This window comes from Nocardia sp. alder85J (genome assembly GCF_020176955.2).
Lineage (GTDB): Bacteria > Actinomycetota > Actinomycetes > Mycobacteriales > Mycobacteriaceae > Nocardia.
Genome location: NZ_JAIUCZ020000007.1, coordinates 282,804 through 340,474, shown reverse-complemented (window position 1 = coordinate 340,474; position 57,671 = coordinate 282,804). Strand labels below are relative to the sequence as shown.

General features: G+C 70.2%; 49 protein-coding genes (2 of these 49 cut by a window edge). 30 read left to right on the top strand and 19 right to left on the bottom strand.

Annotated features, from left to right (window positions below):
* Nucleotides 1-1,395: the 3' end of an AAA family ATPase gene (locus tag LBW94_RS27350; RefSeq protein ID WP_416276958.1), read on the top strand. 2,994 nt of this gene lie to the left of the window's left edge; 1,395 of the gene's 4,389 nt are visible here — the last part of the coding sequence; its start codon lies off the left edge, out of view; its stop codon occupies nt 1,393-1,395.
* Nucleotides 1,396-1,722: 327 nt separating this feature from the next.
* Here the strand turns inward: LBW94_RS27350 and LBW94_RS27345 are convergent, their stop codons facing one another.
* The 3 genes from LBW94_RS27345 to LBW94_RS27335 all read right to left on the bottom strand — a co-directional run bounded on the left by LBW94_RS27345 (nt 1,723) and on the right by LBW94_RS27335 (nt 5,957).
* A complete protein-coding gene (locus LBW94_RS27345) occupies nt 1,723-3,258 on the bottom strand; it encodes an AlkA N-terminal domain-containing protein (protein WP_225054937.1) in 1,536 nt (511 codons plus the stop codon).
* A 132-nt stretch (nt 3,259-3,390) separates the two neighbouring features.
* Complete coding sequence (locus LBW94_RS27340; RefSeq protein WP_323137940.1) at nt 3,391-3,624, bottom strand: YbdD/YjiX family protein; 234 nt, start codon at nt 3,622-3,624, stop codon at nt 3,391-3,393.
* Between the two features lie 5 nt (nt 3,625-3,629).
* Nucleotides 3,630-5,957, bottom strand: coding sequence for a carbon starvation CstA family protein (locus tag LBW94_RS27335; RefSeq protein ID WP_225055116.1), 2,328 nt, complete (start codon nt 5,955-5,957; stop codon nt 3,630-3,632).
* A gap of 377 nt (nt 5,958-6,334) precedes the next feature.
* On the opposite strand from LBW94_RS27335, the gene LBW94_RS27330 reads away from it, so the two are divergent.
* The 4 genes from LBW94_RS27330 (at nt 6,335) to LBW94_RS27315 (ending at nt 10,371) form a co-directional block, all read left to right on the top strand.
* On the top strand, nt 6,335-7,687 hold the full coding sequence (locus LBW94_RS27330) for an ABC transporter substrate-binding protein (RefSeq protein WP_416276957.1): 1,353 nt from the start codon (nt 6,335-6,337) through the stop codon (nt 7,685-7,687).
* A 161-nt stretch (nt 7,688-7,848) separates the two neighbouring features.
* A complete protein-coding gene (locus tag LBW94_RS27325) occupies nt 7,849-8,697 on the top strand; it encodes a carbohydrate ABC transporter permease (protein ID WP_225055115.1) in 849 nt (282 codons plus the stop codon).
* Nucleotides 8,694-9,545, top strand: a complete 852-nt coding sequence (locus LBW94_RS27320) for a carbohydrate ABC transporter permease (RefSeq protein ID WP_225054933.1) — start codon at nt 8,694-8,696, stop codon at nt 9,543-9,545. The genes LBW94_RS27325 and LBW94_RS27320 overlap by 4 nt, the downstream gene beginning before the upstream one ends.
* A 97-nt stretch (nt 9,546-9,642) precedes the next feature.
* Complete coding sequence (locus LBW94_RS27315; RefSeq protein WP_225054931.1) at nt 9,643-10,371, top strand: respiratory nitrate reductase subunit gamma; 729 nt, start codon at nt 9,643-9,645, stop codon at nt 10,369-10,371.
* A gap of 99 nt (nt 10,372-10,470) precedes the next feature.
* Here the strand turns inward: LBW94_RS27315 and ychF are convergent, their stop codons facing one another.
* Both ychF and LBW94_RS27305 read right to left on the bottom strand, forming a co-directional pair.
* Complete coding sequence (ychF, locus tag LBW94_RS27310) at nt 10,471-11,550, bottom strand: redox-regulated ATPase YchF (protein ID WP_225054929.1); 1,080 nt, start codon at nt 11,548-11,550, stop codon at nt 10,471-10,473.
* Between the two features lie 65 nt (nt 11,551-11,615).
* Nucleotides 11,616-13,184 (bottom strand): serine/threonine-protein kinase, encoded by a 1,569-nt coding sequence (locus LBW94_RS27305; protein ID WP_225054927.1) that lies wholly within the window; start codon nt 13,182-13,184, stop codon nt 11,616-11,618.
* Nucleotides 13,185-14,289: 1,105 nt separating this feature from the next.
* Between LBW94_RS27305 and LBW94_RS27300 the strand changes: the two genes are divergently transcribed.
* The 4 genes from LBW94_RS27300 to LBW94_RS27285 all read left to right on the top strand — a co-directional run bounded on the left by LBW94_RS27300 (nt 14,290) and on the right by LBW94_RS27285 (nt 18,816).
* Nucleotides 14,290-14,922 carry a GNAT family N-acetyltransferase gene (locus tag LBW94_RS27300; protein ID WP_266272216.1) on the top strand — a complete coding sequence of 211 codons (633 nt, stop codon included), beginning with the start codon at nt 14,290-14,292 and terminating at the stop codon, nt 14,920-14,922.
* A 177-nt stretch (nt 14,923-15,099) separates the two neighbouring features.
* Nucleotides 15,100-15,690, top strand: a complete 591-nt coding sequence (locus LBW94_RS27295; RefSeq protein ID WP_225054924.1) for a hypothetical protein — start codon at nt 15,100-15,102, stop codon at nt 15,688-15,690.
* 611 nt (nt 15,691-16,301) lie between these two features.
* Nucleotides 16,302-17,435, top strand: coding sequence for a hypothetical protein (locus LBW94_RS27290; RefSeq protein ID WP_225054923.1), 1,134 nt, complete (start codon nt 16,302-16,304; stop codon nt 17,433-17,435).
* Nucleotides 17,436-18,078: 643 nt separating this feature from the next.
* Entirely contained in the window at nt 18,079-18,816 is a 738-nt protein-coding gene (locus LBW94_RS27285; protein ID WP_225054921.1) for a DUF1906 domain-containing protein, read from the top strand.
* Nucleotides 18,817-18,826: 10 nt separating this feature from the next.
* Here the strand turns inward: LBW94_RS27285 and LBW94_RS27280 are convergent, their stop codons facing one another.
* Both LBW94_RS27280 and LBW94_RS27275 read right to left on the bottom strand, forming a co-directional pair.
* Nucleotides 18,827-19,195: a hypothetical protein gene (locus LBW94_RS27280; protein WP_225055113.1), complete on the bottom strand. Its 369-nt coding sequence runs from the start codon at nt 19,193-19,195 to the stop codon at nt 18,827-18,829.
* A 615-nt stretch (nt 19,196-19,810) separates the two neighbouring features.
* On the bottom strand, nt 19,811-20,581 hold the full coding sequence (locus LBW94_RS27275; RefSeq protein WP_225054919.1) for a hypothetical protein: 771 nt from the start codon (nt 20,579-20,581) through the stop codon (nt 19,811-19,813).
* 294 nt (nt 20,582-20,875) lie between these two features.
* On the opposite strand from LBW94_RS27275, the gene LBW94_RS27270 reads away from it, so the two are divergent.
* Nucleotides 20,876-22,171: a mannosyltransferase gene (locus LBW94_RS27270; protein WP_225054916.1), complete on the top strand. Its 1,296-nt coding sequence runs from the start codon at nt 20,876-20,878 to the stop codon at nt 22,169-22,171.
* Here LBW94_RS27270 and LBW94_RS27265 read toward each other — a convergent pair.
* Nucleotides 22,116-22,406: a 4a-hydroxytetrahydrobiopterin dehydratase gene (locus LBW94_RS27265; RefSeq protein ID WP_225054915.1), complete on the bottom strand. Its 291-nt coding sequence runs from the start codon at nt 22,404-22,406 to the stop codon at nt 22,116-22,118. The genes LBW94_RS27270 and LBW94_RS27265 overlap by 56 nt on opposite strands.
* A gap of 199 nt (nt 22,407-22,605) precedes the next feature.
* On the opposite strand from LBW94_RS27265, the gene typA reads away from it, so the two are divergent.
* From typA to LBW94_RS27240, 5 genes are all read left to right on the top strand, one after another.
* Nucleotides 22,606-24,507, top strand: a complete 1,902-nt coding sequence (gene typA / locus LBW94_RS27260) for a translational GTPase TypA (protein ID WP_225054913.1) — start codon at nt 22,606-22,608, stop codon at nt 24,505-24,507.
* 148 nt (nt 24,508-24,655) lie between these two features.
* On the top strand, nt 24,656-26,416 hold the full coding sequence (locus tag LBW94_RS27255) for an ABC transporter family substrate-binding protein (RefSeq protein ID WP_416276956.1): 1,761 nt from the start codon (nt 24,656-24,658) through the stop codon (nt 26,414-26,416).
* Nucleotides 26,413-27,324 (top strand): N-acetyl-1-D-myo-inositol-2-amino-2-deoxy-alpha-D-glucopyranoside deacetylase, encoded by a 912-nt coding sequence (gene mshB, locus LBW94_RS27250; protein WP_225054911.1) that lies wholly within the window; start codon nt 26,413-26,415, stop codon nt 27,322-27,324. Before LBW94_RS27255 ends, mshB begins: the two co-directional genes overlap by 4 nt.
* A 12-nt stretch (nt 27,325-27,336) precedes the next feature.
* On the top strand, nt 27,337-27,495 hold the full coding sequence (locus LBW94_RS27245) for a hypothetical protein (protein WP_225054910.1): 159 nt from the start codon (nt 27,337-27,339) through the stop codon (nt 27,493-27,495).
* Entirely contained in the window at nt 27,492-27,905 is a 414-nt protein-coding gene (locus LBW94_RS27240) for a hypothetical protein (protein ID WP_225054908.1), read from the top strand. Before LBW94_RS27245 ends, LBW94_RS27240 begins: the two co-directional genes overlap by 4 nt.
* Nucleotides 27,906-27,956: 51 nt before the next feature.
* Here the strand turns inward: LBW94_RS27240 and LBW94_RS27235 are convergent, their stop codons facing one another.
* From LBW94_RS27235 to LBW94_RS27220, 4 genes are all read right to left on the bottom strand, one after another.
* Nucleotides 27,957-29,912, bottom strand: a complete 1,956-nt coding sequence (locus LBW94_RS27235) for a GMC family oxidoreductase (protein ID WP_225054907.1) — start codon at nt 29,910-29,912, stop codon at nt 27,957-27,959.
* Between the two features lie 191 nt (nt 29,913-30,103).
* Nucleotides 30,104-31,936 carry an APC family permease gene (locus tag LBW94_RS27230; protein WP_225054905.1) on the bottom strand — a complete coding sequence of 611 codons (1,833 nt, stop codon included), beginning with the start codon at nt 31,934-31,936 and terminating at the stop codon, nt 30,104-30,106.
* Between the two features lie 108 nt (nt 31,937-32,044).
* Entirely contained in the window at nt 32,045-33,859 is a 1,815-nt protein-coding gene (locus LBW94_RS27225) for a PH domain-containing protein (protein WP_225054903.1), read from the bottom strand.
* A complete protein-coding gene (locus tag LBW94_RS27220) occupies nt 33,856-34,371 on the bottom strand; it encodes a PH domain-containing protein (protein ID WP_225054900.1) in 516 nt (171 codons plus the stop codon). Before LBW94_RS27220 ends, LBW94_RS27225 begins: the two co-directional genes overlap by 4 nt.
* 122 nt (nt 34,372-34,493) lie before the next feature.
* On the opposite strand from LBW94_RS27220, the gene LBW94_RS27215 reads away from it, so the two are divergent.
* The 3 genes from LBW94_RS27215 (at nt 34,494) to dapC (ending at nt 38,710) form a co-directional block, all read left to right on the top strand.
* Nucleotides 34,494-37,118, top strand: a complete 2,625-nt coding sequence (locus LBW94_RS27215) for a bifunctional FO biosynthesis protein CofGH (protein ID WP_225054898.1) — start codon at nt 34,494-34,496, stop codon at nt 37,116-37,118.
* 143 nt (nt 37,119-37,261) lie between these two features.
* Nucleotides 37,262-37,585, top strand: a complete 324-nt coding sequence (fdxA, locus tag LBW94_RS27210; RefSeq protein ID WP_225054896.1) for a ferredoxin — start codon at nt 37,262-37,264, stop codon at nt 37,583-37,585.
* 18 nt (nt 37,586-37,603) lie between these two features.
* A complete protein-coding gene (dapC, locus tag LBW94_RS27205; RefSeq protein ID WP_225054894.1) occupies nt 37,604-38,710 on the top strand; it encodes a succinyldiaminopimelate transaminase in 1,107 nt (368 codons plus the stop codon).
* Between the two features lie 91 nt (nt 38,711-38,801).
* Here the strand turns inward: dapC and LBW94_RS27200 are convergent, their stop codons facing one another.
* Nucleotides 38,802-39,665: an oxygenase MpaB family protein gene (locus LBW94_RS27200; RefSeq protein ID WP_225054892.1), complete on the bottom strand. Its 864-nt coding sequence runs from the start codon at nt 39,663-39,665 to the stop codon at nt 38,802-38,804.
* Nucleotides 39,666-39,776: 111 nt separating this feature from the next.
* Here LBW94_RS27200 and LBW94_RS27195 point away from each other — a divergent pair, with 111 nt between their 5' ends.
* The 3 genes from LBW94_RS27195 (at nt 39,777) to LBW94_RS27185 (ending at nt 42,301) form a co-directional block, all read left to right on the top strand.
* The gene (locus tag LBW94_RS27195; RefSeq protein ID WP_225054890.1) at nt 39,777-40,406 is read left to right on the top strand and encodes a TetR/AcrR family transcriptional regulator; all 630 of its coding nucleotides are present in this window, start codon (nt 39,777-39,779) and stop codon (nt 40,404-40,406) included.
* A 25-nt stretch (nt 40,407-40,431) separates the two neighbouring features.
* Nucleotides 40,432-41,859 carry an acyl-CoA synthetase gene (locus tag LBW94_RS27190; RefSeq protein WP_225054888.1) on the top strand — a complete coding sequence of 476 codons (1,428 nt, stop codon included), beginning with the start codon at nt 40,432-40,434 and terminating at the stop codon, nt 41,857-41,859.
* Between the two features lie 70 nt (nt 41,860-41,929).
* Nucleotides 41,930-42,301 (top strand): PPOX class F420-dependent oxidoreductase, encoded by a 372-nt coding sequence (locus LBW94_RS27185; RefSeq protein ID WP_225054886.1) that lies wholly within the window; start codon nt 41,930-41,932, stop codon nt 42,299-42,301.
* A 473-nt stretch (nt 42,302-42,774) separates the two neighbouring features.
* On the opposite strand, the gene dapD is transcribed toward LBW94_RS27185, so the two are convergent.
* Complete coding sequence (gene dapD / locus LBW94_RS27180) at nt 42,775-43,728, bottom strand: 2,3,4,5-tetrahydropyridine-2,6-dicarboxylate N-succinyltransferase (protein ID WP_225054884.1); 954 nt, start codon at nt 43,726-43,728, stop codon at nt 42,775-42,777.
* A 206-nt stretch (nt 43,729-43,934) separates the two neighbouring features.
* Between dapD and dapE the strand changes: the two genes are divergently transcribed.
* From dapE to LBW94_RS27150, 6 genes are all read left to right on the top strand, one after another.
* Nucleotides 43,935-45,041: a succinyl-diaminopimelate desuccinylase gene (gene dapE, locus LBW94_RS27175; protein ID WP_225054882.1), complete on the top strand. Its 1,107-nt coding sequence runs from the start codon at nt 43,935-43,937 to the stop codon at nt 45,039-45,041.
* A gap of 78 nt (nt 45,042-45,119) precedes the next feature.
* Nucleotides 45,120-45,923, top strand: coding sequence for a TIGR00730 family Rossman fold protein (locus LBW94_RS27170; RefSeq protein ID WP_416276955.1), 804 nt, complete (start codon nt 45,120-45,122; stop codon nt 45,921-45,923).
* Nucleotides 45,917-46,507: a TIGR00730 family Rossman fold protein gene (locus LBW94_RS27165; protein WP_225054879.1), complete on the top strand. Its 591-nt coding sequence runs from the start codon at nt 45,917-45,919 to the stop codon at nt 46,505-46,507. The genes LBW94_RS27170 and LBW94_RS27165 overlap by 7 nt, the downstream gene beginning before the upstream one ends.
* Nucleotides 46,504-48,267, top strand: a complete 1,764-nt coding sequence (locus LBW94_RS27160; protein ID WP_225054878.1) for a long-chain-acyl-CoA synthetase — start codon at nt 46,504-46,506, stop codon at nt 48,265-48,267. The genes LBW94_RS27165 and LBW94_RS27160 overlap by 4 nt, the downstream gene beginning before the upstream one ends.
* Before the next feature lie 186 nt (nt 48,268-48,453).
* Nucleotides 48,454-49,329 carry a dihydropteroate synthase gene (folP, locus tag LBW94_RS27155; protein WP_225054876.1) on the top strand — a complete coding sequence of 292 codons (876 nt, stop codon included), beginning with the start codon at nt 48,454-48,456 and terminating at the stop codon, nt 49,327-49,329.
* Nucleotides 49,326-50,303 carry a glucosyl-3-phosphoglycerate synthase gene (locus LBW94_RS27150; RefSeq protein ID WP_225054873.1) on the top strand — a complete coding sequence of 326 codons (978 nt, stop codon included), beginning with the start codon at nt 49,326-49,328 and terminating at the stop codon, nt 50,301-50,303. The genes folP and LBW94_RS27150 overlap by 4 nt, the downstream gene beginning before the upstream one ends.
* A 199-nt stretch (nt 50,304-50,502) precedes the next feature.
* Here LBW94_RS27150 and LBW94_RS27145 read toward each other — a convergent pair whose 3' ends face one another.
* The 5 genes from LBW94_RS27145 to sigE form a co-directional block, all read right to left on the bottom strand.
* On the bottom strand, nt 50,503-51,339 hold the full coding sequence (locus LBW94_RS27145) for a hypothetical protein (RefSeq protein ID WP_225054871.1): 837 nt from the start codon (nt 51,337-51,339) through the stop codon (nt 50,503-50,505).
* Nucleotides 51,340-51,420: 81 nt separating this feature from the next.
* The gene (gene tatB / locus LBW94_RS27140; protein WP_225054869.1) at nt 51,421-51,867 is read right to left on the bottom strand and encodes a Sec-independent protein translocase protein TatB; all 447 of its coding nucleotides are present in this window, start codon (nt 51,865-51,867) and stop codon (nt 51,421-51,423) included.
* 9 nt (nt 51,868-51,876) lie between these two features.
* Complete coding sequence (locus tag LBW94_RS27135; RefSeq protein ID WP_416276965.1) at nt 51,877-53,484, bottom strand: S1C family serine protease; 1,608 nt, start codon at nt 53,482-53,484, stop codon at nt 51,877-51,879.
* Between the two features lie 100 nt (nt 53,485-53,584).
* Nucleotides 53,585-54,067, bottom strand: coding sequence for a zf-HC2 domain-containing protein (locus tag LBW94_RS27130; RefSeq protein ID WP_225054867.1), 483 nt, complete (start codon nt 54,065-54,067; stop codon nt 53,585-53,587).
* 65 nt (nt 54,068-54,132) lie between these two features.
* Nucleotides 54,133-54,774: an RNA polymerase sigma factor SigE gene (gene sigE, locus LBW94_RS27125; RefSeq protein ID WP_225055105.1), complete on the bottom strand. Its 642-nt coding sequence runs from the start codon at nt 54,772-54,774 to the stop codon at nt 54,133-54,135.
* Nucleotides 54,775-55,277: 503 nt separating this feature from the next.
* Between sigE and LBW94_RS27120 the strand changes: the two genes are divergently transcribed.
* The 3 genes from LBW94_RS27120 to LBW94_RS27110 all read left to right on the top strand — a co-directional run.
* Nucleotides 55,278-55,946, top strand: coding sequence for an O-methyltransferase (locus LBW94_RS27120; protein WP_416276964.1), 669 nt, complete (start codon nt 55,278-55,280; stop codon nt 55,944-55,946).
* 237 nt (nt 55,947-56,183) lie between these two features.
* Nucleotides 56,184-56,876: a TetR/AcrR family transcriptional regulator gene (locus LBW94_RS27115; RefSeq protein ID WP_225054865.1), complete on the top strand. Its 693-nt coding sequence runs from the start codon at nt 56,184-56,186 to the stop codon at nt 56,874-56,876.
* A 25-nt stretch (nt 56,877-56,901) separates the two neighbouring features.
* Nucleotides 56,902-57,671, top strand: partial view of an ABC transporter ATP-binding protein gene (locus tag LBW94_RS27110; protein ID WP_225054863.1) — the 5' portion only. It continues 178 nt past the right edge of the window; only the first 770 of its 948 coding nucleotides appear in the window; its start codon is at nt 56,902-56,904; its stop codon lies off the right edge, out of view.

Genomic DNA, 57,671 nt, shown 5'->3' with positions numbered 1-57,671 from the left:
CGGGACCGCGCCCTGGCGCGCAGCACCGAACTGGAGCGGCAGATCGAGGGGCTGGTGGCGCGGGGCGGTGACGTCGACCGGGCCGAGCTGGCCACCGCGCTGACGGTCGCCACCGAGCGGCACGACACGGCCCGGATCGCGGCGGCCCGCACCGACGATCTGACCGTCGCGCTGGCCCGGCTGCGCAGCGAGGAGACCCGCTTGCAGGACGAGCTGCGGGAGTTGGAGGGGCAGGTGACCGCGGTCGCCGCGGGCATCGCGGCCGCGGATCGCCGCCTGGCCGAGCTCACGGAGCGGCTGCGGGTGGCGGCGGGGGCCGACGGTACCGTCGAGCGGCGCCGCGCCCGATTGGAGAGGCTGGTCCGCGAGGCCGGTGAGTTGCGCGGGGCCCGCACCGAGGCAACGGGCGCGACGGAGCAACTGCTGACCACCGCGCGCCGGGTCGAGCAGCTCGGGCGGGCATCCGGACTGATCACCGGACCGGGCACGGTGGTGGCCGAGGGCGCGCGCGAACCGGACTACACCGTGCTGAGCGGCTACGCGGGAGTCGTCGACGCCGCCACCCGGACTCCGCAGCGGCAGAGCGCGATTGATGACGAACTGGCCGCCGCGGACCGGACCCTCGCCTACGCGGAGGCGGTACTGGCGGAGCCGGACATCGAGGCCGCCGCCGCGACCGAACCCGGTGATCTCATCGCGGCGGAGAACCTCGTCGCCCGGTCGCGGGTGGAACTGGACGGCGCGGTCGCCGCGCACGCGGAGGCGAATCGGCGCGTCACCCTGCTGGAGGAACTGGGCGGCCAACTGTGGGCGGCGGTGGATCGCATCGCACCCATGCAGCGCGCGTACGACGAACTCGCCGGGCTGGCCGAGGTCGTGGCCGGGCGCGGCGAGAACAACCGGCGCATGTCGCTGCGCTCCTACGTGCTGGCCGCGCGGCTCGAGGAGGTGGCGCTCGCCGGCTCGGTCCGGCTGCGCCGAATGTCCGGCGGCCGTTACGAATTCGTGCACACCGACGCCGCCGGTTCGCACGGCAGGCGCGGTGGCCTGGGGCTGGACATCCGCGACGACTACACCGGCGCGATCCGCCCGGCGAAGACCCTCTCCGGCGGCGAAACCTTCATGGCGTCACTGGCATTGGCACTCGGCCTCGCCGACGTGGTGGCCGCGGAATCCGGTGGCCTGGTGCTGGACACCCTGTTCATCGACGAGGGCTTCGGCAGCCTCGACGCGGACACGCTCGACGCCGTCATGGGCGTACTGGACGAATTGCGTTCCGGCGGACGGGTGGTCGGCATCGTCAGCCACGTCGATGAGATGCGCCAGCGCATCCCCAGCCGCCTGCACGTGGAACGCACGCCGACCGGATCGTATCTGCACACCACGGTCGCCTGACGGGATATTCGATCCGAGCCGATGGTTGCGGCTCGCGGGATGCCGTCTGCCCGGACGTGCGGATCATGATGCGCTGGATCGGCTTCCGCCGCGACAAGCGTGCTCGGCACCGGTCGCCGGGCGATGCGGCCGCGTCGGACGTACGCCGACCGCTGTTGCGCTGCCACCGTCCAGCGCGGTGCCCGCGTGGTCGGCCGGTCTGCCGCGCAGGGGCTTTCGCCAGATCGGCGGAGGTGCGGTCGCTGTCCGGGGATGTCGACCCGGGGCCGACGCGGAGTGCCAGGTTCGGGCCGCCGGGGTGCGCCGGTGGTGTGAACTCCGGCGGGTTCAGCGGCGGGCGGCGAGTGGCATGCCTCGGTTCATCATCGGGGGGCTGGGGAGGCGGGCGGGGGCGGCGCGTTCGGCGAGGGCGCGTTTCCACATGTGCATGGACAGGTAGGAACGCCAGGGCGCCCAGCGGCCGGTGTCGGACAGGTCGATGCCGAACAGGGCCGCGCCGCGGCGGACCACCAGGTCGGTGTGCAACAGGATGTCGGGGTCGGCGAGCAGGCGCATCGTCACGTAGTCGGCGGTCCAGGGACCGACGCCGTCCAGGGCCAGCAGGTCGCGGCGGATGTCGGCGGCGGTGCGGCCGGCGTGCAGGACCAGGTCGCCGGAGGCGAGGGCGCGGGCGGCGTTGATGATGGAGGCGGTGCGGCGCAGCGGGCCGGTGAGCACGTCGGCGCCGCGCTCGGCGACGGTTTCGGCAGTGGGGAACAGGTAGGGCATCGGGCCGGGGATGGGGTCGCCGAGGGTTTCCACCAGTCGCGCGGTGTGGGTGGTCGCCGCCGAAACCGAGATCTGCTGGCCGATCATGGTGCGCAGCAACAACTCCGAGCCGTCCAGGCAGCCGGGTACCCGGATGCCGGGGCTGAAGGGCATGCGGCCGCGGCGATTTCCGGCGTCGAGCGACTCGTCGATGCCGACCGGGTCGGCGTCCAGGTCGAGCAGATGCCGCAACCGGGCGACGGTCGGCGCCAGATCGCGCATGTCGTGCAGGGTGAGGCCCGCGCGGACGTGACCGGGCAGGACCTGCAAGCGGATCGAGGCATAACCGTGCGGGGTGCGCAGTGCGCGGGTGTAGGTGCCGTCCTCCCACTGTTCCAGGCCCGGCACCGCGTGCGCGGACAGGAACCATTCCAGCCACGAGCGGTCCATCGGCTCCCGATACGGCAGCCGCAGCGTCAGCAGGCCGTTCACGGTGGGACCGTTGCCGTTCGGGATGGCGTCGCCGCGTAGTCGCCGCGACTCCTCCCGCAGAGTGGTCGGGCTGACGGCGAACACCTCGCGCACGGTGTCGTTGAACTGCCGGATGCTGGCGAAGCCGGCCGCGAAGGCGATGTCGGACATCGGCATCCGGGTGGTCTGAATCAGCAGCCGGGCGGTGTGCGCGCGGTGGGCGCGGGCGAGGGCCAGCGGCCCGGCGCCGAGTTCGGCGGACAGCACCCGGGTCAGCTGCCGTTGCGAATAGCCGAGGGAGTCGGCGAGGGCGGGGACGCCGCCGCGCTCGATCACGCCGTCGGCGATCAGTCGCATCGCCCGCGCCGCGAGGTCGGCGCGGGTGTTCCACAGCGGGGAACCGGGGGCGGCATCGGGGAGGCAACGGCGGCACGCCCGGAACCCACTCTGCTGGGCGGCGGCCGCCGTGGGTAGGAAGGTGACGTTCGAGCGTTTCGGAGTGATAGCAGGACAGGATGGCCGACAGTAGATTCCGGTCGTGCGCACCGCCGTGACGAACTGCCCGTCGAAACGGGCGTCACGGGTCGCTACAGCACGGTAACAGCGCTCGAAGTCCAGACCGTTCGCACTCACGCAGTCCACCATGTCAGTCTCTGCGCCCGCGCGCTAGCGGTAATCGGTCATCTGGCCCCGCTCCGACCGTTTAAATATAATTCGGTCTCGCTATCAAAGAAATAGCTGTGGATATGCTGGCTGACCTGGTGGAGTGCGCGGTAATCAGCAGCAGCGGTTGGTCGGATTGCGATCGGCCGCGTCATGCCGCTCCCGCCAATACTCGCGTTCGCTGGGTATCGGGCAATCCGGATGGTTGCGCCGCAGATGCTCGACGTAGCGAGAGTAGTCCTGCCCCCCGAGGATCGCATTCAGGTACCAGACGAGCGCGCGGCCCGCGCGCGCGACAATCCGGAGGGGACCGCCGAGCGCGTCGGGCCGCGTGTGTCGCACTGTCACGGAACTCAGTCCGCGGCGAGAGCGTGGGCCGCCCCCGGTATCCGGACCTTGCCGGCGCGGGCCAGCTCGTCCCATTCCTGTTGCACTTCCCGCTCGGCCTTGGTGCTGACGAAACCGGTGGGGCCGAAGATCTTCGACGGCACCTCCGGCGTCTCGGTGGTGCTGCCGCCACCCTGGCGGATGGCGCGGACGCAGACGACGACCCCGACGATCGCGACCACCAGCACCAGCAGTGCGAAGACGATCGACAGCGTGCCCTGGATATAGGTGTTGCGGATGATCTTGCCGAAATCGGAGATCTGCTTGTCCAGAGCGGCGGGATTGGCGACGCCCTTGGGAAGTTGGTGCGCGTCGCGAGCGGCGACGAAGGCGTCACGCTTGGCGACGGTGTCGTAGTGCAGGCGCCAGTAGCCGAGTTTCGGGTCGCCGGAGAAGATCTTCTGCCAGGACGCGGTCATCGTGACGATCAGATCCCACGCCAGCGGCAGCGCCGGAATCCACGCCCACTTCAGCAGGCCCTTCTTCACCACGATCACCAGCACGACCATCAGCGCGACCGCGGCCAGCAATTGGTTGGAGATGCCGAACAGCGGATACAGCGTGTAGATGCCGCCCAGCGGATCGGTGACGCCCATCAGCAGCACCGAGCCCCAGCCCGCGACCACGATCGCCGCGCACAGCCAGGCGCCCGGCCGCCACGACGGATCCTTGAACCGCCGCAGCGGTCCGCCCAGATTGCCGAGGGTGTCCGACAACATGAACCGGGCCACGCGGGTGCCGGCGTCGATGGTGGTGAGGATGAACAGCGCCTCGAACATGATCGCGAAGTGGTACCAGAACGACTTCAGCCCGCTGCCGCCGATCAAACGTTGCATCACCTCCGACATGCCGACCGCGAGCGTCGGCGCGCCGCCGGTGCGCGAATAGATGGCCGTCTCGCCGACATCCTTGGCGGCCTGGTTCAGTTCGGCCGCGCTGATCGGATTGCCGCTGAGGCCCAGTGTGTTCACCTTGTCGGCGGCCGCCTGCGCGGTGGTCAGCCCGCCGGTGTTGATCGCGAAGTAGAGATGCTGGTCGAGGATCGAGGCCGCGATGATCGCCATCACCGCGACGAACGACTCCATCAGCATGCCGCCGTAGCCGATCATGCGTGCCTGCGCCTGCTTCTGGAGCAGCTTCGGCGTGGTGCCCGAGGAGACCAGCGAGTGGAATCCGGACAGCGCGCCGCAGGCGATGGTGATGAACAGGAACGGGAACAGGCTGCCCGCGAACGCGGGACCGTTGGAGTTGCCGGCGAACTGCGAGATCGCGGGTGCGTGCAGCACCGGCGCGGTGAGCACCACGCTGACCGCGAGCAGCACGATGGTGCCGATCTTCATGAAGGTCGACAGGTAGTCGCGCGGGGCCAGCAGCAGCCACACCGGCAGCACCGAGGCGATGAAGCCGTAGACGATCAGCAGCCAGGCGATGGTGGTGCCGGACATGGTGAACAGGTCACGGCCCCAACCGGAATCGCCGACCCAGCGGCCGGAGACGATGATCAGCAGCAGGAGCACGAAACCGGCGATCGAGATCTCGCCGACCTTGCCCGGCCGCACGAAGCGCAGATAGAGGCCCATCAGGATGGCCAGCGGAATGGTCATCGCGATCGAGAACACGCCCCACGGGCTGCCGCCGTGCAGCGTGCCGTCGGGGCCGGCGGTGGCCGCCAGCGCCTGCACCACCACGATGCCCAGCACGGCCAGCAGGATCACCATGATGACCAGCACGGCGATGAGCGCGGCGACACCGCCGACCACGCCGAGTTCGTCGCGGGCCATCTGGCCGAGGCTGCGGCCGCGGCGTTTCACCGAGGCCCACAACACCAGGTAGTCCTGCACCGCGCCGGCCAGGACCACGCCGACGACGATCCAGAGCGTGCCCGGCAGATATCCCATCTGCGCGGCCAGGACGGGACCGACCAGCGGTCCGGCGCCGGCGATGGCGGCGAAATGGTGGCCGAACAGGACCCTGCGGTCCATCGGCATGTAGTCCTTGCCGTTCTCCAACTCCTCGGCCGGAGTGGCGGTGCGGTCGTCGGGTTTGGTGATCTTCCATTCGATCAGCCGCGAATAGAACTGGTACGCAACGATGTACGTGCAGACCGCGGCCAGCACGATCCAGACCGCGTTGACGTTCTCACCGCGAGCGATGGCGAGCACCGCCCAGGCCGCGGCGCCGAGGACGGCGATGACGAGGAAGATGCCCTTCTTCGCCGGGGTGAGTGGGGTGCGGTCCACGACTCCGACCGGAGGTAGGTCGGGGTCGGTGCGGAGGTATTCGACGGTCGCCATCGCGAGCAACTCTCCTGTGGTCGTGCCGGTCGTGCGGAAATCGGTCACACAGTAACGGAACCCGGAAACCGAATAGTCCGACTTAAGAAAGTCTGAACATTGCCCCCGGGCGTGGTCCGGCTACCCGGGCGAGGTGGCCGGAACCCGCTGATCGCGAGCCGTGGGCCGCCCGAAAAGTGCAGCTCCCGGGGGTCCCGGCAGCTGTGTTGTGGCGCATGCCACGAATAGTGTCATAGGGGTCCGACATCGACGATGGGTGTGCGCGGCGCGGAATCCCCCTCCGGTTCCCGGGCCCGCGTGTCGCCGAGGACGGCGGTGGGGTGGTCCGTAAGCTGCGGACCTGATTCCCGGGGCGCGCGCCGGAATCCTGTGTGTGCATGTCTCGTCTCGTGCGATCGGATCCGGCGGAAGGAGGTGCGTTGGCGCTGCGACTGCACCGCCGCACGCTGCTCCGGTCGGCGCTGGCCGCACCGCTGGCCACCTTCGGGGCCGGGTGCGGCAGCACCGGCGACGACGCGCTCACCTTCTTCTTCCAGGCCCGGCCCGAGGAGGCTCGGGCGCGGCTGCGGGTGGTCGCAGCCTTCGCCGCGCGGCACCCGGACATCCGCATCCGGACGATCCTGTCCGGCCCGGACCCGATGCAGCAGATGCTGACCTACTGCGCCGGCGGTCGCTGCCCGGACGTGCTGATGGCCTGGGAGCTGCTGTACGCGGGCCTGGCCGAGCGCGGGGTGCTGCTGGACCTGAACACCCTGCTGGACCGGGAACCGGAATACGCGAACAACCTTCGCGCGGAATCCTATTCGACGCTCTACGACACCTTCGCCTATCGCGGCGGACAGTACGCGCTGCCGGAACAGTGGTCCGGGGTCTTCCTGTACTACAACCGGAAACTGCTGGCCGCGGCCGGGATTCGGCCGCCGGCGCGATGGGATGCCGCCTGGGGTCACGACGAATTCCTCGCCGCCGCACAGGCGACGACCCGCCGCGACGGCGACGGCCGGGTCCGGCAATGGGGTTTCGCGGACGGCTGGGTGCCCTACTATTCCGCCGCCTGCTTCGGAATGAACAACGGCACAGCCTGGTTCACCCCCGCCGTGCGGCCGGTGCACGTCAACCTCGACGACCCGGGGTTCGCGGCGGGCATGCAGTTCTACGCGGATCTCGCGGTGCGGCACCGGGTGGCACCGAATGTCGCGGACCGGCAGGCGATGTCGGCGCCGGATCTGTTCGCCCGCGGGCGGGCGGCCATGCTGCTCGGCGGGCACTGGCTGTACTCGGAGTTCGCCGGGCGCGCCGATCTGGACTTCGATGTCACCGTGCTGCCGGTCGGCCCGCGCGGTGGCCCCGGCGCCGTCACCGACGTCGGGTGCACCGGCCTGGCCATCGCCGCCGACAGTCCGCATCGCGACGCCGCCTGGGAATTCGTGAAATTCGCGACCGGGCCGGAGGGACAGGCGCTGGTCGCGGAGTCCGGGCTGTTCGTGCCGGTGCTGCGATCCGCCATGGGCTCCGCGGGTTTCGCGAACGCGCACCGCGGAATCGGCAATCTGCGGGTGTTCGCCGACGGACCGGAACATTCCCGGCCACTGGTGATCACCCCGGTGTGGGGGAAGGTCGACGCGCTGCTGGCCCGGCACTGCAACCGGGTGCTGCGCGGGGCGGCGAGCGCGCAGTCGCTGGCGGCGGTCGCACCGGACATCGACGCACTGCTCGGAGCCCGGACGTGATCGGGTCACGGCGCGGATCGGCCGAGATCGGCGGTCGCGCGGTCGAATTCGTCCCGACCCGGTTGCCGGTCGGGGCCGGCCCGCCACCGGCCGCCAGGGTCGACGAGGCACCCGCCCGCACCCGGCCGTCGGCACTGCGACGCCGCCGCGCCCGCGCCGGAATGCTGTTCGTCGCCCCGAACCTGGGCTCGGTGGCGGTGTTCCTGCTGTTCCCGCTGGGCTTCTCGCTGTATCTGAGTTTCCATTCGTGGGACCTGTTCCGGCCCATGCGATTCACCGGACTCGGCAACTACCGGCAGCTGTTCGGTGATCCGCTTTTCTATGTGGCGCTGCGCAACACCGCCGAATTCACCGCGCTGACCCTGGGGCCCACGGTGGTGATCAGCCTGCTGGTCGCCGCCGCGCTGAACCGGGCGCTGCCGGGGATCGGACTGTTCCGGACGCTGGCGTTCCTGCCGCTGGTCGCCTCCACCGTGGCGATGGCGGTGGTGTGGCGGTTCCTGTTCGCCACCGACGAGGGCGCGGTGAATCTGCTGCTGCGGCTGGTCGGCCTGGAACCCGTTGCGTGGCTGAGCGATCCGGGCGCGGCGCTGGCCGCGCTGAGCATCGTGACGGTGTGGCGGAGCGTGCCGTTCGCCACCGTCGTGCTGCTGGCGGCGATGCAGGGCATACCCGGAAACCTGTACGAGGCGGCGCGGATCGACGGCGCGGGCGCGTGGCGGCGGTTCCGCTCGATCACCGTGCCGCTGATCCGTGGCGCGCTGTCGTTCGTGCTGGTGATCACCGTGATCAACGCCGTGCAGGCGTTCGATCAGGTGTACGCGCTCACCGACGGCAACGGCGGACCCGAGACGGGCACCTATGTGCTCGGCATCATGTTGTTCCAGAACGCTTTCGGCTTCTACGAGATCGGCTACGCGGCCGCCCTGGCGTGGGTGATGTTCGCGCTGCTGCTGGGGCTCACCCTGGTGCAGCTGTGGCTGTCGCGCCGGGGCGAGGAGCAGCTGTGATCGCGGGGCGGGCGCGCCGGGAACTGTTGCGCCGCCTGGTGCACGGCAGCCTGCTGTACGCGGTGCTGGTGGTGATCGCGTGGTGCGCGGTCGCCCCGATCCTGTGGGCGCTGGCGGCCTCGCTGAAAACCGAAGGCGCGGTGAGTGATCCGAATCCGATTCCGGCGCACCCGCAGTGGTCCAACTACGGGGCGGTGTTCACCGCGCTGCCGCTGGGCCGGATGCTGCTGAACACCGCCGGGTACGCCGCGGCCGTCACCATCGGGCAGGTGCTGTTCTGTTCGCTGGCCGGATATGCCTTCGCCCGCTTGCGGTTTCCCGGTCGTGAGGCCCTGTTCGTGGCCTATCTGGCCACCCTCATGGTGCCGCTGACGGTCACGGTGATCCCGCAGTTCGTGCTGATGCGCAGCCTCGGCTGGGTGGACACCCCGTGGGCGATGATCGTGCCCGGCCTGTTCGGCTCGGCGTTCGGCACCTACCTGATGCGCCAGTTCTTCCGCACGCTCCCGGCCGAATTGGAGGAGGCCGCCATCCTCGACGGCTGCACCACCTGGCAGATCTACTGGCGGGTACTGCTGCCGCACGCCCGCCCGGCCGTCACGGTCCTCGCGGTGCTCACCTGGATCACCGTCTGGAACGACTTCCTGTGGCCGCTGGTGATGATCCAGCGTACCGAACTCGCCACGGCCACTCTGGGACTGGTGCAACTCCAGGGCCAATACCACACCGCATGGCCGCTGCTGATGGCGGCGGCCGTACTGGCCCTCACACCGTTGTTGCTGGTCTACGCGATCGCCCAGCGAGCGTTCGTCCGCGGCATCGCGCAGGCCGGCTTCGGCGGGCGCTGACGCGCGTGCTACGTCTGCGCAACCTCCGAGGTTGTCTTGTCAATCCGAACCCGGTCTGAAATTCTTTGATTCGTCGTCCGCATACGGAAAGAACCCCATGAAATATTTTCTGTGGGTAGTCCTGCCTTACAGCGCCTTCGCGCTCTTCGTGGCAGGCCACATCTGGCGGTATCGGCGTGACCGATTCGGGTCCGACCGGCTCGCGCCCGGCGCGCTGCGCATCGACCGCACCGGCGCCTCGCTGTTCCGCGCGGGCGTCCTGGTCGTCATCATCGCCAGGGTCGTCGTCATGCTGTTCCCGACGCTCCGGGCCCAGCCCTACGGCGCCTCCCACATGTCCGTGGCGGTGTGCGAACTCCTGGGCATGGCCCTGGCGATCACCGGCGCGGTGCTGCTGGCGGTGCCACACATGATCGCGGGCACCCAGCCCCAACTGGTCTCCCCGATCGACCGCCTCACCGTCCCCATCCTGGCCATCGCCCTCATCTCGGGCCTGATGGTCCAATTCGGCTCGGACGCCTACCTCGGCGGCTACCGCGCCGCCGGCACCCTCTTCCTCTGGTTCCCGTCCCTGCTCACCATGCACCCCCAGCCCGACTACATGGCGGCCGCCCCGGCCCCCTACCAGATCCGCGGCCTGATCATCATGCTGCTCATCGCCATCTGGCCCTACACCCGCCTGTCCGGCACCCTCAGCGGCCCGATCATCTTCCTGGCGAGCCGGTCCTACCACAAGGTGATCCCGCACCTGCCGAAGCGGAATCCGGTGCGCCGCCCCCGGACCACCGATCTGTTCGCCGCGGAGGGGCCCACGGCGGGAAGCTGATTCGCGCCGGCCCGCACGAGGTAGCTCGCCCCGGCCCCGGACCTGTGTCGACCCCGAAACCAACAGCTGAGTAACGCGGTTACCAGCCGCGGCCGCCACCTACACGTTGAAGCGGAACTCGACCACGTCCCCGTCGTTCATGACGTAGTCCTTGCCCTCCATGCGGACCTTGCCCGCGGAGCGGGCGGCGGCCATGGAGCCGGCGTCGACGAGGTCGGTGTAGGAGACGATTTCGGCTTTGATGAAGCCGCGTTCGAAGTCGGTGTGGATGACGCCTGCGGCCTTGGGGGCGGTGTCGCCCTGGTGGATGGTCCAGGCGCGGGATTCCTTGGGACCGGCGGTGAGGTAGGTCTGGAGGCCGAGGGTGTGGAAGCCGGCGCGGGCCAGGGAGCTGAGGCCGGGTTCGGTCTGGCCGATGGATTCCAGGAGTTCGAGGGCGGATTCCTCGTCGAGTTCCAGGAGTTCGGATTCGACCTTCGCGTCGAGGAAGACGGCGTCGGCGGGGGCGACCGCGGCGGTCAGTTCGGCGACGCGGGCGGGGTCGGTGAGGATCGACTCGTCGGCGTTGAAGACGTAGAGGAACGGCTTCGTGGTGAGGAGGGAGAGTTCGCGGAGGAGGTCGGCGTCGACGCGGTCGCGGGCGGCGAAGAGGGTGGTGCCGTCGTTCAGGATTTCCTGGGCGGCCTTCGCGGCGTCGGAGACCGGTTTGCGGTCCTTCTTGACCTTGGCTTCCTTTTCGAGGCGGGGGACGGCCTTCTCGAGGGTCTGGAGGTCGGCGAGGATCAGCTCGGTTTCGATGATCTCGATGTCGGCCAGGGGGTCGACGCGGCCGTCGACGTGGACCACGTCGTCGTCGGCGAAGACGCGGACGACCTGGCAGATGGCGTCGGCCTCACGGATGTTGGCGAGGAACTTGTTGCCCAGGCCCGCGCCCTCGGAGGCGCCCTTCACGATGCCCGCGATGTCGACGAACGACACCGTGGCGGGGAGGATGCGTTCGGAGTGGAAGATCTCCGCCAGCTTGTTCAGCCTCGGGTCGGGCAGCGGCACCACGCCGACGTTCGGCTCGATGGTGGCGAACGGGTAGTTCGCGGCCAGCACGTCGTTGCGGGTCAGCGCGTTGAACAACGTCGACTTACCGACGTTGGGCAGGCCGACGATTCCGAGGGTGAGACTCACGAGAGTGGGAGTCTACCGGGCCACGGCGGTCGGTCGTCACGCGCACGGCGACCGGCGGCGCGGGGTTATTTGCGCGGCATCACCGTGACCACCGTGCCGTCGACGTCCGCCGCCAGATACGCGCCGCCGTAGTCGTCGGTCAGGTAGACGCGGATCGTCGGCTTGTCGTCGTTGAAGGTCCACTCCGGGTCGATGATGAGGTAGCGGTTGGTCGGGTGGGGGATGCCGAGTTGGGCCTCGGCGGTCTGGAGCAGGGTGGGGATCACGTCCCAGTCGATCGAGCGGAGTGCGACGGTCTTGGTGCTCAGTTCGCCGCCGGGGCCGGTGCGGCTGCCCCTGCCGTCGCGGTAGGTGTACTCGTCGTAGAGGGTGGGCTGATCCTTCACCGGGACGCCGGTGCTCAGATAGGCCGGGTAGATGGTGGTCTCGGTGAATTGCTGTCCGCCGGTGAGCTGTTCGAGGGCGGTGACGGCCTTTCGGATGCCGTCGGGGGTCAGCAGGTCGCCGTTGTTCAGGCCGTTGTCGGGTGTGTCGGTGGTGGCCGGGCCCGCGAGGACGGTGCCGCCGGGCGCCACCAGGGCGGTGCTGCCGGGGCGGACGAGGGCGGTGCCGCCGGATTGTGCGGTGGTGGCGGGCTGGCCCTCCGCGGCGCCGCCGGTTCCGGACTTCGGCCACAGCAGCAGGCCCGCGATCGTGGCGGCGGCGACCACCACCACCGTGGCCACGACCGCGAGGCCCCGGTTCCGCGGGGAGGCCGCCTGGGCCGGTGACAGCGGTCGCGAGGTGACGGTGGGGGAGGGCAGGTGTGGCATCGGGGCGCCGCTGGTCGCGCTCTGGACGGCATGGGCCAGCAGGTTGTCGACGACCTCGGCCGGAGGGCGGTGGTCGGGGTCGGTGACCAGCAGCGCTTGCAGCACCGTGGACAGCGGCCCGGCGTGCCGGGCGGGTGGCAGCGTGCCCTGCATGATCGCCGCGAGGGTGGCCACCGAGGTCTCCCGGTGCATCGGCTGGTAGCCCTCCACCGCGGTGAACAGCAGCATGCCCAGCGACCACAGATCCGAGGCGGGATGGCCCTCGATGCCGTTGAGTCGTTCCGGCGCAAGGTAATCCAGCGAGCCGATCACCACGCCGGTGGAGGTGAGGCCCTCGTTGCCGGCCATGGCGGCGATGCCGAAATCGGTCAGTACCGGCGAATCATCCTCGCGCATCAGCACATTCGCGGGTTTGATGTCGCGGTGCAGCACGCCGACGGCGTGTGCCGCGCGCAGCCCGGCGAGGATGCCGCGGCCGATCTGCGCGGCGCGCGCCGGATGCATCGGGCCCACGGCCAGGTGTTCGGACAGGGATCGGCCGCGGATCAGCTCCATCACGATCCAGGGGAACTGCTCCGCGGGGGTGTCCACGATGTGGTGGATCGCCACCACGTTCCGGTGGCTGATGCGGGCCAGCGCGCGCGCCTCCCGCAGCACGCGTTCGCGCTGCTTGCCGTCGCCCTCGGCCGGACGCACCTCTTTCAGCGCCACCTCGCGATGCAGGGCGAGGTCGTAGGCTCGCCACACCGTTCCCATGCCACCGCTGCCCAGCGGTTCGATCAACTCGAAACGCCCGTCGACCGTTGTCCGCCCGGATTCCACGGCGAAAGCCTAGGGGCTGCGGGGCCCGGGTGCGAGATGCGGTCTGGAGTAAACCGTCTGGTCGGTCCGGATGGGGTTGTCGATATTCTCAACGGAGGCAGATCAATTCCGGGGTCGAGGAGAGTTGCCGGCGATGCTGCGACCGGATTCGCCGGTGACCACCGAGATGTGGGCGTCGCGCCGCGGTTCGATCCCGCTGGGGAAGGGGATCGGCGGCCACCCTCGGAGCCGGCCGGACGCGCCGGATGCGGCCGTCGCCGGTGGCGACCGGCGATGCCGCTGCGGGATGCGCGCGACCAGCGGTCGTGCCGCCCATTGTCGTTGCCTTACAGTTCGTTTCACTTCCTTACTATCCCGATGCCGGGGCCCGCCGGACGCGGCCACGCCCGGCCGGGATCGGCCGCGGAGGTATCGATCCGGCGGGACCGCTTGTCGCGGGGGTGATTTCGCCGATTGTCACGATGCGACCGGATGTCCGGTGCGGGCACGGGCGGCGATACGCTCGTAGCGTCCGACCGGCAATCGGACGAACCGCGCAAAGCGGGTCGACGTTCCGATCGGACGGGTTATGTGGTTGTCCGGGAGTGGAACTCGCCGCCGGCTCCGACGTGGCTGCGAGGTGCGGGCGGTATTCATCGCGGAGCAACTCGACGTTCTCCCGGGGGCTCGAATCGAGGGTTGCTGGGTATGCGCGGTGGGTACTCGTGCGGTCCGGTCGGGGACCGGGTCCGGCCGGGTGTGGCAGCGGCGGAGAATGCCTCGAGAACGGTGTCCCGTCAAGGTGTAATCGCCCTGTGAAAACGGATTTAACGCGGAGTTGATCTTGTTCTGCCGGAGCGGGTCACAGCCTCGCCACAACTCTTTTGCGCGACCCGCCGCGCGACACGCGAAGGTATGCTGGGAATTTACCCGTCGCCTGCACCGGCGATGGCGGCAGTTCCGTTATCGTTCATCCCACTATCCAATGCTGCTGCTGGCGCGCCAGGGCTGGTTCGTTGTTCCGGAGGGCTCGAGGCCGGCGGCACCTGCCCGAAACGACGCCGGAGACCGTCCGCGAAAGCTCGAGGGAAACGTGCCTGCACCCGTTACTCTCACCGGTCGCCGTGTGCGACTGGAACCCCTTGCGCCACATCATGTTCCGGGACTCGCCGAGGCGAGTGACACGGACCGGGAGGCGTACGCGTTCACGCCCGTGCCACAGGGGCTGGACGAGGCCGCCGCCTACGTCGCGCAGGCGGTGACCGACCATGTGGCCGGTACCGCGCTGGCCTTCGCGGTGGTGGCGACGGTCGACAACCGGGTGCTCGGGTCGACCAGGTTCAGCCGGTTCGACTACTGGCAGGGTCCGGTGGTCTGGCCGATCGTGCACGGCATGCCCGTGGGCGATCCGGTGCTGGCCATCCCCGACGCGGCCGAGATCGGCAACACCTGGTTGTCGGCGCGCGCCCGGGGCACCGGTATCAATCTCGAGTCGAAGCTGCTGCTGTTGCAGCACGCCTTCGAGGTCTGGCGGGTGCGGCGCATCGCCATGCGCGCCGACGTGCGCAATCTGCGCTCCCGGATCGCCATCGAGCGGCTCGGCGCCGCCAGCGACGGTGTGCGCCGGGCGCATTCGCGCGGGCTCGACGGCGAGGTGCGCAGTACCGCGTTCTACTCGATCCTCGACGAGGAATGGCCCGGCGTGCGCGGCACCATCGAGCAACAACTGGCCTCGAGTTCGCGGCTGCAGAACGCCTGATCTGCGCGGCTACAATCGACAGAGGCAACGGTCGGACACCGACAGCCCCTGTGGAGTGGTCGTTCGGTGCCGGCGCACGGCGGTGAATCGACCGACGGTTTCGCACCTGTCCGGGTTCCGCACTCGCACGATCGCGGGCCGGGCCGCTCCGGCGGCCCGTATGCCGAGGAGATCCGCATGACCGACCCGATGCATGATCCGATCCCTGATCCCACCAGCGCCCGACCGGTCCGCACCGGGCCGGTCCGCGTCCGGCTCTGCCTCACCGACAGCGCGCACGGTGTGGCGATGGTGAGCCTGTTCCTCGTTCCCGAGCCCCGCGTGCGCGGCGCGTCGATGCTGCACCTGCTGGAGCAGGCGCCGATCGCCGACGGGGTGCCGGTGCCGGACGCCGAGCTGACGGCCGCCCTGGAGCAGCGCAGCCTGCCCGGCGTGCGAGTGCGACTGCTACCGGTCGCGACACGACGGCCCGGCGCGGGCGACCCGTTCCGCAGCCCGAGTGTGCGCACGATCTTCCACGATCACTACATCGCGGACGGCCCGCTGGGGCTGGATCCGGCGGATGCGGCCGAACTGACCCGCCTGGCGCTGCTGCCGGAACGGCCGATCGGCCCGCGGCGCATCGACGACTTCCAGGACTACTCGATCCGGCAGGCAATGTCGGCGATATATCGGTACTTCGGTGTCGATCAGCGCATTCCGCTGATGTACCACGGGTACGCCGACCCCGCCGACGCCTGGCTGGCCATCCGCACCGCGCTCGCTTAGCGCGCCGCGCGAACCACCGTCGTCGGCGAGTCGTCGCGTGATATTCCCGACACCGACACGTGCCCGACGGTTCCGGATCGCTTGCGTGCGGCCGCTGGAGACCGCTGTGACCGGCCGGGGGCGCAAATGCGCCGCGGGCGTCGACGGGGCACGGTTCGCCGGCCGATCCTCGCCGCGGGCGCGATAACCAGGACATCGGCGGGCGCGCCGCGTCCGGATCGGGCCGCTGGTTACACCCCGGCGACCTCGTATCCGATGCCGGAAGCGGTCTCCCGGGCCGCCGCGCCGCACCCCGCCCCTGCCCGCCGGTGGAAACCGGCTTGGGTGACATCGGAATTCACCGTTACCCCCGAGGTGTCCCACCGGGTATGGTCGGACTCGGTCGGTGGTGAGAGCTTCCGCCACGCGGGCGGGAGACTTCTACCGGTGGGGGAGGGTGCCCAGCGGGCATCACACCCTACGATGTACCCGGCGGCGCCCGGCAGCGCCGTCGTCGCGGACCCTGTCCTGCTGCCCCCTCATCGGCAGGACAGGGCTCCGTATTCTGTGCTCTCTGCGCTTCAACGCGGTATGCGCGTCCCCTATCCGACACAGCGAGGTTTCGGGAGCTCATGCGACAGTTCGCCGGGCAGGATCAACTCGTCTGGATCGATTACGCCGAATTCGGCCCCCGTTTCGTCGGCGCGGCGGTGACCCCGGAGCGGATCGAGGCCGCGGTGGCCGGAATGACCGGCCGGGGCATCACCATCGGACCGTTCTCGGTGGGCCCGGTGGGTCTCGCGGGTTTCGTCGCCGAGGGCAAGGTCGGCAAGCCCGTGATCGCGCCCCGGAACGGGCCGGAGGTGGAGTTCGGGGTGCGGTTGCCGGCGAGCCTGCATGTCACCATCACCCTCGGCGGTCAGCAGTTCCGGCTGGAGGCCATCGTCGACATCGCGTTGACGCTGCGCGCGCGGGCCGCGGATCCGCTGCTGATCGTGATCGATGTGCCGCCGGTCGAGCCGGACGACGTCGATTTCACCGTCCGGGCGCAAGCCATCGGCGGCATCATCGCCATGCTGCTGGACCCGATCACCGTGCTGATCCAGCGCGAGGTCGCCGCCCGGGTCAACGGGATGCTCGACGATCCGCAGACCCGCCGCGCCCGCATCTTCGACATCGCGGCCATCCTCGACGGCCGCCGCGCCCGGCCGCCGCTGCCGCCCCGGCTCGAGTGGCTCGGCTACGACGAGTTCGGCCGCCGTTTCTTCCCTCGCATCGTCACCGCCGACCGGGTGCGGGAGGTCGTCGAGGGCCTGGCCGGCCGGGTCATCGAGGTCGGCCCGCTGCGGACCGGTCCCGGCGCCGCCGCCACCGTCCAGGCCACCGGGGTGGTGCGGATGCCGCGGGTCGCCCCGCGCCCCGGCGCCGATCCGGTCTCCTTCGATCTGACGCTACCGGTCGAACTCGACCTCACCATCGACGCCCTGGTGGCCAACCGCTACCGCGCGAATCTGACCATTCCGCTGGTCCTGATCGCGCGGGCGGCCGAACCGCTGCTGATCGTGATCGACGTGGCCCCGCCCACCCCGGAACAGATCCAGGTCGATCTGCGCCCGCTGAGCTGGCGGGCCAAGGCACTGGGCGTGCTCGGTGGCATCCGCGGGCAACTCGCCACCCGGGTCGCCGCCGTGGTGCGGGACGAACTGCGGGACCTGTCCTTCCGCAGCATCGATGTGGCGGCCCGCATCGCCGCCGCGACGGATTGACCGCGTGACGCGTGGTGTTGTTGAGCCCCGTGTTCCTGGCGGTTCCGGTGTGAATATGGTGAAATGAGTCCGCGTTTCGCAGGCTCCCGGCGCGCAGGCGACACGGCTGTGTCGCCGGGGAAGGCGCGCCGGGTACGCTGCCGGTTTCCCGTGCGTCCCACCCGGTTCCGGCGCACAGCCGCACCGGATCGCCGACTTCACCTGTACCCGTACATCTTTCCCGATGTCACGACGCCACCGCACGACCCTGCTCCACCGCGACGACAGGACCCGACGAGGATGTTGTCGTCCGCCGCCGCCGGGCGGGAGTAAGTCACTCACCCGCGGCAGATTCACCCCGCCTGATGAAGACCCGCAGATGCGTACCGAAACCGTGCGCGGCGAGTGTTCCGGCATCCGCAGGTAGAGCGTCCTCCCTATCGATGACGCCGCGGCCCCACCTCCAACCACGGGAGCCGTTCGCCGCAGCTGCGCACCAGCCCGACCCCGGTCCCGCACCCTTCCGTTCGCGTGACCGGACCGTTGCGGGCGCCACCCCCGATGCTGCCGACCCGCTCGATCGGTCCACCCCGGATCTCTGCCGTCCGCACGACTTTTCGCTGCTGCTCGGAGGTAGGCCGGGCGGCCCACCAGAAGGAGCGCGATGCATCCCCGCAGGTTCACCCGCCGCACCCTGCTCGGCTACGGCGCCGCACTGGCGACCGCGGCAGCCACCACGGTCACCATGGTCGGGCTGTCGGTGGAGGACGCGCAGACCGCGGAGGCCGAGCCGCTCGGCACCCTGCTCGACTACGCCGGCGGCATCCCCGACGCCGACGCGATCCGCGAGGCCGGCCACGCCGGCGTGATCCGCTACGTCTCGGACCGCCGCCCGGGCGCGGAATGGATGGCAGGCAAGCCCCTACAGTCCCGCGAGGTCGACTCCCTGCGCGCAGCGGGCCTGTCCATCGTCTCCAACTACCAGTTCGGCAAGGGCCCCACCGCGGACTGGCGAGGCGGCCTGGAAGCCGGAAAGCACCACGCCGATCGCGGCGTGACCCTGCACCGCGCCGCAGGCGGCCCCGACGCCGCCCCGATCTACGCCTCGATCGACGACAACCCCTCCGCCGACGAGTTCGCCGACCAGATCGTCCCCTACCTCCAGGGCTGGCAGTCCGTGATCGGCCCGCAGCGCCTCGGCGTCTACGCCAACTCCCCGACCATCGAATGGGCCCGTAACGCCGGCCTCGGCGCCTGGTTCTGGCAACACAACTGGGGCACCCCCACCGGCTACGTACACCCCGCCGCGAACCTGCACCAATTCGAGATAGACCGCCGCTCGGTGGACGGAATCGCCGTGGACGTGAACTCGATCCTCACCACCCAGTACGGCCAGTGGTGACCCGCACCCCCTAGGTCTGACTGTGAAAAGTGGTGTCCCGCCGCAGATCCGGCTCGTCGTCCGGCACCACCCGCAACGCCGGCCGCCCCTCCGGCACCCCCCGATTCCCCAGCCACGACAGCAGCGACCAGCGCGAAACCCCGGAAAACGCCGACCCCACACTGAAGAACGACCCCACCGACCCGATCGACAACATCGACCCCACCGAGGCGATCGACAGGATCGAATAAGCCGACCCGATCGACAGAATCGACCCCTCGGAACGAATCGACAGAATCGACCGGCTCGACCGAGTGGAAAGAATAGATCGACTGGATCCACGCGAACGAACAGACCGATCGACGTGCAACCGAACATCCCCCTGATCACCAGTCGCCATACCAGCCGGTCTACCACACCCCTCAACCCGATCCACCCCCGAAACCCCGCACCTCGCAAAAGCAATCAAAGGGCAACCATCCTCACCCCGGCCCCGCCCCGCCGACAACCGGCCCCAACACCCGGCCCGGCCCCCAGGGCGCGGTCACCAACAAGCAGGCCAGACACCCCGGGTTCATTGCCCGGCCCACCCTAACCAACGGTCACCGTTCCGCAGGCTCACCCCGACTCGCCGCCGTTTCACGCCCCACTCTCCAACGCGGCCACCCCCCACAGGCCCGACAAGCCCCGACCCCCAGCGCGATTGCCGAACCCTGCCCTGCCCCCAGCGCGATTGCCGAACCCTGTCCTGCGCCCAGGGCGGTTGCGGAAAACGGCCCAACGTTAATGTTCTCGGCCCGTCTCGATTCTGGACTGACGGAGCGGGGGAGCGAAGCGGAGGAGCGGAGGAGGGAAGAATCGAGACTGAGGGGCCGAGAACCCGCCGGAGCGAAGCGGAGGCCAAAAATACAGCCGGTCACCCCCCAAGAAGGCAAACCCTCAGTATCCCCACCCCAACACAGATCCGACCCACCCGACCGGTCCCCGGTCCCCATCCCCCCAAACCCCGCCCCACCTAATTAACAGTAAAAAACCCCATAGTAGGAATGAACGAGCAGGTAATAGGCGCCTCGTCCGCCACCGCAGTGGTCAGCGACCCCGCCACCACCGCAACAACCCGTCCCCGCCCCGTATTCGCAATGGCAGACAACGTAGCCGGCCCATCCGGATTGATATGCAGCTCATCGGTCAACGGCACAGTCCCCGTCTGCCCGGTATCCAGATTCAACCACTGCACAGTCATCAGCGGATTCTGCACCGGCGTAGGCCCATGCGTCCCCAACGCGGTCATCACGAACCCGGTCTGCCCCGACTGCGGCCCCGGCAACGGCAGATCGGCAGGCCCGGGCACAGCCAGCGCAGTCGCCACCGAATCACTCTGCGGCCCGATACACCCCCGCCCGATCGACGGATACAAGAACTGAGCAAATGCCGGCCCGTCATAAGGAACAGCCGGCCCCCCGCCCCCACTCCCGTCCAGGAACGTGATCACCCCCTGCAACGTCTGTCGCACCTGCGGCGGCAACGGCGCCGAAGCCAGCACCGAACGCGCCTGATCCAGAATGGCCTGCTGCCCCGGCGAAGCAATGGCACCGGCAGCATGCCCGGTGGCGATCGCCCCGACGATCGCCGGCACCAGCGAAGCGAGCGCATCGATCGACACCCCCTCCGGCACCATCGGCACCGGATCGGCGACCGCAGCCGCGGGCGCGTGCGGCGCCGGGCTGGGTGCGGCGACAGCGGCCGGTGCGCACGCGAGGGTGACGCCTACCGCGGCGGTCAGCACGGATACGGAAATACCTCGGGTGCGAAGCACTGGTGTTGCCGTCCTTACCTCGGAGTCCTCACCGGAAGCGATACTGCCCGCATCACTTTCGCGACACTCTAGGGAAACGAATACCGGGTTGTACAGCTGCGACACGGCGGCCGCCCATCTTCATCCTCGGATACCGGAAGTTATCCCACAGTCGGCCCGCCGGACCGAATGCCCGGGCAAATGTTTCGTAACGGGCCGGGCCAGCGGTGATCGGCATCCGCGGGGTCGCTACTGTGGTGCTCGCCTGTCACCCGATCCGAAAGCATGCGCGCCGTGACTCGACTTCCCGCCCGTTCCCACTCCACCGGCGGGACCCGCGGACGCCTCGCGATTGCCGCGCTGGTCCTGTCGGTGCTGGCCCGGCTGTTGTGGATGCTGTTGTCGCCCAACGGCATCAATGTGGTCGACCTGCACGTTTACGTCAACGGCGCACATGAGCTGGGCACCGGCCACCTCTACGATTTCACCTACGCCGACAAGACACCCGATTTTCCCCTCCCGTTCACCTATCCACCGTTCGCCGCGGTCGTGTTCTATCCACTGCACTGGCTGCCGTTCGCCGCGGTCGCGGTGGGCTGGACCATCCTGACCGCGGCGGCGCTGTACGCGGTGGTGCGGATCTGCCTGGAGATGCTGGTGGGCCCGGAGGACAGGACCGAGCACTGGCGCACCCGCGCGGCCGGCTGGACCGCCGTCGGCCTGTGGCTGGAGCCGGTCCGCACCACTCTCGACTACGGCCAGGTCAACGTCTTCCTGGTGCTGGCCGCGGTGCTGGCCGCCTACAGCACGCTGTGGTGGCTGTCCGGACCGCTGGTGGGCGTCGCCGCCGGCATCAAACTGACCCCCGCCGTGACCGGGCTGTACTTCCTGACCCAGCGCCGCTGGGCCAGCGCCGTATGGGCCGCGGCAGTCTTCGCGGGCACCATCGCCGTGAGCCTGCTGATCAGCCCGAGCGAGACGCACACCTATTTCGGCCCCCTGATCGGCGACGCGAACCGGATCGGCCCCGTCGGCTCGGTCTGGAACCAGTCGCTGCGCGGCGCGCTGTCGCGCATCCTGGGCCGCGACGCGGGCGCGCCCTGGTACCTGCTCGGCCATCGCGTCCCCGACGGCCCCTGGTGGGTGGCCGCCGTCCTGGTGGCGGCGGTGCTGGCAGTACTGGCCTGGCGAGCGGTCGGCTCGGCGGACCGGCTGGGCACACTGCTGGTGGTGCAGTTCTTCGGCCTGCTGGTATCGCCGATCTCCTGGTCGCACCACTGGGTCTGGGTGCTGCCCCTGATGTTGTGGCTGCTGTACGGCCCGCTGCGGGCAGCCCGCGGCGCCCGCGCGCTGGCAGGCTACTGGCTGGTGACGACCCTGGTCGGGGTGCCGTGGCTGTTGTCGTTCGCGCAGCCCTCGATCTGGACCATCTCCCGCCCCGGCATCCTGGCCTGGCTGGGCGCGGTGGACGTGTTCGGCGTGCTGCTGTTCTACGTGTGGCTGATCCGAGTGCGTCGGCCCGCGGTCACGCCCGGGCCAGCCGATCTATCTCGGCTGCCAGCGCCACATCCTGCCGGGTGAGCCCGCCCGCGGAGTGCGTCGACAGGGTGAAGGTGACCTTGCGCCAGCGGATGTCGATGTCGGGATGATGGTCGGCCGCCTCCGCGGCGGCGGCCACCCGGGTGACCAGTTCGATACCCGCGGGGAAGGTCGGGGCCTGCACGGTCCGGGTGATGCTGTCACCCTCGCGGGTCCAGTCGGGCAGGTCTTTCAAGGCGGCGGCGAGCTCGTCGCCGGTCAGCAGCGGAGTGCTCATATCCCTGTTCTACCCCGGTGAGTGGCGGTGACGCGCGCGGGTGCGAGCGCCGAGGGGCGGGCGGCGGGCGGACCGTTCATCGTATTTCGGTACTGTGTAGCTGGCCGCATGCCCGGTGCGATGAATCCACCTGTCTTGCTCGAGGACCCTCGCCGAGGAGGGTGGGCCGCCCAAGTTACTTTCACCAGGAGGATCCAACGTGTCGTCTGTCGAGTTCCGCAATGTTGCCATTGTGGCTCACGTAGACCACGGCAAGACGACGCTGGTCGACGCGATGCTCAAGCAGTCCGGTGCGTTCGCCGAGCGGGCCGAGGTGGTCGACCGGGTGATGGACTCCGGTGATCTGGAGCGCGAGAAGGGCATCACCATTCTCGCCAAGAACACCGCGGTGCATCGGCACCACGCCGACGGCAGCGTCACCGTGATCAACGTGATCGATACCCCCGGCCACGCCGATTTCGGTGGTGAGGTCGAGCGCGGGCTGTCCATGGTCGACGGCGTCGTGCTGCTGGTCGACGCGTCCGAGGGCCCGCTGCCGCAGACCCGGTTCGTGCTGCGCAAGGCGCTGGCCGCCTCGCTGCCGGTGATCCTGGTGGTCAACAAGACCGACCGGCCCGACGCGCGCATCGAGGAGGTCGTCGAGGAGAGTCACGACCTGCTGCTGGACCTGGCCTCCGATCTGGACGACGAGGCCTCCGAGGCCGCCGAGCTGGCGCTGGACCTGCCGGTCCTGTACGCCTCCGGCCGCGAGGGCAAGGCGTCCACCACCCAGCCGGAGAACGGCAACGCCCCCGACGCGGAGAACCTCGACGAGCTGTTCGAGGTGTTGCTGAAGTACATCCCGGCGCCGAAGGGCGACAAGGACGCGCCGTTGCAGGCGCACGTCACCAACCTGGACGCCTCGCCGTTCCTGGGCCGCATCGGCCTGGTCCGCATCCACAACGGCACCCTGCGCAAGGGCTCGAACGTGGTCTGGATGCACGGTGAGGGCGTCAAGACCGTCCGCATCACCGAACTGCTCCAGACCATCGGCGTCGAGCGCAAGCCCGGTGAGGAGGCCGTCGCGGGCGATATCGTCGCCATCGCGGGCATTCCGGACATCATGATCGGCGACACCCTCGCCGATGTGGAGAATCCGGTCGCGTTGCCGCGCATCACCGTCGACGAGCCGGCCATCTCGGTCACCATCGGCACCAACACCTCGCCGCTGGTCGGCCGGGTGTCGGGGCACAAGCTGACCGCCCGCATGGTGAAGGCCCGGCTGGATCAGGAGCTGGTCGGCAACGTGTCGCTGCGGGTGCTCGACATCGGCCGCCCGGACGCCTGGGAGGTGCAGGGCCGTGGTGAGCTGGCGCTGGCCATCCTGGTCGAGCAGATGCGCCGCGAGGGCTTCGAACTGACCGTCGGCAAGCCGCAGGTGGTCACCCGGACCGTCGACGGCAAGATCCACGAGCCGTTCGAGGAACTGACCGTCGACTGCCCCGACGAGTACCTGGGTTCGGTCACCCAGCTGCTGGCCGCCCGCAAGGGCAAGATGGTGCAGATGAGCAACCACTCCGCCGGCTGGGTGCGAATGGAGTTCATCGTCCCGTCGCGCGGCCTGATCGGCTTCCGCACCGACTTCCTGACCGAGACCCGCGGCACCGGCATCGCCAACGCGGTGTTCGACGGGTACGCGCCCTGGGCCGGCGAGATCCGCGCCCGGCACACCGGCTCGCTGGTCTCCGACCGGGCCGGCTCGGTGACCCCGTTCGCCATGATCCAGCTGGCCGACCGCGGTCAGTTCTTCGTGGAGCCGGGTGCGGACACCTACGAGGGTCACGTGGTGGGCGTCAACCCGCGTGCGGAGGATCTCGACATCAACGTCACCAGGGAGAAGAAGCTGACCAATATGCGGTCGGCCACCGGTGACGTACTCGAGACACTGGCCAAGCCGCTGCAACTGGATCTGGAGAGCGCGATGGAGTTCTGTGCCGTCGACGAGTGTGTCGAGGTCACTCCCCAGATCGTGCGGGTGCGCAAACTCATCCTCAATGCCACCGAACGTGGCCGGGAGCTGTCCCGCCGCAAAGCGCGTGACCGCGCGGCGACGGGCGCGTAGTAACGTACGGGCGGCAAGATTTCGTGAGTGCAACTCCCCCGGCCAGTCCCTGCCGAGCGGTACTCGCGCAGGACCTGTGATCAACGTCAGGGGCATTTACTTGTATGGCCTGAACCGCAGAGAGGCGGGAAAGCCGCGGCTGCCGCGGGTGCTGACGGTGATACTGGCGGCATCGGTGGTGGTGCTGACCGGTTGTACGGCCAATCCGCCGCCGCCGATCGAGAGCACCGACAGCCCGAAGACCACCCCCGCCAAGCCGACCAAGAGCACGGTGGTGGTGGCCGTCGACGACATCGGCACCGGGCTGAATCCGCACCTGCGCTCGAATCAGTCGCCGGCCACCAACGCGGTGGCCTCGCTGGTGTTCCCGAGTCCGTTCAAACCGGTGCCCTCGGCGGTGCCCGGGCCGCCGGCCGGGGCCACCGACTGGGTGCCCGACACCGCGCTGCTGGTGTCGGCGGATGTGACCGCGCAGGAGCCGTTCACCCTCACCTACAAGATCCAGAACCAGGCGTCCTGGTCCGACGGCGCTCCGATCGCGGCGGAGGATTTCCGCTACCTGTGGCAGCAGATGATCTCGCAGCCCGGGGTGGTGGATCCGGCCGGTTACCGGCTGATCTCGGATATCACCTCGTCCGAGGGCGGTAAGACGGTCACCGTGGTGCTCAGCGCCGAATATCCGGCCTGGCGGCAGCTGTTCACCGATCTGCTGCCCTCGCACCTGCTGAAGGATTCTCCGGGTGGTTTCCAGCGCTCGCTGACCGTCGACCGCGGGCTGATCGACCAGAATCCGATCTCCGGCGGGCAGTTCCGGGTGAAGCAGGCCGACGCCGGGCGGGAGGAGATCCTGCTCGAGCGCAACGACCGCTACTGGGGTACGCCCGCGGTGCCGGACCAGATCCTGTTGCGCCGCGGCGGCACCGCCGCCCAGCTGGCCGAATCGCTGCGCTCCGGTGACGCGCAGATGGCGCTGGTGCACGGCGGCGTGGCGACCCAGGCCCAGCTGGCCGCGATCCCGTCGGTGCGCACCGCCACCATGCCGCAGGCCCGGGTGATGCAGCTGACCCTCAACGCGCGCAGCGGTGATCTCACCGACGTCCGGGTACGGCACGCGGTGCTCGGTCTGCTGGATCCGGTGCTGCTGGCGACCGTGGGCGCGCAGATCGGTTCCTGGGTGGATCCGGTCCGCGCGCAGGTGCTGACCCCGTCGGAACCGGGGTACGCGCCGACCGCGCCGCCGCGCCCGTCGCCGGAGGAGGTGTTCGGACTGCTGTCCGAGGCCGGTTTCGGACGGGCGCCGGAGCCGCCACCGGCGGGCAACACCACCACCTCGCCCGCGCCGCAGCCGCGCCCGATCGCCAAGAACGGCCGGACGCTGACCATCCACCTGGCCGCCGTCGACAAGGATCCGAGCACGCTGGCGGTCGCCAACACCGCCGCCGACCAGCTGCGCAGCGCGGGTATCGACGCGACGGTGCGCAGCCTGCCCGCCGACGAGCTGTACGGCAAGGATCTGCTGGACGGCAGCGTGGACGCGATCGTGGGTTGGGAGCGCGCGGGGGAGGATCCGGCCACCGTGCTGGCCTCCCGCTACGGCTGCCCGCCGGCGTCGCTGCCCGGCGGCGAGGACACCGCGGCGGTGGAGGCGGCCCGCAAGGCCCCGGCCAACGTGTCCGGTGTCTGCGATCCGGCCCTGCAACCGGCCGCCGACAACGCGGTGCGCGGGCTGGACGCGGCCAAGGTGATCGCCGACGCCGAGCCCCGGCTGTGGGAGCTGGCGACGGTGCTGCCGATCGTGCAGGACAACGGCGTCGCCGCGGCCGGGCCGCGGGTGGACGGGGTGTCGCTGAACGGCGCCATCCAGGTCGGCATCTTCGGCGGGGCCGCGACCTGGCGGCGACTGTCGTGAGCGAGGGCGGCCTGCTGCTGGTTCATGCTCATCCCGACGACGAGACCATCGGCACCGGTGGCACCATCGCGCACTACCGCCGCCGCGGCGTCCCGGTGACCGTGGTGACCTGCACCCTCGGTGAGGAGGGCGAGGTCATCGGCCCGCGCTGGGCCGAGCTGGTGAGCGCCCGCGCGGATCAGCTCGGCGGTTACCGGATCGGCGAATTGTCCACGGCGCTGGCCGCATTGGGGGTCGGCGAGCCGTATTTCCTGGGTGGCGCCGGGCGCTGGCGGGATTCCGGGATGTCCGGCACCACCGCGGCACCGCAGGAGGCCGAATCCGCCCGTAATCCACGGGCTTTCGTCAATTCCGGCGCCGCGGCGGTGGACGCGCTGACCGAGGTACTGCTGTCGCGACGGCCGCGGGTGGTGGTGTGCTACGACCCGCGCGGTGGCTACGGCCACCCGGATCATGTTCGGGCCCACCGGATCACGATGGCGGCGATCGAGGCTGCCGCCGGGAACGGCTGGGACGTACCGAAGGTGTACTGGACGGTCACCGATGCCGACGCGCTGCATCGGCACACCGTCGCACTGGCCGCGGAGGCCGTGCCGCTGCCGGCCGGCTGGCGGTTGCCGCTCGACGGTGAATCGGCCGGTGTGCCCAGCGAATCCGTCACCGCGGTGATCGACATCGCGGAAGTGCTGCCCGCCAAGTGCGCGGCGCTGCGCGCCCATGCCACCCAGGTGAGCGTGGCGCCCTCGGATCGGGTCTTCGCGCTGTCCAACGACATCGCGCAGCCGATCCTGCCGGAGGAGCACTACACGCTGGTGCGCGGACGGCCGGGACCGACCGGCCCGGACGGCCGGGAGCAGGACCTGTTCGCCGGATTGCCGGGTTGTCCCGGCGCCGGCGCGACGGAATGAGACACTGACCGCATGTACAACTGGAGCCTGCAGGATGCGATCGCCGCATTCGTCGAGAGCCAGCGGCCGTTCTGGCAATGGCAGCACGATCTGTACATGTCGGTGCTGTACGGATTCGCGGATACGCAGAGTCATCTGCTGACCCTGCTCGGCTTCCCGCCGGTCCCGTGACGGCCGCCCCCGACCGGCCCGCCGGTTCCGCACGCGCCTACGCACTGCTGGGCGGACTGCTGGCCGGGCTGCTGGTGTTCAACGGCCTGCTGACCCTGGTGCTGGAGGTGCTGTTCCTGCCGGCCTACATCGGCGGCACCCCGTTCCCGATCACCGCGCTGGTCGCGGCGGTGGTGAACATTCTGCTGGTACGCGCCATGGCCACCGTGGTGTCGCGGCCGGCGGCGCTGTCGCTGCCGGTGGTGGCGTGGCTGCTGGGTTTCCTGATCTGTTCCACCACCGGGCCCGGCGGCGACATCCTGCTGGTGGACAACTGGACGGCGCCGCTGCTGCTGGCCTGCGGCCTGGTTCCGGCCGGTTTCGTGCTGTTCCGGCGGACCTTCCTGCGACCGCGGGCCGCGGTCGCGTAGACGACCGCTCATCGCGGCGTCGGCCCGCCTCCACGATGATTCCGCACCGGCTCAGCGCAGCCGGGCGGCCAGGCGGGTGGCGTTCATGTACCCGACGGCCTCGATCGACACCATCGGGTTGACGCCTGGGGCGGTCGGGAAGCAGGAACCGTCCGCGACCACGATGTTCGGCACCTCCCAGGTGGCGCCGTCCGGATCGGTGGCCGACAACCGCGCCGAGCCGCCCATCCGCGCCGAACCCATGATGTGCAGGGCGCCCAGCGCGCACCGGCCCGGCCGGTATCCGGCAGTCCTTGCGGCGGTGGCGAATTCGGCGTGCGAGCCGCGCCGGCCCGGTTCGTAGCCGACCTCGGCCTGGTGGCCGGAGAAGATCCGGCGCGCTCCGGCGGCCGCCAGAATGTTCGCCGCGCCTGCGATTCCGGTGTGCAGATGGGCGGCGTCGTGGTCCGACAACCGGTACTTCACCACCGGTTCGCCGGTGCGGTCGACGGTCACGCTGCCGTGATCGCGGTCGCGGGTGATGACGCCGACGGCGTTCGAGTGGCCGAAGCCCAGCATGACCTCGCGGTGGTCGGCGGCGCCGTGCCAGCCGAGGAAGCCGCTGCCCAGGCCCGGATGGGTGGGCCCGGTCTCGTAGATGACCCCGTAGCCGTTGCCGTCCAGATCCGCGTGCTCGCGGCAGATCCGCGCCTGTAGCGCGCCCTCCCAGGGCCGGATCTCGTCGTCGAAGACGCCGAACACCGCCGTGGCCGGATGCAGCCGCAGATACCGGCCGATGTTCTCGTTGCGCAGCCCGGATCGGCGCAGCAGCGCCGGGGTCTGCACCGCGCCGGCGGCGACCACCACCGCGCGGGTGCGCACCCGGATCTCCACGCCGTCCGAGGTACGCGCCGACACCTCCTCGGCGCGGCCGTGGCGCACGGTGATCCGGCGGACGTCCGCGTCGACGACCAGCCGGGCGCCGGCGCTCGCGGCATCGGCGAGCCAGGTCTTGGTGACCGACCGCTTCGCGCCGAGGCGGCAGCCGTACCCGCAGCGGCCGCATTCCACGCCCGCGTCGCAGGCGTCGGAGACGTTGCGCGGCAACGGATCCACCGTCCAGCCCAGGGCGCGGGCACCGCGCTCGAGCACGCCGTCGCGGGCCGACAGCGGTGATCGGCCGGTGGTGACGCCGATCCGCCGGGTCACCGCCGCGAGCGCGTCGCCGAACTCCGCCGAAACGAACTGTGCCGCACCCAGTTCGGCCCATTCCGCTCGGACGTGGTCCGGGGTGGGCAGTGAGGTGCTCCAGTTGACGACCGTGCCGCCGCCCAGGCAACTGCCCGCGACCAGCGTGATCTGGCCCTCGGCGGAGGCGGACGGCCCGGCCGCGTACAACCGGCGCAGGGCGTCGAATTCGCCGGCGCCGAAATCCCGGTCGTCGTAGTAGTTTCCGCGTTCCAGCACGATCACGTCCAGGCCCGCGCCGGCCAGCACCGCGGCGGCCGTCCCGCCGCCGGCGCCGGATCCGATCACCACGACGTCGCAGGACAGCGTGGCCGGGGTGGCGCAGCGCAGCGGTTGCAGCGGCGGGGGCGGTGCCTGCTCCGGGGCGCCGGGCACGCCCGGATAGCCGAGGCGCTGCCACAGCGGGTTGGCGCCGGTCGGACCGGGGGTGATGTTGTAGGCCAGGATCGACGCGCCCTTCAGCGCCTGGAAGATCGCCCGCAGCGGGCCGAGGCCGGAGGCGCCGAGCCGCAGCAGCGCCCGCTCCCGGTCCTGCGGCGACAGGGCCGAGAACCGGTGCGGGCCACGGCCGGTCAGCACTCCGAACAGCGGTGCGTCCCAGACGTTCAGCAGCGTCGCCAGTTGCTGTCGGTCGGCCGCCCGGGGCGCGCGGGCCAGCAGCGCCAGCACGGTGTCGACCGCGCCCAGCTCCGAGGCGGACGGCAATCCCGCGCCGTCGCCCGGGAGGAACGTGTCGCAGATCAGGCTCAGCGCCGCGCGCTGCCGTGCCGTCGGTTCCATGACCACTGACCACCCTTCACCCCGCCCGTGCGGGATCCCGGTGAGTTCTATCACAGGATGTGAATTGGTGATCACTTATGCGGAAATTCACCAGTACCGGTGACTGTTCAGGCCAGAATTGGTGTTTACTTGAGGCGCGATTGCCGGGGTGGTCGACGCGGCGCGGCGCGCCGCTCCGGCGATCGCCCGGTTCAGTGGTCGAGGTGCACGGTGAGGGTGGCGACCAGCGCCGTCGTCCGGGTGCGCAGTGCGGCGGCCAGCACCGGGCCGCGCGGATTGTGCAGCAGGCGCTGCCACCAGTGCGGGGTGTCGACCTGGACCAGCAGCACCGTGACCCGCTCGCCCTTGCCGGTCTGCTTGCGGACGTAGCCGACCAGGGTGGCGATCAGGCTCCGGTTGGGGGCGGGCAGCACCTTCAACGGGATGCCCGGATCCCACCGTTTCCAGCGCGCGCTCAGGCGTTTGGTGGACGCCGGGTCGATGTCGGCGGCCACCGCGTGCACCTCGGCGCCCATTCCCAGCGCCATCTCCAGCGCTCGCGCGGTCATCGAACTGACCGCCACCACCGGCACCACCACCAGGGTGGGGCCCGCCGGCTCCGGATGTGGCGGGATGGTGCCCATGCCCAATTGCTGTGCCACCCAACCGTAATAGCGTTCGGTGCGGGCGAACAGCACGATCAGCGCGGGCACGATGAGCAACAGCAGCCAGGCGCCCTCGGTGAACTTCTCCACCAGCAGCACGACGCCCGCCACCGCGGTGAGCACGGCGCCGAAACCGTTGAGCGCCAGCCGCCACCACCATCCGCGCGTCCGCGCGCGCAGCCAGTGCCGCACCAGACCCGTTTGGCTGAGCGTGAATCCGATGAACACCCCGATCGCGAACACCGGCAGCAACCGATGGGTATCGGCGGACACGATCACCAGCACCAGCGCCGCCAGCACCGCGAGCGCGGCCACGCCGTAGCGGAAAACCGGTCGCTCCGAACGCATTCCGAAAAGATGCGGCACCCGGTTGTCGTGTGCCAGCAGCGACAGCAGTACCGGCAGGCCGCCGAAACTGGTATTGGCGGCCAGCACCAGCACCAGGGTCACCGCGAGATTGGTGAGATAGAACGGCCATCCGGTGCCGAACGCGGCCGCCGAGAGCTGGGCCAGCACCGTCACGTCGCCGCGTGGCACCGTGTGGTGGCGCCGGATCAGCACCGCCAGCCCCAGCAGCATGATGCCCAGCAGCGCACCGAGCGCGATCTCGGTGCGCTGGGCCCGTTTCACCGCCGGTGTGCGGAACGACGGCACCGCGTTGGCGATCGCCTCCACCCCGGTCAGCGACGAACATCCGGCCGCGAAAGCCCGCAGCAGCAACACGATTCCGACCGCGCCGGTCGGCGGCAGCGGCCCGGGATCGGCGCCGATCACCGCCACCGGCGTGCTGTGCGCGAGGCCGGCCACGATCACCGCCAGCACCGCCACCACGAACAGGACGGTCGGCCCCATCAGCACCCGCGCCGATTCCGCGACGCCGATCAGGTTGATGGCCGTCAACGCGACCAACCCGATCAGCGTCACCGCGAGCAGATGATGGGCCAGCGCCGGGAAGGCGCTGGCCAGGCTGGCCGCCCCGGCCGCGAGGCTGACCGCGACGGTGAGCACGTAGTCGACCACGAGGCTCGCGGCCGCGAGCAGACTGGCGCCACGGCTGAGATCCCGCCCTGCCACCGCGTAGGCGCCGCCGCCGTCCGGATGCGCGGCGATCACCTGGCTGTACGACATCACCAGTACCACCAGCAGTACCACGATGGCGATCGACACCGGCAGCGTCCACGACACCGCCGCCGCACCCGCGGTGACCAGCACCAGCACGATCGATTCGGGACCGTAGGCGACGCTGGTCAGCGCGTCCAGCGACAGCGCCGCCAGCCCCCCGAACGCGGTCAGCCGGAACTCGTCCCCTCGCTGATGGCGACGCAACCGCCGGTCGGCGATGGGCAGTTCCGGCACCGGATGCGCGATCTTGTCGGCCACCGCTCCATTGAACGCGGTCCGCCCGCGATCCGCGGTACCGACACATCGGTGGTCCGGACCCCCGGCCCCGCCGATGGCAGCACGTGGGCCGTCGCCGGGTGCGGTGACTCAGCGTGCGCCGGACATGCCCGGCGTCACCGCCTCGACGAGCGCCCAGGCCAGGTCGATCGGCACGTCCTGGACGTGGTACCGCTTCTTGCCGGCGGCGGTGGCGGCGACCACGGTGGCCAGGCCGGCGCGGCGCTGGAAGAAGGTGCGGCGGACGGTCCAGCCGATCACGCCGGGCGCCTCCAGGCAGTGCCGCTCCCGGTCCAGGCTGCCACTGCGGGTGATCAGCCAGGTCGGCCGGGCGCCGGAACCGGGGAGCACCACGTGCCCGAGCCCGCGGTACCGGTCCTCGGCCACCACCGCCGCGACGATCCCGAGCAGGACCAGGATCGCCCACACCCAGCCGGGAATATGGTTGCCGCCCAGCGATATTCCGAGGATGATCAGCGTGGCGAGCAGTACCGGAGCCAGCGCCCGGATGTAGCGTCGACGGTGCGCGCGCGGGCCGTGCCGCACCGGCGCCGCGGTCACCAGGGCCCAGGCTTCGGCCGAATCATGATGCTGTGCGGGTGAATTCGTATCACTCGCAGGCCGTGCCGCCCGGACGGTCTCCGAAAGCAGATGGGCCAGTGTGTGATCCACCGCGCCGCGCGGGGCCTGCGGCAGAATGCGTTGCCGGGTGCGGGTTCCGGTCATGACGGCCTCGAGCTCGGCGGCCCCGGCCAGCCGCAACAGCAGTGGTTCGTTCACCGTCGCGCCGCGCAGCCGGGACAGGTCCAGGGTGATCTGCCGGGTGGTGAACAGGCCGTGGCTGATGTGCAGCCGGCTGCCGTCGTCGATCACCCGCAGCCCGAAATAGGTTGTCAGATACCGCAGACAGGCCGCCGCCGCGCTGACCACCAGCAGGATCGCGATCCCGGTCAGCGCCACCACCGCCAGATAGACGCCGCTGTGCCGCCCCAGCCCCTGCACCGCGTCGGACCGCACCAGCCGGTCGGTGGCGCCGTACTGCGACGCCAGACCGACCAGCGGCCCGAAGATGGCCAGCCCGGTCAGCGACAGCGGCGCGTACCGCACCCACCCCGCCCGCCAGTGCCCGATCTCGACCCCGTCGGGCTCGGATTCGCCGAGATACCGCCCCCGCAGCGCGTCCACGGATTCGCCGAATGTCTCGAGCGCGCCGCGACCCGGCGTGCCGTCGGGAGCGACCCGGACGCGGGCGTCGAGGTGATCACCCGGCACCGGTTCGGCTCGGGCCGGGACGGCTGCCGCCGGGCCGGGTGCGTCGATCGGCGGGGCCGGTGCGGCAGTGGAGCCCACCACCACAGGCCGCGATTGGGCCCGGTCCAGCGGAGCCGGGCCGCCCCCCGGTGTGCCCGAGTGCGGCCGGGCCGCAACTCGATCGTCCGGCTGGACCGTGGCCGGGGCACGGGCCGGGCTCATCAGCGCGGCGCGCAGGGCGGGGACCGCGCGGGCGTCCACGCCGTCGAGGTGGAAGCGCTCCTCCCGGTCGGCGCGCTGGCCGGTGCCGATGGTCAGCACGGCCAGGCCGAGCAGGCGGTGCAGCAGGTCGGCGCGGACGTCGACCGAGCGGATGCGGGAGCGGGGGACGGTGAGGGTTTTGCGTTGCAGCAGGCCGCGGCGCAGTTCGACGGTGTCCGGGCCGAGCCGGTAGGTGGTGGTGAACCAGCGGGTGACCGCCATCGCGACGATCACGGTCAGGGCCGCCAGGCCCCACATCGGGTTGTCGTTGCGGGTGCCGATGATCACCGTGGCCAGCAGCACGGGGATGTAGCGGACCACCTCGCGCACCGGATGCAGCAGCAGCATCCGGCGGTCCAGGTGGTGCCAGGGCGTCGCGTCCGGGGTGGTCACGTCGCGTCACCGGGATCGGTGGCGGCGATCGCGGTCAGCTGCGCGGCCGTCTGCTCGGCGACCGGCAGGTCCAGCGCGGTGATCCGGACCGCGCCCGCCGAGGAGGCGGTGGTGACCGTGACCGTGGCGAGCCCCAGCAGGCGTTCCAGCGGGCCGCGATGGGTGTCGACGGTCTGCACCCGGCTCAGCGGGGCGACCCGGCTCTCCTGCGTGAACCAGCCGGTCCGGACGTAGACGGCGGTGCCGGTGATCTCCCAGCGGTGTACGGCGTACCGCCACAGCGGCACCGCGACCACATGACACGCGCCGGCCACCACCGCGAGCACGAGCGCGACCCCCTGTGCGGCGTGTCGCCGATCGTCGAGGGCGAACCACACCAGATCGGCGATCAGCACGGTCGCCCAGCCCAGGGCGGGGGTGATCGCCCAGAGCAGTTTCGCGCGGGGGCTCGGCCGCCGGGCCGGTGCGGCCATGATGCTGACCGGGGACGGGGGTGGCAGCGGCAGGCCCATACCGACAATCGTGGCACGCACCCCCGGCGGAAGTCTTGCGCCGGAGCCGGAATAGCCTGCCCGGACACCGGGTTGTGTCTCGGCAACGGACACCGGAGGGAGAACTGTCGGATGGTTGGCGCATGATCGACGGCGTGACGGATCTTCCTGTCCCGGGCATGCCGCCCGTCCCACCCGCCGCCTCGGCGATGCGCCGGGCGCTGCGCCGGGCCCGCGACGGCGCGACGCTGAACCTCGACGAGGCGGTCGTGCTGTTGCAGGCCCGCGGCGACGATCTGGCGGATCTGTGCGCCTCGGCGGCGCGGGTGCGGGACGTGGGGCTACGCGAGTCCGGCTACGCCGGCGCCGGGCCGCTGCCGATCACCTATTCCCGCAAGGTGTTCATCCCGTTGACGCATCTGTGCCGGGACCGCTGTCACTACTGCACGTTCGTCACCGTGCCGGGCAAGCTGCGGGCCGCGGGCCGCGGCATGTACCTGGAACCGGACGAGGTGCTGGAGATCGCCGCGCGCGGGGCCGAACTGGGTTGCAAGGAAGCGCTTTTCACCCTCGGCGACCGGCCGGAGGAGCGGTGGCCGGAGGCCCGGCAGTGGCTCGACGAGCGCGGCTACGACTCCACCCTGGACTACGTGCGCGCGATGTCGATCCGGGTGCTGGAGGAGACCGGCCTGCTGCCGCACCTGAATCCGGGCGTCATGTCGTGGGCGGAGATGTCGCGGCTGAAGCCGGTGGCGCCGTCGATGGGCATGATGCTGGAGACCACCTCCGAGCGCCTGTTCACGCAGAAGGGCGAATGCCACTACGGCAGCCCGGACAAGGATCCGGCGGTACGGCTGCGCGCGCTGACCGACGCGGGCCGGCTGTCCATCCCGTTCACCACCGGCATCCTGATCGGCATCGGTGAGACGCTGGTCGAACGCGCCGAGTCGATCATGGCGATTCGCCAGGCGCACAAGGCTTTCGGGCACGTGCAGGAGGTGATCGTGCAGAACTTCCTGGCCAAGCAGGACACCGCCATGCGCGACACCCCCGATGCGAACCTGGCCGAGTTCCGCGCCGCGATCGCCCTCACCCGGCTGCTGCTCGGGCCGAAGATGCGGATCCAGGCGCCGCCGAATCTGGTCTCGCTGGACGAGTGCCGGATGCTGCTCGCGGCGGGCGTCGACGACTGGGGCGGCGTCTCGCCGCTGACCCCCGACCATGTGAATCCGGAACGGCCCTGGCCGAATCTGGACGTGCTGGCCGAGGTGACGGCCGCGGCGGGCTACACCCTCACCCAGCGGCTGACCGCCCACCCGAAGTACGTGCTCACCGGCAATCCGTGGATCGATCCGCGGGTGGCCGGGCATGTCGCCGCCCTGGCCGATCCGGTGACCGGCCTGGCCCGCGATGTGAATCCGGCCGGCAGTCCGTGGCAGGAACCGGACCAGGACTGGGCGTCGGCCGGCCGGGTCGACCTGCATACCGCCATCGACAGCGAGGGCCGGAACACGGTGTCCCGCAGCGATTCCGGGCTCGGCTCGGGGCTCACGGGCGCGTTCGGCGACTGGGAGACGGTGCGCGAGCAGGCGGTGTCGCTGTCGGCGCCGGCGCGACTGGACACCGATGTCACCGCGGCCCTGCGCGCCGCCGAGCGTGATCCGGCCGGGCTCACCGACGACCAGTACCTGGCACTGGCCACCGCCGACGGCCCGGAGCTGGACGCCGTCGCCGCGCTGGCCGACGAGCTGCGCCGCGACGCCGTCGGTGACGTGGTCACCTACGTGGTCAACCGGAACATCAACTTCACCAACATCTGCTACACCGGCTGCCGGTTCTGTGCCTTCGCGCAGCGCAAGGGCGATGCCGACGCCTTCGCCCTGTCCGCCGAGGAGGTCGCCGACCGGGCCTGGGAGGCGTACGTCGAGGGCGCCACCGAGGTGTGCATGCAGGGCGGTATCGACCCGGATCTGCCGGTTACCGGATATGCCGATCTGATCCGGGCGGTGAAGAAACGGGTGCCGTCGATGCATGTGCACGCGTTCAGCCCGATGGAGATCGTCAACGGCGCCTCCCGCGGCGGCGCGAGCATCCACGACTGGCTGTCGTCGCTGCGTGAGGCCGGGCTGGACACCATGCCCGGCACCGCCGCGGAGATCCTCGACGACGAGGTGCGCTGGGTGCTCACCAAGGGCAAGTTGCCCGCGTCGGCGTGGGTCGAGGTGATCAGCACCGCGCACCGGCTCGGTATCCGGTCCAGCTCGACCATGATGTACGGCCACGTGGACAATCCGAAGCATTGGGTCGGGCATCTGCGGGTGATCCGCGGCATCCAGGACGAGACCGGCGGTTTCACCGAATTCGTACTGCTGCCGTTCGTACACCAGAGCGCGCCGCTGTATCTGGCCGGCGCGTCGCGGCCGGGCCCGACCGTGCGCGAGAACCGCGCGGCGCATGCCCTGGCGCGAATCATGTTGCACGGCCGCATCGCCAACATCCAGACCAGCTGGGTGAAACTCGGCACCCGCGGCACCCGGCTGATGCTCCGCGGCGGCGCCAACGACCTCGGCGGCACCTTGATGGAGGAGACCATCTCCCGGATGGCGGGCTCCGAGCACGGGTCCGCGAAGACGGTCGCCGAGCTGGTCGACATCGCGGAGGGCATGGGCCGCCCGGCCCGGCAGCGCACCACCACCTACGGGGCGCCGCCGCAACGGACCCCACTGCCGCTGCCGGTCGGTGCCGCGACGGCTACTGTGGACCGGTGACGAGCGGTGCCGCACGTCATCGACGATGGTTACCGCCGGAGGCCGTGTTGAGGCAAGGCTGATCGGCAGTAACCTGAGGCCTGAGGATACTGTGTCGGGGGCGGAACACCCGCAGGCCAGGACCAGACTAGGAGAGAGCGGCAGTGCCGTACATCATCGCTGAACCGTGCGTTGACGTGAAGGACAAGGCGTGCATCGAGGAATGCCCCGTGGACTGCATCTACGAGGGTGGTCGCATGCTGTACATCCATCCGGACGAGTGCGTGGACTGTGGTGCGTGTGAGCCGGTGTGCCCGGTGGAGGCGATCTTCTACGAGGACGACACCCCGGATCAGTGGAGCGGCTACGTGAACGCCAACGTCGATTTCTTCGACGACCTGGGCTCCCCGGGTGGCGCGACGAAGGTCGGCAAGGTCGATTTCGACCCGCCGTTCATCGCCGCGCTCCCGCCGATGGCCGCAGAATAAGCGGGTAGGTAGCCGACGTTGTCTACGCGTGGCCCGGTCAGTTCGCTGCTGCCCGATTTCCCTTGGGACACCATCGCCGCCGCCAAGGCGCGCGCGGCGGCGCATCCCGACGGCATCGTCGACCTGTCGGTCGGCACCCCGGTCGATCCGGTCGATCCGCTGATCCGGGCGGCGCTGGCCTCGGTGTCGGAGGTGCCCGGCTATCCGCAGACGCACGGCACGCCGGAGCTGCGCGCGGCCACCGTCGACGCGCTGAAACGTCGCTACGGCATCACCGGGATCGACCCCGCCGCGGTGCTCCCCGTGATCGGCACCAAGGAACTGATCGCCGGGCTGCCGCGGCTGCTCGGCCTGGGCGCCGACGATCTGGTGGTGATCCCGGAGGTCGCGTACCCCACCTACGAGGTCGGCGCGCTGCTGGCCGGGACCCGGATCCTGCGGGCCGACGGCCTGACCCGGCTGGGTCCCGAGCGGCCCGCGCTGATCTACCTGAACTCGCCGTCCAACCCGACCGGCAGGGTGCTCGGGGTCGAGCATCTGCGCAAGGTCGTCGAATTCGCCCGGGAGCGTGGGGCGATCGTCGCCTCCGACGAGTGCTACCTCGGCTTGGCCTGGGACGAGCCGGCGGTGTCGCTGCTCGACCCGGCGGTCTGCGACGGTGACCACACCGGCCTGCTGGCCATCCACTCGCTGTCGAAGACCTCGAATCTGGCCAGCTACCGCGCCGGATTCCTGACCGGTGACCCGGCCCTGGTGCGGGAACTGCTGGAGGTGCGCAAACATTCCGGCCTGATCGTGCCGCTGCCGGTGCAGGCCGCGATGACGGCCGCCCTCGGCGACGACGCGCACGAGCACCAGCAGCGCGAGCGGTACCGCCGCCGCCGGGAGATCCTGCGGAATGCCTTGGAGCAGGCCGGTTTCCGGATCGACGACTCGCACGCCGGGCTGTACCTGTGGTCCACCCGCGGCGAGAACGCCCGGGTCACCCTGGACGAGCTGGCCGAGCGCGGCATCCTCGCCGCCCCCGGCGACTTCTACGGTCCGACCGGTACGCAACACGTGCGGATCGCGCTGACCGCCACCGACGAGCGCATCGCGGCGGCGGTGCAGCGCCTCGCGGCCTGATCCCGGTGTTCGGCTGTTCGCCGGCAGGTGCGTTGCGGGCCTGGTCCGCCACGCCGAGCGGGCCGGCGGCCGCGATCGGACCGGGCCCCGCTCACACCAGCGGCAGGCCGAACCGCCGCCGGACCCGCATGTCGAACAGATAGGTGTTCAACGGCATCGCGCGGATCACCGGCGGCAGCCGCCGCCACACCACCGAGACGCTGCGCAGCATCAGGCGGTACCGCCGTTCGTTGCGCGCGGTCCAGGTCATCCCCATCTCGTCGCGCAGGTGCTGCGGCAGCAGCGCGGTGACCCCGAAACGGTGGAATTGCCCGAACAGCACCTGATTCCAGCGCGGCATCATCTTCAGATCGATGAGGTCGTCGAAGTACCGCCGCACCGGCTCGTCGATGGTCCGCTCGGCCAGCTTCTCGTCCCAGTACCGGTAGAAGGCCGCACGGTCCGGCGGCCACATCTCCGGCCGCATCTGCAAGGTGGTGCCGAGCCGGGCGCTGTAGCGGTAGAAGCGTTCGGCCAGTTCGGGTTCCATCGCCCCGTGCATGCGGGTGTACAGATCGTCCACACCCCAGTACAGGCAGGCGGCCACCCACAGCTGGAGCTCCGGATCGAAGGCGTTGTACTTCACCGGACTGTCCGGCCCGGAGTGCACCGGGCGATGGGATTCGTTCACCGCCCTGCGGTAGTCCGCCCGATCCGCCTCGGTGCCCATCCAGGCCACCGCGAGGTAGGTGAGGGTGGTGCGCAGCCGCTTGAGCGGATGCAGCGTCACCTTGCCGCTGTCCACGGTGCTCTCCAGCACGCCGTAGCCGACCGGCGGATGGGACAGCTGCATGATCACGTTCGCGACCCCGCCGAGGAAGGCGGCGATGCCGTCGATGTGCATCCGGGCCTCGGCCGGGGTCAGCACGGCCGGTGGGGTGGGTGGCCCGTCGAGGCGGGGCTGGGTGGACGTCATCGTCGGTCGGCTCCTCGGTCACGCGTTACCTGGTGAAGCTCGGGATGGTGAGAAACTTCTCACCTCACTTTCTCATCGAGATCATCGGGTGTCAATTGCTACAGTTCAGTCGTGGTGAAGCTGGCGAAACTGTTGCCGCTGGTCCGTGGAGCGGGCGCCGAGGACGACAATCAGGCCGCGGTACTGGACGCGGCCCTGCTGGCCTTCCTGGACTTCGGCATCAAGCGCACCAGCATGACCGAGGTCGCCCGCCGCGGCGGCCTGTCCCTGGCCACGCTGTACCGCCGCTTCGCCGGGAAGTCCGAACTGGTCCAGGCGGTCGGCCTGTGGCAGGCCCGTCGCTTCGTCGAACAGGTCGACGCCGCGGTGCAGCGCCAGATCGATCGCGACGCGGACGCCGAGGACCAGATCGTGGAGCTGTTCATCGCCTTTCTGGACGGCCTGCGCCGCAACCGCCTGCTGGAACGCCTGCTCGCCACGGAACCGGAGATCGTGCTGCCCTACCTGACCACCCGCGGCGCCCCCGTGATCGAGCTGGGCCGCGACTACCTCGCCGAATTCGTCACCCGCCTGCAAGCCGAAGGTAAACTGCCGCACTACGATCCGCTGCCGATAGCGGAGATGGTCGCCCGCACCTCACTGTCCCTGGCGCTGACCCCGCAAACGGTGATCCCGATCGACGACGACGCGGCCGCCCGCCGCTTCGCCCGAGCCCACGTGGTACCGGGCTTCCTGGTGTAGTCCGCCCCCCGTTTAGGCTGGGTGGATGTCGTTCGGATCGCTGCCGCTGCTGCGCTCGCTGAACCCGGCCGCCGTGGCCGCCGGGGCGGACCTGCCCGATGCCGTCACCATCGACGGTGTCACGTTGTCGCGCAGCGATCTGATCGGCGCGGCCACCTCGGTGGCGGAGCGGGTGGCGCAGGCGCGCCGGGTGGCCGTGCTGGCGCGGCCTACCGTGACGACGGTGCTGGCGGTCGTCGGCTGCCTGATCGCCGGGGTCACCGTGGTCCCGGTGCCGCCGGATTCCGGAACGGCCGAACTCGACCACATCCTCCGCGATTCCGGCGCACAGGCCTGGCTCGGAGAGTCGCCCGAGGGAACGGCGCTACCGGTGCTGCCGGTGCGCCGCCACGCGCGCTCATGGCACACCTACACCGAACCCTCCTCGGACTCCACGGCTTTCGTGCTGTACACCTCCGGCACCACCGGGGCGCCGAAAGGAGTGCTGCTCAGTCGCGGCGCCCTCGCCGCCGGCCTGGACGCACTGGCCGAGGCCTGGGCATGGACTTCGAAAGATGTTCTGGTGCACGGGCTCCCGCTGTTCCACGTACACGGCCTGATCCTCGGCCTACTGGGCCCGCTGCGAGTCGGCAGCCCCCTGGTCCATACCGGAAAACCGACCCCCGCGGCCTACGCGGCCGCCGCGGGCACCCTCTATTTCGGCGTGCCGACCGTCTGGTCCCGGATAGCCGAAGACCCTTCCGCCGCAAAGGAATTGGCAGCAGCGCGACTGCTCGTATCGGGCAGCGCCCCACTGCCGGTCCCGGTGTTCGAGAAGTTGCGCGAGCTGACCGGCCTGACCCCGATCGAGCGATACGGCATGAGCGAAACCATGATCACCCTCTCCACCCGTGCCGACGGCGAGCGCCGCCCCGGCTGGGTGGGCGTCCCGGTCGCCGGCGTGCAGACCCGTCTGCGCGACGAGGCGGGTGCCGATATCCCGCACGACGGCGAAACCGTCGGCGGCTTGCAGGTCCGCGGCCCCATGCTGTTCGACGGATACCTGGGCCGCCCCGAGGCCACCGCCGCCTGCTGGACCGAGGACGGCTGGTTCGTGACCGGCGACGTCGCCGTGATCGCCCCCGACGGATTCCACCGCATCGTAGGCCGGGAATCGGTGGACCTGATCAAGTCCGGCGGCTTCCGGATCGGCGCCGGCGAGATCGAAACCGCCCTGCTGGGCCATCCCGACGTCGCCGAAGCCGCGGTGGTCGGCGTACCCGACCCCGACCTGGGACAACGCATAGTCGCCTTCGTGGTCCCCCGCGAAGGCGCCCCGGATTCCCTGCCGCAGCACCTGATCAACCATGTGGCGCAACAACTCTCGGTACACAAGCGCCCCCGCGAAGTACGCCTGGTACAAAGCCTGCCCCGCAACGCGATGGGCAAGGTCCAGAAGAAGCAACTGACCTGACCGTCACCGCGCGATGCGCACGCGAGTTGCCGTTGACCTCAACCTAGCTAGAGGTCCTAGGCTGATCATCATGATCGCAACACTGTCGCCCGCCCAGATCGAGTACATGCTCAGCCAGCGGCTCGGCCGTCTGGCCACCGTCCGTCCCGACGGTTCACCGCAGAACAACCCGGTCGGTTTCCAGTACAACGCCGCACTCGGCACCATCGACATCGGCGGCCACAACCTCGGCGCCTCCCAGAAGTTCCGCAACCTGACGAAGGAACCCCGAGTCTCGTTCGTCATCGACGACATCAAATCCGTCCAGCCCTGGCAGGTCCGCATGCTCGAGATCCGCGGCACCGCAGAAGCATTGCGAGATGTGCAGACCTACGTCACCGGCGGCACCCCCGAACTGATCCGCATCACCCCCACCCGAATCATCGCCTTCGGCATCGAATAACCCGCCCCCGCCCCCGCCCGCCCCGCATCCCGTCACCAATCCCCACCCCCGGCAACCCAGTTCGTTGCCCGCCTCACTTCGACCCCGGTCACTCCCAAGCAGGCCCGGACCCTCAAGATTCTCTTCCCGCCCCAGCTCTCCAACGCGGTCACCAACAAGCAGGCCCGACATTAGGCCCGCCCGCTGAGGGCCCGGTCACCCCCCCAGTAGGCCCAACGTTAATGTTCTCGGCCCGTCTCGATTCTGGACTGACGGAGCGGGGGAGCGAAGCGGAGGAGCGGAGGAGGGAAGAATCGAGACTGAGGGGCCGAGAACCCGCCGGAGCGAAGCGGAGGCCAAAAATACAGCCGGTCACCCCCCAAGAAGGCAAACCCTCAGTATCCCCACCCCAACACAGATCCCCCCCGTCGTCAGTCCCCGTCTCGGCTCACTCCTAGCCGGCCACCCAACAACCGCCCCCTCCCCCCGACCCCTCAATTAGCGTGCAAGGCGGCGTTCAACTCGATCCCGGTCCCCTTCCGAGGCACCACCTCCACGGCCCCCGACAACGAGTTCCGCCGGAACAGCAAATTGGACCGCCCCGACAACTCCGCCGCCTTCACCGAACCACCATCCGGCAGCGCCACTTTGGTCCCCGCGGTGACATACAGCCCCGCCTCCACCACACAGTCGTCCCCGAGCGAGATCCCGATACCCGCATTGGCCCCGAGCAGGCACCGCTCACCGATCGAGATCACCTCTTTACCACCCCCCGACAGCGTCCCCATGATCGAGGCCCCGCCGCCGATGTCGGACCCGTCCCCGACCACCACCCCGGCCGAGATCCGCCCCTCCACCATCGACGCGCCCAGCGTCCCGGCATTGAAGTTCACGAACCCCTCGTGCATGACCGTGGTCCCCTCGGCCAGATGCGCACCCAGCCGCACCCGATCCGCGTCGGCGATCCGCACCCCGGAAGGCACCACATAGTCCACCAGCCGCGGAAACTTGTCCACGCCGTACACGGTAACGGCCCCCCGAGCGCGCAACCGGGCCCGCACCAGTTCGAACTCCTCCACCGCACAAGGCCCGTGATTGGTCCACACCACATTCGCCAGCAACCCGAAGATCCCGTCCAGGTTCTGCCCGTGCGGCCGCACCAGCCGATGCGACAGCAGATGCAACCGCAGATAGATGTCATGAGTGTCGACCGCCGGCGCAGACAGATCCGCGATGGTGGTACGCACCGCCACCACATCCACCCGCCGAGCCTCGTCGAACCCGACCAGCTCACCGAATCGCGCGTACTCGGGATCGGCCGGTTCCAGCCGCTGCGTCCCGGCCGCGTCGAACTCGCCCAGCTCGGGGTACGGATACCAGGTGTCGAGGACCGTGCCGTTGACGGTCACCGTGGCCAGGCCGACTGCCGTTGCTCCCTGAATACTCACGCGCCGAGTCTAGGTGAGCCCCGACCCCCGGCACGCGCGGGAGCCCGCCCCGACCGGGACGCGCCGACACAATGAACGCCAGGTATCCGCCCGGTGACGCCCCGACCGAAGTGGGCGATATCACAGGTGAACTGCTGGTGATCGAAGGCCACCGGATCACACAGTGGAACAGGGGGAAACCCAAGACAACACCTAGGCTGGCTCGAATGACGACGATCGATCTGCACGCGGACCCCATTGCGCTCACCGCCGCCCTCGTGGACATCCCGAGCGTCTCCCGGGACGAGGCCGCCATCGTCGACGTCGTCGCCCGCGCACTGCGGGAGCAGACCGAGGGTTTCGAGGTGGTGCGGCACGGCAACACCGTGCTGGCCCGCACCAGCCGCGGCCTGCCCACCCGGGTGATCCTGGCCGGGCATCTGGACACCGTGCCGATCGCCGACAACGTACCGGGCCGCTTCGAGGTCGACCCGCACGGCAACGAGGTGCTCTACGGCTGCGGCACCTGCGACATGAAATCCGGTGACGCGGTGTTCCTGCACCTGGCCGCCACCGTCGCCGACCCGGTGTGCGACCTGACGCTGATCTTCTACGACTGCGAGGAGATCGCCGCGGAATACAACGGCCTCGGCCGCATCGAACGCGAACTGCCGGAATGGCTGAACGGTGATCTGGCGGTGCTGGGCGAGCCGTCCGGCGGCTGGATCGAGGCCGGTTGCCAGGGCACCATGCGGGCCAGGCTCACGGTGACCGGCACCCGTGCGCACACCGCACGAGCCTGGCTGGGCGACAACGCGATTCACCATCTGGCCCCGATCCTGGACCGGCTGGGCGGCTACCGGCCCCGCGAGGTCGACCTGGACGGTTGCGTCTACCGCGAGGGCCTGTCCGCGGTGCGTGTCTCCGGCGGGGTGGCCGGCAACGTGGTGCCCGACGAGGCCGAGGTGGACGTCAACTTCCGCTTCGCCCCCGACCGCACCCTGGACCAGGCGACCGAGCACGTGCGCGAGGTGTTCGACGGCCTGGCACTGGATTTCGAGCGCACCGACGGCGCCCCCGGCGCCCTGCCCGGCCTGTCCGCGCCCGCGGCCAAGGATCTGGTGGAAATGGTGCACACGCACGGCGGCGGCGGGGTGCGCGCCAAGTACGGCTGGACCGACGTCTCCCGCTTCGCCGCCCGCGGCATCCCCGCGGTGAACTTCGGCCCCGGCGACCCGAATCTGGCGCACAAGGTCGATGAGCACGTGCCCACCGGTCAGATCACGATGGTGTCCGACATCCTGCGCAGTTACCTGACCGGACAGGCGGTCTGACCGAGCGGCCCCGGCCGGCGGGATTCCCGGCCGCGTGAGCGCCGGTCGCCGCGATTGCGGACCGGTAGCGTTGGCGGCATGTCCGACGCCGTACCCGAACCCACCCGTACCCCCAGCTCCGCGCCGAAGATGCGCGGCCCGATCCAGTTGCGCGGCGATCTGAAGCGTGGCGGCGGTACCACCGACGCCCATCTGCTCGACGGCCGCGGTCCCACCGATTGGGTGCACACCGATCCGTGGCGGGTGCTGCGGATCCAGAGCGAATTCGTCGAGGGTTTCGGCGCGCTGGCCGAAGTGCCCAGGGCGGTGGCGGTTTTCGGCTCGGCCCGCACCTCGGCCGACTCCCCGGAGTACCACGCGGCACAGGCGATCGGCGCGGCGCTGACCCGGGCCGGATTCGCGGTGATCACCGGCGGTGGTCCCGGCATCATGGAGGCCGCCAACCGCGGCGCCTGCGAGGAGGACGGGCTGTCGATCGGCCTGGGCATCGAGCTGCCGTTCGAGCAGAGCCTCAACGAGTGGGTGGATCTGGGCATCAACTTCCGCTACTTCTTCGCGCGCAAGACGATGTTCGTGAAGTACTCGCAGGCATTCATCTGCCTGCCCGGCGGTTTCGGCACCCTCGACGAGTTGTTCGAGGCGCTGACCCTGGTGCAGACCCGCAAGATCACTCGCTTCCCGATCATCTTGTTCGGCACTCGGTACTGGTCGGGACTGATGGACTGGCTGCGTGATTCGCTGCTGGGCTCGGGCAAGATCGCACCGGGGGATCTGCAACTGCTTCATGTGAGCGACAGCGTGGACGAGGTGGTCGACATCGTGCTGCGGGCCGCCGAGACGGCCGCCGCCGAGGATGCGATCGGGACGGAGGACAAGTGGTGAACGAGCGGACCGGCGATTCGGCGGCCTATGCCGTCTGTGTCTACTGTTCGGCCAGTGTCGAGGACGCCGCGGCGCTGCGGCTGGCCGCCGAGGTGGGCGCCGAGATCGCCCGGCGCGGTTGGCGATTGGTGTCCGGCGGCGGCCGGGTATCGATGATGGGCGCGGTCGCGACGGCCGCGCGGGCCGGGGGCGCGCACACCGTCGGGGTGATCCCGAAGCGGCTGGTGCACCGCGAACTGGCCGATATCGACGCCGACGAACTGATCGTCACCGACACCATGCGCGAGCGGAAGCGGATCATGGAGGACCGCGCCGACGCCTTCCTGGCCCTGCCCGGCGGCATCGGCACCCTGGAGGAGTTGTTCGAGGCGTGGACCGGTGGGTATCTCGGTCAGCACGAGAAGCCGGTGGTGGTACTCGATCCGGACGGGCACTATCGTGGTCTGTTCGACTGGCTGGACGGGCTGACGGCAACCGGATTCGCCGGGCGCGCGGCGCTGGACCGAGTTACCGTGACCGCGGAGATCGACGCCGCTTTCGCGGCGCTGCACGGGAATTCACCCGGGATGGAGGAGACACGGTGACCACAGCGGCAACCTTCGGCCTGCTGGATCTGGCCCGCCGCCTGCCCGGCATGGTGCCGGATCTGCCGGGGATGGCGCAGTCGGCGCGGCGCATGCTGGTCGCGCCGGACGACCGGGTCTCGGCCGGGTTGCTGTTCCAGCAGGTCGTACAACGGGTTCCGAGCCGGCCGTTCCTGCGGTTCGAGGATCGCAGCTACACCTACGGCGAGGCCAATGCCGAGGTGAACCGGTACGCGAGCGTGCTGACCGCCCGCGGGGTGGCCCGCGGCGACGTGGTCGGGGTGCTGATGACCAACCGGCCCGAGACGCTGTTCCTGGTGCTGGCCACGGTGAAACTCGGTGCGACCGTGGGCCTGCTCAACCCCAACCAGCGAGATCGGGTGCTGGCACACAGTTTCCGGCTGCTCGACAGCGTGCTCAACGTGATCGGCGACGAGTGCCGGGAGGCGGTGGAGTCGCTGTCCGAGCCGGTCCCGAACGACGTGTCCGCGACCGAGTTGCAGCAACTGGCCCGCACGGCCGAGGCCGCGAATCCGCCGGTGTGCGAGGACATCCGGGCTCGTGAGCGGGCCTTCCTGATCTTCACCTCGGGCACCACCGGCCTGCCGAAGGCCAGCGTGATGACCCATCTGCGGTGGGCCAAGGGCGCCTACGGGCTCGGCGGCCTGGGTGTGCGGCTGCGCTCCTCCGACACCCTGTACTGCTGTCTGCCGCTGTACCACAACAACGCGCTGACCGTCGCGCTCGGCGCGGTGCTGCGCGCGCGGGCCACCTTCGCGCTGGGCCGGAAGTTCTCCGCCTCCGGATTCTGGAACGAGGTGATCGCGACCCGGTCCACGGCGTTCATCTACATCGGCGAGCTGTGCCGGTATCTGCTGAACCAGCCGCCGCGGCCGCAGGAGCGCGAGCATGCGGTGCGGCTGGTGGTGGGCAACGGGCTGCGGCCGGAACTGTGGGACGAGTTCGAGGCCCGGTTCGGCATCCACCGCATCATCGAGTTCTACGGCGCCAGCGAGGGCAACGCCGCGTTCGTGAACGCCTTCGGGCTGCCCCGCACCGCCGGCTACTGCCCGCTGCCGTTCGCCATCGTCGAATTCGACGACGCCACCGGCAAGGCGAAACGCCATCCGGACGGCCGGGCCCGGCGGGTGCCGCACGGCGGCGTCGGACTGCTGCTGACCAAGGTGACCGCGGTTTCCCCGTTCGACGGTTACACCGACGCCGCCGCCACCGAGACCAAACTGGTCCGCGACGCCTTCGAGGACGGCGACGCCTGGTTCGACACCGGCGATCTGGTCCGCGATCAGGGCATGCATCACATCGCCTTCGTCGACCGGCTCGGCGACACCTTCCGCTGGAAGGGTGAGAACGTCGCCACCACCGAGGTGGAGGGCGCCTTCGACGGCGTGGACGGGATCACCGGAGCGGTCGTCTACGGCGTGGACCTGCCCGGCGCCGACGGCAGGGCCGGGATGGCCGCGGTGACGTTGCGTCCCGGCGCCGGCCTCGACGGCGCCGCACTGGCCGCTCACCTGTACCGGCAGCTGCCCGGTTACGCGCTGCCGCTGTTCGTCCGGGTCGTCGACGAGTTGGAGACCACCTCCACCTTCAAGAGCCGCAAGGTGGACCTGCGCAAACAGGGCTACGCGCCGGGCGGCGACAGCGCGGTGTACGTGCTGGCCGGGCGCGCCGAAGGCTATCTGCCCTATTACCCGGCCTATCCCGAGGAGGTCGCGACCGGTTCGATGCCCCGGCCCTGACCGGGAGTATCCGCGCCGGACGCCACGAATATCGTCGCCGAACGCAGGGATCATCCACAACGAACGTCGTGAGTATCCGACCTGTCCGCGGGTATTCCCGGTGGTGACCCGACGGCTGTGCGGAGGCGGATCTGTGATCAACTGGATGTGACGTGTGAGACGTTGGGCCAGGGAAGGCGGACGGGCATGAGCTCCGTGGTGTTGTCCACCTTGTGTGGGAGGCCGGTACCCACCGATCGGGCGCTGGTCATGGCGATCGTCAACCGGACCCCGGATTCGTTCTACGACCGGGGCGCCACCTTCAGCGACGAGGCGGCCATGTCGGCCGTGGCGCGGGCGGTCACCGAGGGGACGGATCTGGTCGACATCGGCGGGGTGAAAGCCGGGCCGGGCAGCGAGGTGGACGCCGCGGAGGAGGCCCGCCGGGTGGTCCCCTTCGTCGCCGCCATCCGCGAACGCTATCCGGACCTGCTGATCAGCATCGACACCTGGCGCAGCGAGGTGGCGCGGGCCGCGGTCGCCGCCGGCGCCGACCTGATCAACGACACCTGGGCCGGCGCCGATCCCGAGCTGACCGCGGTTGCCGCGGAACTGGGCGCGGGCATCGTGTGCAGCCACACCGGCGGCGCGCAGCCGCGCACCCGGCCGCATCGGGTGCGGTACCAGGACATCGTCGCCGAGGTCACCGATGCCGTGGTGGCCGCCGCGGAGGCCGCCGCGGCGGCGGGGGTGAGCAAGGACGCGATCCTCATCGACCCCACCCACGACTTCGGCAAGAACACCTATCACGGGCTCGAACTGTTGCGCGCAGTGGACGTTCTCGTTAAAACCGGATGGCCGGTCTTGATGGCGCTGAGCAACAAGGATTTCATCGGAGAGACTCTCGGTGTCGGGCTCTCCGAGCGATTGGAGGGCACGCTGGCGGCGACGGCGTGGTCGGCGGCGGCGGGCGCCCGGGTATTCCGCGTCCACGAAGTCGCCGCGACCAGGCGGGTGGTGGACACGATCGCTGCGATCCAGGGCCTGCGGCCCCCCGCACGAACTCTGCGAGGTCTGGTATGACGACCAACTCCCAACCGACCGTTCCCGAATCCCACGACTCGCGCCGCGCCGACACGGCTGGCTGGGCTCGCTCGCACACCTGGGACCGCCCCGGCTGGACGGTCGAGGAGCTGGTCACCGCCAAGCACGGACGGACCGTCTCGGTGGTGCTGCCCGCCCTGAACGAGGAGGCGACCGTCGCCGACGTGGTGGCCAGTATCCGGCCGCTGCTCGGCACGCTGGTCGACGAACTGGTGGTGGTCGACTCCGGTTCCACCGACGCCACCGCTGCCCGGGCGCGCGCGGCCGGTGCCCGGGTGGTGACCCGCGAGGAGGCGGTGCCCGAACTGGACCCGCTGCCCGGCAAGGGTGAGGTGCTGTGGCGGTCGCTGGCCGTCACCAGCGGCGACCTGGTGGCATTCGTGGACTCGGATCTGATCGACCCCGATCCGATGTTCGTGCCGAAACTGCTCGGCCCGCTGCTCACCGTCGACGGCGTGCAGCTGGTGAAGGCGTACTACCGCCGCCCGCTGCGGCACGGCGAGACGGTCGACCACCACGGCGGCGGCCGGGTCACCGAACTGGTCGCGCGGCCGCTGCTGGCGGCGCTGCGGCCCGGACTGTCCTCGGTGCTGCAACCGCTGGGCGGCGAGTACGCGGGCACCCGCGACCTGCTCACCGCGGTCCCGTTCGCCCCCGGCTACGGCGTCGAGATCGGCCTGCTGCTGGACACCTACGACCTGCTGGGCCTGTCGGCGCTGGGCCAGGTGAACCTCGGCGTCCGCACCCACCGCAACCGCCCGCTGTCGGACCTGGGTGTGATGAGCCGCCAGATCATCGGAACCATGCTGGGCCGCACCGGAATTCGCGACTCAGGCGCCCCCCTCACCCAATTCCCGCTGGTAGCAGGCGAATTCACCGCCCTGCACACGGATGTCTCACTGGCCGACCGCCCCCCGATGAACACCATCCGCCCCGACCGCATCGCGGCATAACCGAGCCCCCACGCGGGGCCCGCCCCGGCTACCCGAACCCCCGCGCAGGCACCCCGGCGAGTAACCGAGCCCCCACGCGGGGCCCGCCCCGGGCCTGGACTGACGGAGGCGGGGGAGCGAAGCGGAGGAGCCGGAGGAGGGAAGGACCGGGGTCACGAGGGCCCCGCCGCCGGAGCGAAGCGAAGGCCAAAGACACAGCTCACCGCTCGTGGCGGTAGATGGGGGTCAGCAGGTCGGCCTCCAGGGGTTCCCCGGTGTTGCGGTCGTAGCGGACCCCGACCACCGCCGAGAACGGATGCAGCCCGGCCCGCTCGTGCAGGGTCGCCAGCCGGGTGGCCAGCAGCCGGATGGCGCCGAGCGAGCCGGGCGGGTGCAGGCCGTCGATCACCAGCACCGTGCCCTTGCCGTCGGGCCGGGGCAGCCGGGCCAGATAGGCGATGTCGTACGGTTCGGTGCCGCCGGGCCGGTACACCCGGCGGGCCGCCCGGTCCTCGATACCGCGGCGGACCCGGCCGGCCCGGGCCACCGTGCGCCGCAGCCGGGGATCGGCGGCGACCAGGTAGCGCAGGCTCGGCGACAGCTCCGGGCCGCCGAGGATGATCAGCCCGTCCCGGTCGATGTCCAGCGGGCGGCCGGGCAGGAAGCGTTCCACGTTGGCCGCGAAACCCAACTCCCGCAACAGTTCCGCGAGCCGGTGCGGGGCCGCGGCATCGGGTGCGCCGATCAGGGGCGCGGCGCGGGTGGTGGCCCGCACGTCCGGGGTGAGCACGGTGAGCGGGCCGTGGCCGAAGAACAGTCCCTCCGGGACCGGCCCCTGCGTGCTCACCTGATGAATTCGGGCCCGCGAGAGTCCCGCGGCCGCACCAATTCTGGCGAACGTCCACCCCTCGGCGTGTAGTTCGCGGATCACGGCTCGCCGGATGCGCGTGAGTTCGTTGATGGTCTGCTGCGCCTGGGCGACCCCTTCGGTGGCTGCCTTGAGACGTTCGACCCTGTCCTCTATCGCGAACACCCGTGCGACCTCATCGGCCGACATGTGCGAAGTCTAGATAGCTCGACAGCCGGATGCGTCTAGTCCGGTTGACATCACAGCATTCGGAGCACTGCCCCGGCGCCCTCAGGTGGCGTCGAAATCGATCGGCGGTTTCTCGTTGCGGGCCAGCGGTTTCGGCGGCTCGGGCGGGGTGTGGCCGAGCGCCGGGGAGGGGTCGGAGAGGGTGGCGCCGAACCCGCCCGATGGCTCCTTCACGCCACCGAAATTACCGCTGAACAGCGAATCGTCGCCGTCGAGTAGATGTTTGGTGACCATCGAGCGCGGGGTCATCCTACGCAGCCCCTCGAGTGGTTTGCGCAACTCGTTGAGTTCCTCGAGTGGTTTGCGCAATTCGTCGAACTCCGGGCCCAGTTCGGTGCGCAGTTGGCTGGTGGCGCCATTGGCGTAGTCGCGCACCTGCCGCAGGCTCTGTGCGGTCCAGCGGATCGCACCCGGCAGTCGCTCCGGGCCGAGGATCACCAAAGCGGCGACCACCAGGATCACCATCTCGGGCCAGCCGATATTGAACATGAGACCAGGTTACTGGGGTTGCTGGGGAGCGTTCTTGTCGGATTCCAGCGTGACCGGAACATCGACGCGACGGCCGTCCCGGATCAACTGGAACGTGACAGTCTCGCCGATCCGGTGACTCTGGACCGCGACGCTCAATTCGGCCGGATCCGCGACGTCACGGTCGCCGACCCGGACGATGATGTCGCTTTCCGCGATGCCGGCCTTGGCCGCCGGACTGTTGGCCACCACGTCCTGCACGGCGGCCCCGCTCATCACGTCGTTCTCCACCTGCTGGGTCTTGGCCGACACGCCCAGCCACGGGTGGTACACCACCCCGTCGCGGATCAGCGTCTGCGCGACCGACTGCACCAGATCGACCGGAATCGCGAAGCCCAGGCCGACCGAGCCGCCGCTGTCGCTGCGGATGGCGGTGTTGATGCCGATCAACCGGCCCTGGCCGTCGACCAGCGCGCCACCGGAGTTGCCGTGGTTGATCGCGGCGTCGGTCTGCACCGCGTCGAAGGCGCCGGCGGTGTCGTCGCCGGCCTCCGGGCTCTCCTTGATGGGCCGGTGCAGGGCGCTGACGATGCCGGAGGTGACGGTCTTGGTCAGGCCCAGCGGCGAGCCGACAGCCAGCACGTCGTCGCCGACCTGCACGTCGTCGGAGCGGCCCAGCCGCGCGACGGTGAGATTCTTCACGTCGACCTTGAGCACCGCCAGGTCGGTCTTCGGATCGCGGCCGACCAGCTTGGCCGGGACCCGGGTGCCGTCGGAGAAGGTGACCTGGATCTTGGCCCGGCCGGACTTGTCGGTCGCGGCCATCGAGATGACGTGGTTGTTGGTGACGATGTAGCCGCCGCCGTCGATCACCACGCCGGAACCGAGGGCGCCGTTGTCACCGACGGTCTCGCGGATCGAGACCACCGAGGGCAGCACCGCGTCGGCCACCGCGGCTACCTGGCCGTGCGGCTTCTCCGGGGCGGCGTCCTGCTGCAAGGTGACCTTGCGCGAGGTGAGGGTGGAGGCGGTCTCGGCGGTGAGCCGGCCGACCAGACCACCGGCCACGCCGACGACCACCGCGACGGCGGCCAGCGCCGCCAGCGCCTTCGGCGCCACCTTGCCGCCGAACAGCACCTCGCGCGCGCTGAGCCGGATGCCCGGGGCCAGTGGCTGCGGGCGCGGGACGGACAGGGCCGGCCCGCCGAGCGCGGCGGCAGCCGCCGGATCGCGCCACGGATCTGCGGGCGCGGCCGGGGTGGCCGAGTCGGTGTCGGCCTCCGGATCACGCTGGAGCACTTCGGTGGAACCGGCCGGGCGACCGAACGCCTCGGCCAGCACCCCGTCCGGCGGGCGGTTGACCAGTTCGACCTCACCGGGCCGGGGTGCGGCCGCGGTGGGTGCGGGGAGTTCGAAAGATCCGGCCAGACCCTCGGGCCGCGCGAACGCGCGGGCGGTGGGCTGATCGACCTCGGGCCGGTACACCGGACGCGGGCCCAGCACCGGGGCGTCCGACGGACGCAGGCTCGCACCGTTGCCCGCCGTGCCCTCCGGCCGCGCATCGTCGGTGGCCGCCTGTGGCGCATCGCCGGTGGCCGCGGCCTGAGAATCGTGGGTGGTGGGCTGCCCCCCGGACACCGCATCGGCGTGTTGCGCCTCGGGCGCGGTCCGGTCGCCGGAATTCGATGCCGCCGGTTGGCTTCCGGTGTTGGTCGATTCGGTGGTCACGGACTGAACTCTACTTGCGCCACCACCCGGTCCACCGCCTGCTGTCCGAACTGATTTCGCGGTTCGTCTGCGAGACGAACCGGAACGAATCAGCGCGCAGGCCGAGGAAACTCGAGCCGCGCGACATGCCCTCCATACCGGGGGCGGACAGGCTTTCGGGACCGGGCAGATTCTCGGGACCGGCGAGATGGGCCAGGGGAATTCGGCTCAGCGTGTCGTGCAGGCCGAGCGGTGCGGAGATCTGACGCTGCGCGGCCTGGCGCAGGGCGATGCGCGCCTGCTGCTGGGCCTCCACCTCGGCGGCACATTCCGGGCACTTGGCCAGGTGCTGTGCCGCGCGCAGGTAGGGATTCATGCGCAGCTCGCCGTCGACATAGGCGGCGATGGCCTCGGTGGCCAGATGCTCGGTGGCGGCGAATCGAGGTGGGCGCACCGATGCACGACCAGCCCGACCGGGCTCGCGACCTGCCGAGGCAGCCTCCTCGCCACTCATACGGTGTACACCCTTCCGACGGAGCGAAATCTACGCCGAGTGCGGCCCGCACGCGATGCGGAGAATCACCCGACTTTCTCGTCAGCGGCAAACCACTGTTGAGATCCATTATGCGCAAGGTACTCCCGCAGTGCCTGACGGCCGCGATGGATCCGGCTGCGCACCGTCCCCAACTTGACGCCCAGCGTGGCGCCGATCTCCTCGTAGGACAGGCCCTCGATGTCGCAGAGCACCACGGCCGCGCGGAATTCCGGGGCCAGCGAATCCAGGGCGGATTGCAGGTCCGGGTCCAGCCGGGCGTCGTGATACGCCTGCTCCGGGCCGGGGCCCTCCGACGGCACCCGATCGTAATCGTCGGGCAGCGCCTCCATCCGGATGCGATTGCGGCGGCGCACCATGTCCAAGAACAGATTGGTCGTGATGCGATGCAGCCAGCCCTCGAAGGTGCCCGGCTGATAGCTCTGCAGGGACCGGAAGACGCGGATGAACGTCTCCTGGGTGAGGTCCTCGGCGTCCTGCGGGTCGCCGGTGAGCCGGTAGGCCAGCCGGTACACCCGGTCGGCGTGCTCGCGGACCAGATCGTCCCAGGACGGCATCATGGTCCGGTCGCCGGTGGCGTCGAAGGCCGCGGTGCCGGAGAGCGCGTCGAGTTCTTCCGCCTCGGCCATCGCCTCGATCTCGGCGAGAGCCTGGGCCGCCTCGGCCATCGGTACATCGACCGTGTCGGTCACCGGGACATCCGCCGCGTCGGCCGTCGGGACACCGGCCGCGTCGGGGGATCCGGCCACGGCGGCCTCGGTGGCGCCGGGCAGCGGATAGGCGCCCGGGGCGGGGAGCTGGTATTCGACCGAATCGGTACCCGTGGGCAGCGACGATTCGGGGAGGGTGGCGTACTTGCGCGCCGCATCGACCTTGTGGATGGTGGCACCTCCTACTCGGGACCAGGGCCGGCGCTCGCACGCGGCGAGGGCCGCGCGTGTGTGGTACAACCGGACACGGTGTTCGATATTCCCGTGTCCGGATGTCTGCGCCGCCCGGCGGTCGGCCGGCCTTTGCGTAGGCACAACTCTCTCCGGTCCTGATGTGCCGGTGGTTATGAGAGGCTGAGGAACGCCTGAGAACATCGGCCGCTCGAGAAAAATCGCGGCACCGCCTCGTCACAGCCGGGCTCGGGCGGTGTCGCGCCGTTAGCCTCTTAGCCGTGACCCTCATACCTCCGGCCGCCACACCGTCGCCGGCCGAGCTTCCGGCGTCGGCCCTGCAACGCAACCTCGCGTACGTGGAGGAATCCGTCGTCGAGGACGAGATCCTGCAGGCGGCCCGGGAACGGGCGAACGAACTGGGCGCCGCGCCGGTCGCGCCGTCGGTGGGCGCGCTGCTCACCATCTATGCGCAGGTGCTGGGCGCGCGATCGGTGGTCGAGGTGGGCACCGGGGCCGGGATCAGCGGATTGTGGCTGCTGGACGGTATGCGCGAGGACGGCACGCTGACCACGATCGACTCCGAACCGGAACATCAGCGCGCGGCGCGCGACGCCTTCCGGGCCGCGGACATCCCCCCGGCCCGCACCCGGCTGATCAACGGCCGCGCGCTGGACGTGCTGCCCCGGCTCGCGGACGGCGCCTACGACCTGGTGTTCATCGACGCCGCGCCGCTGGAGCATCCGCAGTACGTCGAGCAGGGTGTGCGGCTGCTTCGCTCCGGCGGGGCGATCCTGCTGCACAACGCGCTGCTGGGTGGCCGGGTGCCGGATCCGGCACAGCGCGATCCGGCGACCCAGGCGGTGCGGGCGGCCACCCGGGCCATCGCCGAGGATCCGCAGCTGACCAGCGTGCTGATCCCGGTCGGCGACGGCCTGCTCTGCGCCTCGCGCGGCTGATTTCTGCGCTTCGCGCGGCTGGTGTCCGCGCCTCGCGCGGCTGGTTCGACGCCCCGCGCGGCTGGTTCGACGCCCCGCGCGGCTGGTTCGACGCCTCGCACGCCCGGCTCCGGCTCTCGCGCCGCCGGTCCGGCCGGCTTCGACGGCCCGCGCGGCGATTCGGGGCCGACGCGCCCGCGAAGCGGGGACACAAGGCTCTTGCTGGCGGACTAAACAACCGTTTAATATACTGAACATGTGTTTAAAGGAGCAGCCGTACCGGAAAGATCCGCCGACGAGCTGAACACCCGCGCCCGTATCCGGGACGCGGCGATCTCGGTTTTCGGCGAGGAGGGTTTCGGGGTCGGGGTGCGTGCCATCGCCACCGCGGCCGGGGTGTCGCCCGGCCTGGTCAACCACCACTTCGGCTCCAAGGACGGCCTGCGGGGGGCGTGCGACGATCACGTTCGCGAGGTCATCCGGCGGGCCAAGCTGGACTACATGGAGCACCCGTCGCCCACCGGGCTGCTGCAATCGCTGGCCGAGATCGAGGAGTACGCGCCCTACATCGCCTACCTGCGGCGGGCCTTCGCCGCCGGCGGGGCACTGATGCTCGATCTCTACGAGCACATGGCCGCCGACGTGACCGACTATCTGCGAGCGGGCATCGCCTCGGGCGTGTTGCGCCCGCTGCGGGACGTGGACGCCACCGCGCGGTACATGGCGTACCAGAACGGCGGCGGCTTCTTCCTGTTCCTCCAGGTATTCGAGGAGCGGCAAGGTGGCCCGCTGGACTACCGCACCGCCCTGCGTGACTACGCCGAGCAGATGTTGCTGCCGGCGCTCGAGATCTACACCAACGGTCTGCTCACCGATTCGATGATGCTGGACACGATGCTCGGCGAACAGGTGGCCGGCGGGTCCGCTGCGGAACTGCGTGGTGAGCAGTAAATCCCTTCTCTGACAAGGAGATACGATGTCATCGGCAATCGTGGTCCGGGAGCTGCACAAGCATTTCGGACCGGTTCGCGCCCTCGACGGGCTCGACCTCGAGGTCGCCGACGGGGAGGTGCACGGTTTCCTCGGCCCGAACGGGGCGGGCAAGTCGACCACCATCCGGATCCTGCTCGGCATCCTCACCACCACCTCCGGTACGGCGCAGGTGCTCGGCCGCGACCCGTGGGCCGACGCCGTCGCTCTGCATCGCGAGATCGCCTACGTCCCCGGCGATGTCACGCTGTGGCCGTCGCTGTCCGGCGGCGAGACCATCGACCTGCTGGCCCGGATGCGCGGCGGCCTGGACGCCGGCCGGCGGGCCGAGTTGATCGAGCGCTTCGAACTCGATCCGCGCAAGAAGGCGCGCACCTACTCGAAGGGCAACCGGCAGAAGGTCGCGCTGGTGTCGGCGTTCTCCTCCGACGCCAGGCTGCTGCTGCTCGACGAACCCACCTCGGGCCTGGATCCGTTGATGGAGAAGATCTTCCGGGACTGTGCCCGGGAGGCGGCGGCGCGCGGGGTGACCGTGCTGCTGTCCAGCCACATCCTGTCCGAGGTGGAGGCCCTCTGCGATCGGGTCACCATCATCCGGGCCGGGCGCACGGTGGAGAGCGGCAGCCTCGCCGAGATGCGGCACCTGAGCCGTACCTCGATCACCGCCGAATTGACCGGCGACCCGGGCGATCTGAGCCGCATCGAGGGGGTCACCGATCTGAGCGTCGAGGACCACACGCTGCACTGCCAGGTCGA

Bases quoted from the DNA above. Each gene is read 5' to 3' on its own strand.
- folP (WP_225054876.1), top strand. From the start codon at position 48,454: ATGAGCTCCGTGGTGTTGTCCACCTTGTGTGGGAGGCCGGTACCCACC.
- dapE (WP_225054882.1), top strand. From the start codon at position 43,935: ATGACGACGATCGATCTGCACGCGGACCCCATTGCGCTCACCGCCGCC.
- LBW94_RS27190 (WP_225054888.1), top strand. From the start codon at position 40,432: ATGTCGTTCGGATCGCTGCCGCTGCTGCGCTCGCTGAACCCGGCCGCC.
- LBW94_RS27145 (WP_225054871.1), bottom strand. From the start codon at position 51,339: ATGTCGGCCGATGAGGTCGCACGGGTGTTCGCGATAGAGGACAGGGTC.
- LBW94_RS27285 (WP_225054921.1), top strand. From the start codon at position 18,079: ATGCATCCCCGCAGGTTCACCCGCCGCACCCTGCTCGGCTACGGCGCC.
- tatB (WP_225054869.1), bottom strand. From the start codon at position 51,867: ATGTTCAATATCGGCTGGCCCGAGATGGTGATCCTGGTGGTCGCCGCT.
- LBW94_RS27335 (WP_225055116.1), bottom strand. From the start codon at position 5,957: ATGGCGACCGTCGAATACCTCCGCACCGACCCCGACCTACCTCCGGTC.
- LBW94_RS27170 (WP_416276955.1), top strand. From the start codon at position 45,120: ATGTCCGACGCCGTACCCGAACCCACCCGTACCCCCAGCTCCGCGCCG.
- LBW94_RS27280 (WP_225055113.1), bottom strand. From the start codon at position 19,195: ATGGCGACTGGTGATCAGGGGGATGTTCGGTTGCACGTCGATCGGTCT.
- LBW94_RS27150 (WP_225054873.1), top strand. From the start codon at position 49,326: ATGACGACCAACTCCCAACCGACCGTTCCCGAATCCCACGACTCGCGC.
- LBW94_RS27290 (WP_225054923.1), top strand. From the start codon at position 16,302: ATGCGACAGTTCGCCGGGCAGGATCAACTCGTCTGGATCGATTACGCC.
- LBW94_RS27295 (WP_225054924.1), top strand. From the start codon at position 15,100: ATGACCGACCCGATGCATGATCCGATCCCTGATCCCACCAGCGCCCGA.
- LBW94_RS27220 (WP_225054900.1), bottom strand. From the start codon at position 34,371: ATGGGCCTGCCGCTGCCACCCCCGTCCCCGGTCAGCATCATGGCCGCA.
- LBW94_RS27215 (WP_225054898.1), top strand. From the start codon at position 34,494: ATGATCGACGGCGTGACGGATCTTCCTGTCCCGGGCATGCCGCCCGTC.
- LBW94_RS27200 (WP_225054892.1), bottom strand. From the start codon at position 39,665: ATGACGTCCACCCAGCCCCGCCTCGACGGGCCACCCACCCCACCGGCC.
- LBW94_RS27185 (WP_225054886.1), top strand. From the start codon at position 41,930: ATGATCGCAACACTGTCGCCCGCCCAGATCGAGTACATGCTCAGCCAG.
- LBW94_RS27265 (WP_225054915.1), bottom strand. From the start codon at position 22,406: ATGAGCACTCCGCTGCTGACCGGCGACGAGCTCGCCGCCGCCTTGAAA.
- LBW94_RS27330 (WP_416276957.1), top strand. From the start codon at position 6,335: ATGTCTCGTCTCGTGCGATCGGATCCGGCGGAAGGAGGTGCGTTGGCG.
- LBW94_RS27315 (WP_225054931.1), top strand. From the start codon at position 9,643: ATGAAATATTTTCTGTGGGTAGTCCTGCCTTACAGCGCCTTCGCGCTC.
- LBW94_RS27245 (WP_225054910.1), top strand. From the start codon at position 27,337: ATGTACAACTGGAGCCTGCAGGATGCGATCGCCGCATTCGTCGAGAGC.
- LBW94_RS27130 (WP_225054867.1), bottom strand. From the start codon at position 54,067: ATGAGTGGCGAGGAGGCTGCCTCGGCAGGTCGCGAGCCCGGTCGGGCT.
- LBW94_RS27345 (WP_225054937.1), bottom strand. From the start codon at position 3,258: ATGGTGGACTGCGTGAGTGCGAACGGTCTGGACTTCGAGCGCTGTTAC.
- LBW94_RS27325 (WP_225055115.1), top strand. From the start codon at position 7,849: ATGCTGTTCGTCGCCCCGAACCTGGGCTCGGTGGCGGTGTTCCTGCTG.
- LBW94_RS27270 (WP_225054916.1), top strand. From the start codon at position 20,876: ATGCGCGCCGTGACTCGACTTCCCGCCCGTTCCCACTCCACCGGCGGG.
- LBW94_RS27235 (WP_225054907.1), bottom strand. From the start codon at position 29,912: ATGGAACCGACGGCACGGCAGCGCGCGGCGCTGAGCCTGATCTGCGAC.
- sigE (WP_225055105.1), bottom strand. From the start codon at position 54,774: ATGGCCGAGGCGGCCCAGGCTCTCGCCGAGATCGAGGCGATGGCCGAG.